We start from the raw sequence: 56,082 nt of genomic DNA, 5'->3' as shown, positions 1-56,082 counted from the left end.
GGGCCAGCAATTCTGGTTCGACAACAGTTTCGAAGCCGCGCGGCGTGCGCTTGAGCGAGTCTTCGTCATCCATCGCGAGGCCGAGAGCCTCAAGCGGCGCGAGACTCGCCTTGTATTCGTCGAAGCGCCTGACGATCGCTTCGCGAAAGGCGCGGTGTTCGTCAGGTTCCATGAAGTAGAAGCCTGCGGCCAGACGGCAGACATCGGGCCCGACATGGACATAGAGCAGGCCGGGATCGCTTTTCAGGCCGGTGCGGGTGACGACGGCGCTGACATGGGTCTTGTAGGGGTTCTTGTCCTTGGCGAAGCGAACGTCGCGGTTGATGCGAAAAACAGATGTCCTGCGCGTGCAGGTGAGCGGAATTCCGTCGGCGGCAAGCCGCTCGGCAAGATCGTCCACAAGTCTGCCGAGCGGCTCCTGCAGTTCGGATTCGTAGAGCGCCTTGTTTTCCTGGAACCACCCCCTGTCCTGATGGAAACCGAGCGCCTTGAGGAAAGGCAGGGCCTTTTCGCCGAAGCCGGAATAGGTGGTCCAGTTCATCGGCTGGCCGCCTTGTCGGTGTAACCCGGCAGGTCGCCGTCGATGACATATCGCAGGATCGCTACGACCTGCTCAGGACTGCTGGTTACAGCGAGGGCCGCGGCGTCGACTTCCTTGAGCGCGTGTGCATGCTCATCCTGATGCATGACGATGAGGGGTTTGCCGAGAGCAGCGGCGAACCCGGCGTCGAAGGCTGCGTTCCACTGCCTGTATTTCTCGCCGAAGCGGACGACGACGATATCGGCTTTTTCAATCAGCGAGCGGGTGCGGATGGCGTTGATCTGTGCCCCCTTGTGGTCATGCCAGAACTTGTCGGGCTCGGATCCGAGCAGCGCCACGCCGACATCATCGGAGGCTTCATGATGGGTGACGGGGCGCGTGAAGATCACGGCGAGGCCGGCAGTCATCGAACCGCGGGCGATTTCGTCACGCCAGTCGCTATGAATCTCTCCCGACAGATAGACCGTCCATGTCATCATCTTGCTCCCATTCACGTCCGCGCGGATCGAGCCGTCTTTCAGGCTCCAAGCGGTGGCGGCGCTGAAACGAAAAGAGGCGGAAAATCCGCCTCTTGCCGTCATTCTCTGCGAAATTGATTCAGGCAGCGCCCTTGACCGGAATGCCGGCCTCGGTGAGGTGCGACTGCAGTTCGTTGTTCTGGAACATCTCACGGATGATGTCGCAGCCGCCGACGAATTCGCCCTTCACATAGAGCTGCGGAATGGTTGGCCAGTTGGAGTATTCCTTGATGCCGTTGCGCAGCGAGTCATCGGCCAGCACGTTGATGCCCTTGTAGGGCACGCCGAGATAATCCAGGATCTGCACGACCTGGCCGGAGAAACCGCATTGCGGAAACTGCGGCGTGCCCTTCATGAACACCACGACGTCGTTGGTTTTCACTTCGTTGTCGATGAAATCACTGATGCCGGCCATGGGATTGTCCTTTCACACGCGGGGTCAAGATCCGCTGCTGAATGTTGTGCCCCCTAGATAACATGGCGGCGGGCAAATTCCAGCGGGTGCGGCGAAAAAACCCGGCGATGCGCTGTCCGCCACCACTTCCGTGCGCCATGCCGGGGAAGCGGACCTGGCTCGCTCTCAGGGGTGGGCGGGACTGCCATCCTGGGGATCGGTTTGCAGCCATTCATGGATGCTTGCGATCTCGGCGTCATCGAAGTTCGAGAAGTCGGCGCGGGCGACCAGGCTCATCAGGCCGAGCTCACGATTGCCGATGCCCTTTCCTGTGCGGAGCAGTGTTGTGAATTCGGCCAGAGAATAGGCCTGGGCGACGACAGCGAGCGGCGGCGTGATCCGGCCATCGACTTCGGAGTCGGTCTGCAGGCGATGGCAGTGGCTGCAGGTGTTGGCCACCAGGTAGCTGCCGAGGTCGTCTGGTCGATGGCGAAGCGCCGGCAGGTCGGATGGCGTGTGGTCCGCCTCAAAGGGCAGCTTGTCGAGCGCCAGGGCAACGCGGCCGAGCGGGCCGAAGCTGGAGGTGGACGGCTCGGCGTCGGGTTGCTGGGGCAAGCTGCGCAGCCAGGTGATGATGTTGGCGACGTCGTCATCGGCCAGATGGGCGAGGGTGGCGGACGGCATCACCAGTGCCGCAGTGCCATCCTTCTTGATGCCGTGGCGGATCAGACGTTCGAGTTCCCCGTCGGAATAGGCGGGGGCGATCCGGGAGATATTGGGCGCCACCAGTGTCCCGACCAGCGGTGCCTGAAACAGCACATTTCCCGCGGACTGATGGCAGCCGAGGCACATGAAGCTCCTGGCGCGGCGGCTTGCTTCTTCAATGGGCAGCCCGCTGTCGGCATGGAACTCGGCCACCGGCAGCGGGTAGCGCTTGTGCAGCCTGCGCTCGGAGCCGGCATAGGTGGCGGCGGCCGCGAGCACGACGACGGACAAGACAATCAATGCTGTTTTGCGGATCAGCTTCGTCATGGGATTCTGCCTGAATTGAGAGATTTCGGCGGGCGGAACAGCCGGCCTGATCGGTGGCGTGCCAATAGCAGCGGTTGCAATTTCGCTTCAAACACCAATCTTGCCAAGCAATCGGACAAAACTGCATAATGCGGGCGCGAAACGCCGGAACGCGCCGATGAGCGACTGGAACGACATCCGTTATGTGCTGGAGGTTTTGAGGACCGGAACATCTCTGGCCGCCGCCCGCCAGCTCAGGGTCAGCCAGGCAACGGTCATGCGGCGGATCGCGGCACTGGAAAAGGAGCTCGATGTCGAGTTGTTCGACAAGCGACGCACCGGCTATGCGGCGACGCCCCTGCTGGCGACACTGCTGCCCAGGCTCGAGGCGGTGGAAGCCGCACATCTTGATTTCGAGCACAGCGTGGAAGCCATTGGCCGCGAAGTGTCGACCACGGTCACTGTCACCGCATCCGAGCTGGTGTGCTCGATCTTTCTCAACAAGGCCATCGCGCAGTTGCGCCGGGAGCATCCGGCCATCAGCATCGATCTGCTGGCTTCGGGACGAACCCTGAATCTCGCGGTGGGCGAAGCCGACGTGGCGATCCGGGCTGGATTCCGTCCCCAGGACAACATGCTGTTCGGGCGGAGGCTCGCTCATGAGACCTGGAATTTCTACTGCAGCCAGGATTATGCGCGTGAGAACGGCATCCCGCAGGGCATCGATGATCTGCACAGCCACGCCGTGCTGGTACCGCAGGACAAGAGCTTTCCGGTCGAGATCACCAACTGGTTTCGTCGCCACGTTCCCGACAGCGCGGTCGTCGTACGGCACACCGGCATGGCGCCCATCTATTATGGCGTCAAGGCGGGCGTGGGCGTCTCGCTGTTGTCGGATTTCCTGACAGCCGGTGACACGGATCTCGTCTGCTGCTTCACGCCACCGGAGTTCAGTCAGTCGGAAGTGTGGCTTCTCACCCATGATCGGCACAGGCAGACAGCACGCGTGCGCTCGGTGATGGCGTTTCTGGGGCGTTACTTCGACACGCTGAGGGCGCGGGCGCTTCCTGCAGATGCGCTCATGGCGCCGCAATCGCCCGCCAAAGCCCATCACGCGGCTTCAGATCAGAGCGATGTGCTTTAGGAGTTGGTGATGTTAACGCCGTGCGCCCGAAACCGCCGCGGACTTTCGCGCGAGATGCATCAACCCGGGCACGGATGCACCTAGGCGGCCGGCGCCCTGGATTCAGGATTTGGAGCGGTTGCGGGCGGCGCGGGCCTTGGTCACCGCGGCACGGGTCGTGGCGTTCTTGGTCGGCTTAGCCGCTGGCGTCTTGGCGGAGGCCTTGGCCGGTTTTTTCGCCGGCTTGGCCGATGCCTTGGTCTCCTTGGCCGCGGCCGCCTTTTTGGTGGCCGCGCCCTTCCTGGCCGCAGCCGAGCGCTTGGCCGCGGCGGTCTTTTCGGACGGGGCAGCGGTCTGCGCACGGGTGGTGCGCTTCTTCTTCGGTGTCAGCGCGTCGGAGACGCCCTTGATGACCGCCTTGACGATCTCGGTGATAAATCCAGCCATGGGAGCCTGCGGGAACCGGGGTTCAGTCGTCAGTTCGTCAATTCACTCGGGTATCGATGTCTGCAGGGCGAGGGCGTGCAGCACGCCGCCCATATTGCCCTGCAAGGCATTGTAGACCATCTGGTGCTGCTGCACGCGACTCTTGCCGCGGAAGCTCTCCGCGACGACTTCGGCGGCGTAGTGATCGCCGTCGCCGGCCAGATCGCGGATCGTCACCTTGGCGTCGGGGATGCCCGCCTTGATCATCGTCTCGATGTCGTTTGCGTTCATTGCCATGTGTGTCTCTCCGTTGCGCTGATCATTCCGCCGCTGGTGCGAGGGTGCCATCCATGAATGCAGGGAACCATGATTCATGGCTGTCGCGCAATCTCGACACAGCTATGTCGAAAAGCGAGCCGATCTTCAAGCTGGCGCCGGACACCGTCCCCAACTGGCGGAAGGGGACGCCCGCGCCTTCGGCGCTGACCATGACGTAGTTGGCGAGATCGGCGGGCACGGTGATCACGTAGCGGGCCTGGTCCTCGCCAAAGAGCAGTGCGTGCGACGGGCCCTGGCAGGCCGAGAGGTCGATGTCCATGCCGTGGTCCGAGGCCATGGCCATTTCGGCAAGAGCCAGCGCCAGGCCCCCCGACGACAGGTCGTGGCACGCGGTCGCCTGGCCGTTGCGGATCACCGAGCGGACAAAGTCGCCATTGCGGCGCTCCTCAAGCAGATCGACTTCGGGCGGCGGACCCTCCGCACGGTCGAGGCAGTCGCGCATGTAGATGGACTGGCCGAGATGGCTGCCGTCGCGGCCGATCAGGATGACCGAGTCGCCGGGATTGCCGGTGCCGATACGGGCCATCTGCGTCCAATCGGGGATCAGGCCGACGCCGCCGATGGTCGGCGTGGGCAGGATGCCCTCGCCATTGGTCTCGTTGTAGAGCGAGACATTGCCCGATACGATGGGGAAATCGAGCGCGCGGCAGGCTTCGCCGATGCCTTCGATCGCCTTGACCAGCTGGCCCATGATCTCGGGGCGCTCGGGATTTCCGAAATTGAGGTTGTCGGTCGATGCCAGGGGTTCGGCGCCGGTGGCCGTGAGGTTGCGCCAGCATTCGGCGACCGCCTGCTTGCCGCCCTCGAAGGGGTCGGCCTCGACATAGCGTGGCGTGACGTCGGACGAGAAGGCCAACGCCTTGGTGTCGTGACCCTCGACGCGGACAACACCGGCGTCGCCGCCAGGCAGTTGCAGGGAATTGCCCTGGATGAGCGTGTCGTACTGCTCCCAAACCCATCGGCGCGAGCAATTGTTGGCCGAGCCCACCAGCGTCAGAAGGGCCGCGCCATAGTCTTCCGGCTCGGCGACATCGGAGGCGGGGAGCGGCGAGAAGCGGCCCGGCTCGCGCCAGGGTCGGTCGTATTCCGGAGCCTGGTCGCCAAGATCCTTGATCGGAAGATTGGCGACTTCCTCGCCCTGATGCAGCACGCGGAAGCGCAGGTCGTCGGTGGTGTGGCCGACGATGGCGAAATCCAGGCCCCATTTGACGAAGATCGCCTTGGCCTCGTCCTCGCGCGAGGGATCGAGCACCATGAGCATGCGCTCCTGGCTTTCCGACAACATCATCTCGTAGGCGCTCATGTTGGCTTCACGCACGGGCACCTTGTCGAGATCGAGCTCGATGCCGAGGTCGCCCTTGGCGCCCATCTCCACCGCCGAGCAGGTGAGGCCTGCTGCACCCATGTCCTGGATGGCGATGACGGCGCCGGTCTGCATCAGTTCGAGGCAGGCCTCGAGCAGGCATTTCTCGGTGAAGGGATCGCCGACCTGCACGGTGGGACGCTTTTCCTCGATGGATTCGTCGAATTCTGCCGAGGCCATGGTGGCGCCGCCGACGCCGTCGCGGCCGGTCTTGGCGCCGAGATAGACCACCGGCAGGCCGACGCCCTTGGCCTCGGACAGGAAGATCGCGTCGGACTTTGCCAGACCCGCGGCAAAGGCGTTGACCAGGCAGTTGCCGTTGTAGCGGGCGTCGAACTCGACCTCGCCGCCGACGGTGGGAACGCCGAAGGAATTGCCGTATCCGCCCACACCGGCGACGACCCCCGCCACCAAGTGGCGGGTCTTGGCGTGGTCGGGCGCGCCGAAGCGCAACGCATTCATGGCCGCGATGGGACGGGCGCCCATGGTGAAGACATCACGCAGAATACCCCCGACGCCGGTGGCCGCGCCCTGGTAGGGCTCGATATAGGACGGGTGGTTGTGACTCTCCATCTTGAAGACAACGCAGTCACCGTCGCCGATGTCGACAACGCCGGCATTCTCGCCCGGGCCCTGGATGACGCGGGGGCCGGTGGTGGGCAGGGTGCGCAGCCACTTTTTCGAGGACTTGTAGGAGCAGTGCTCGTTCCACATCGCCGAAAAGATGCCCAGCTCGGTGAAGCTGGGTTCGCGTCCGATCAGGTCGAGGATGCGCTGGTACTCGTCCGGCTTGAGGCCGTGGGAGGCGATGAGGTCTTCGGTGATCGGAAAGGTGTTCGGGATGGTCATGGCTGCCGGGCCCTCTGGTCATGCGGGATGTGGGGGCTATAGCGCAATGCATCCGGCGATGGCACCCGGAATCTGCGCATTGAGCTGCTTCGCCCACGCAAATGTGGTCGGTCGGGCGGCATTCCAAGCCAGTCGGGTGACCGGCTACGAAAAACGAGGCACGACGACGCTGGTTCCGGGCGTTGCTGTGGCGCCGGGGCCCAGCTCCGGCGCGATGTTGTCGATGGTCAGGGGGTCTCCGCATTCGCTGCAGACAACAGTGGCGTGGGTATAGTGTCCGCAGCCCTTGTGCTTGACACGAAGCGGTGACTTGCCGGGCTCGATGCGCCAGCGCTCACCCCATTCGACCAGCGTGAGCAGCACGGGGACCAGTTCCTTGCCGGCGGTGGTGAGGAAATACTCATTGCGGACCGGTCGCTGCTGATAAGGCACGGCGACAATGATATCGTCCTCCACCATGGCCTTGAGCCTCGAGGTCAACAGATTGCGAGAAATGCCCAGATCGTTGGCCAGATCGTCGAAACGGTTAACCCCAAACCAGACATCGCGCAGGATCAAGCTCGTCCAAGCGTCCCCCATGACTGCCAGCGTGCGGGAAATCGAGCAGTTGATTTCTGCAAAACGAGACGTATTCATTTCTGATCCTAGTCGGTTCCGAAGTTGAACCCGTGGGCGCCGAAAGCATAAGGCATTGAGCAACCTTAGTTTATCCGCACTGGATAAATACAACAAGGGCCGATTGCCGGCAGAGGCAATCATTCGTCGCGCGCAACATTTCTCAGTGGGTTGTTTGATCCGCGCAGCACCCGCTTCTCGGAAGGAACATCACATGCATTCGCCAGCAGCACAAGGGACGCGCGTCGGGCGTGGAGTGATCGAAGCAGGCGCGGATGCCGGAAACGGGGTGAAACGAGGGTAGGGCGTCCAGCGGTCCGGATGCGGGCAGAACGCTCTTTCCGCACGGTGGGTCTCAGGCTGCGGCCCTGCAGTCCTTGCTGCCGCCGGCCCAGCGCGCCACATCGGCGTTGATGCGTGGCGCCAGCGCCGATTGCGCCAGCGGCCCATAGGTCTGGACAGAGCGGCCGCTGGCGGCAATGACGAGATTGGGCAGCGCCTGTGGCTTGCCGCGAGGCACCAGCAGCAGGCGCGGGGTTGCCGATGTGTCGAGTTCCGGCACGATGCCGTAGGCTGCGAAATCGGCATCCTTGAGCCAGCAGTCATGGGCGGACGAGTTGACCCGCTGCAGCAGCGCCACGGCCTGCGAGTGCGCGCTCGGCGCTCCGCCGGACGGCTTCGGGCCGGTGTTGCAGGCGGAAAGCATGAGTGCCGCCACCAGCGCCGGCAGGGCCAGCCGTCTCACGCGGCTGCGCCAAGCGCGGATTCGAAAAGGGCGCGACCGTCGATGCCGCCATGGGCTGCCTCGATCAGGTTTTCCGGATGCGGCATCAGGCCGAGCACATTGCCGGCCTTGTTGACGATGCCGGCAATGTCGTTGAGCGAGCCATTCGGATTGGTGCCCTCGGCATAGCGGAAGGCGACCTGGCCGTTGTCCTCGATGGACTTGAGCGTTTCCGGATCGGTGAAGTAGTTGCCGTCATGATGGGCCACCGGGCAGCGGATGACCTGGCCCTTGGCATAGCCGCTTGTGAACACCGTCTCGGCATTGCCGACCTCGAGCTTGATCTCGCGACATACGAATTTCAGCGACGCGTTGCGCATCAGCGCGCCCGGCAGCAGGCCTGCCTCGAGCAGGATCTGGAAGCCATTGCACACACCGATCACGCGCACGCCCCTGGCCGCCTTTTCGGCCACGGCGCGAATGACTGGCATGCGGGCGGCGATGGCGCCGCAACGCAGATAGTCGCCATAGGAAAATCCACCCGGAATGACGATGAGATCGATGTCGTCGGCGATCTCGGTCTCGGTCTGCCAGATGGTTTGCGGAGCCGCGCCGTTGATGCGTGTCAGCGCGGCGATCATGTCGCGGTCGCGGTTGAGGCCGGGGAGAAGGACGACGGCAGCTTTCATGGCGCAGGCTCGCTTTTGAAATGGGCGCGGTGGGTTGGCTTTAGCCGAAGTTCGCGGCAAATGCGATAGCCTCGAGCAGCGGTCCCGGGGAAAAAGCGGGCTGGCCCGCCCGGGAACGGAATACCGCCTCAGTGCACGCGCCACATCTCGATTCCAGGCCGGGTCTGGGCTACCAATCAAGACGAGCAGAAGCATTGCGCGGCGCGCCGATTCGGATCGCGCCGAGCCCTTCATGGTGCGAGGCCAAATGAGCGAACTACCCCCATTGACCATCGTCCGGTTCAGCGTCGATGATGTCTATGCCCACGAGGCCGAGCTCGGCCGGTTGATCCACGACTGCGTCCATGCAGGGGCATCGATCGGCTATGTGCTGCCCTATGAACTGGCCGACGGCATCGCCTTCTGGACGGGCAAGATCGCCAATTCGCTCGATGGGGGCAGGTTGGTGCTGCTGGTAGCGTTTCTCGACGGCGCCATCGTCGGCTCGGTGCAGCTCGATTACGACACCAACCCGAACCAGCCGCACCGCGCCGAGGTGCGCAAGCTGATGGTGCATCCCGACTACCGCCGCGAGGGGATCGCGCGCAAACTGATGCTGGCGATCGAGATGGAGGCGCGCAAGCTCAGTCGCACCCTGCTGACGCTTGACACCCGGACCGGCGACAGCGCCGAGCCGCTCTACGCCTCGCTCGGCTACAAGGTCTCGGGAGTCATTCCCGGCTATTGCATCGATGCCCACAGCGGCGAACTGGATTCGACCACGATCATGTACAAGCAACTGGTGTAAAAAGCGGGTCGAATGGCGACATTCTGGACATGGTTGGTGTGTTGGCATGATATGCCACCTATCAATGGAGAGTGCCATGGTGACGAGAAACCTGGTCCTGACCGATGCTCAATCGGATCTCGTTGAACGGCTGGTCGCTTCCGGCCGTTACCAGAATGCCAGTGAGGCCATACGCGCCGGTCTGCGGCTTCTGGAGCGGGAGGAGGCAGAAATTGGTGAAATCCGCCAGCGACTTGCCATCGGACTTGAACAGGCCCGGAATGGCGACCTGGCCGATGGCAGCGGTGCGGATGCCGTGCGGCGCGCATTTGCAGCGGCCAAACGGGATCAGTGATGGGCAGGTCTTGGCGCCTCACGCGCCAGGCAGAGACGTTGCTCATCGCGATTGCCCGTTGGACATTTGACAATATTGGCCCAGGTCAGGCGGACATCTATCAACAGGAACTGCTGGCGCGATGCGAGGCGATTGCTGATGGCACAGCGTTCCGCCAAAGCTGCAGCGAGTTCTTTCCTGGCGAGGTGGGTAAAGGGCACTGGTTTGCGAGGGCGGGCAGCCAGTTCATAGTCTATCTCGACGAGCCGGACAGCGTAACAGTTCTTGATTTTCAGCATTTGCGGGCAGACCTTCCGCAAAAGATCGCGGACTTGGCCGCTGCAGGAAAGCGCCGACCGTAGCTCCGCAAAAGCAAAACGCCCCGGCGGCTGGCGACGGGGCGTCTTGAGTGGGTAGCTGTCTGGCCGGCCGGGTCAGAGGATCTCGACGGAAAAATCCTCGATCACCTGGTTGGCCAGCAGTCTTTCGGCCATCGACTTGAGGTTGGCTTCGGCCTCCATGCGATCGGCGGTCTCCAGCGTCACGTCGAACACCTTGCCCTGCCGCACCGAGCCGATGCCGGAGAAACCGAGGCCGCCCAGCGCGCCCTCGATTGCCTTGCCCTGCGGGTCGAGAACGCCGTTCTTGAGCGTTACGGTCACGCGCGCCTTGATCATGTCGTTCAATCCTGCAGCTACTTGACGAGAACCGGACCGCTCGGGCGCGGGGTCTCGTTTTCATTCATGATGCCGAGACGACGGGCGACTTCCTGGTAGGCTTCGACCAGGTTGCCCAGGTCGCGGCGGAAGACGTCCTTGTCGAACTTCTGGTTGGTGTTGACGTCCCAGAGACGGCAGGAGTCGGGCGAGATCTCGTCGGCGACGACTATGCGCATCATCTCGCCTTCGAACAGCCGACCGCATTCGATCTTGAAATCGACCAGCTGGATGCCGACGCCCAGAAACAGGCCGGTGAGGAAATCGTTGACCCGGATGGCAAGCGCCATGATGTCGTCGATTTCCTGGGGGCTCGCCCAACCGAAGGCGGTGATGTGCTCTTCGGAGACCATCGGGTCGTCAAGCGCATCGGCCTTGTAATAGAACTCGATGATCGAGCGCGGCAGAACGGTGCCTTCCTCGATGCCGAGACGCTTGGCAAGCGAACCGGCGGCGATGTTGCGCACCACCACCTCGAGCGGGATGATCTCGACTTCCTTGATCAACTGCTCGCGCATGTTCATGCGGCGTATGAAGTGGGTCGGAATGCCGATGCGGTTGAGATGGGTGAAAATGTACTCGGAAATGCGGTTGTTCAGAACGCCCTTTCCATCAATCACATCATGCTTTTTCTTGTTGAAGGCAGTGGCGTCATCCTTGAAGAACTGGATGAGCGTGCCCGGCTCGGGGCCCTCATACAGAATCTTGGCCTTGCCTTCGTAAATGCGGCGGCGACGGTTCATGGGGATATCTCTGTCAATTCAGCCGGCTGAAGCCGCGGCAACTCGGCATTTTCGTTTGGGTTGTTGTTGGTTTGCCGTGGGTTTATCCGATCACAGATTGAATCACAACGCCGTTGTGGCTTCAGTCCCCTGAAATCGGGCCGGATGAGCGGCCGCGCATTGCACTATCGGCCGGGTTTTGTTTTAACGCTTGGATACCCATATAGGGGTAAGTGATTCATTGGCGGGGAGCCAAACCATGACTGATATGCGAGACCGTGAAAAAGCCTTCGAGAACAAATTCGCACATGACGAGGAATTGAAGTTCAAGTCCATGGCCCGGCGGAACAAGCTCCTGGGCCTGTGGGCGGCAGAGCTCCTGGGCAAGACCGGCGACGAGGCCGAGGCCTATGCCAAGACGGTGGTGATCGCCGATCTGGAAGAAGCCGGTGACGAGGACGTCTATCGCAAGGTCCGCGCCGACTTCGACGCCGCCGGTATCGACAAGTCGGAGCACCAGTTGCGCTCGAAGATGCTGGAGCTGCTGGGCATCGCCGTCGAGCAGATCCAGAACAGCTGAGCCTCTCACCGATAGGGTGCATGGACCGCTTCCGGCTTGCCGGGAGCGGTTTTTTGTGGCTCTCGCCGCGTTGGCATGATCCAATGCGTTCGCCGCGATGCGCCAGGCATCGCCATACGGGAGGACTGACATGAAACTGGCCAGGCGCTTGCGCGACGACGACATCCTGATGACAGCCTGGTCCGGGATACCGTCACCTGAACTTTGCGGAATTCTGGCCGGCAGCGGTTACGACATGGTGACAGTCGATATGCAGCATGGCGCTCATGCGGAAGCCTCGGCTTTCACCGCGGCGCTGCAGATCAGCCATGCCGGATGTCCGGCGGCGCTGCGCATACCCGTGGGTCGAAATGATCTCGCCAGCCGTGCGCTCGATGTGGGGTTCGAGGCGGTGATCGCGCCGATGATCAACACCGTCGCCGATGCCCAGGCCTTTGCCGACGCCATGAAGTATCCTCCGATGGGCGAGCGGTCCTGGGGGCCCGGCCAGGCGCTGCAGCTGCACAAGGAGCATACGCCGGCGAGCTACTTCGCCGCCGCCAATGGCGAGACGCTGGCCATCGCCATGATCGAGACCCGCACCGCGCTCGCGGCACTCGATGACATCCTCGCCATCGGTGGCATCGACGGGGTGTTTGTCGGGCCATCCGACCTGTCGATCTCCTGGTCGGGCGGGGAAGGTGTCGAGCCGGACCGGGATGACATGCGCCAGACGCTGGTCGACGTGGCCGCCAAGGCGCGAGGCGCCGGCAAGTTCGCCGCCATCTTCGCCGTCAATCCGGCGCGCTCACAGGAGTTCGCGTCGATGGGCTACCGGATCATTGCCGTCAACACCGACACCGCCACGGTCAAAGCCGGCGCCAAGGCCTTTCTCGACATGGCGCGCGGCTGATCTCCCTGGAACTGAACCGGCCGGCCCGCCCAAGCCACATTGCGTGAATTCAGCTTCACGCGATGTGGTCTTGCCCTCTTGGATCACGCGTTTCGCGATCCCGAAACGGCTGCATGCTCTCGCACGACATTCATCAGTCCGAACCGGTCAGCGGCGTGCTGAAGTCGTAGGACAGGGTCGCGGCGAAGCGCTCGTCCTCGTCATTGGCATCATGGTAGCGCAGGTCGAATTTGACGGAATCATCCATGAAGGTCTTCGAGAAACCGGCGTCCCAGGCGTATTTCGTGTAGCCAAGCTCCTCCGATCCGAACTCGGAGCCGACCTGGCCGCTGAAGGCGGTCTCCCACGGCAGGCCGCCGACTTCGATCTTGGCCGCCGACCAGTTGGTCTCGTTGGTCGGATCGTAGTAAAGCTCGATGCCGGGCGTGACGGTGTCGGTCACCGCATATGTGCCCTTGGCGTAGATCTCTCCGGAGACGGCGGAATCCTTGGTGTAGATGTAGCGGGCATAGCCGAGATCGAGGGAAAGAGCGCCGAAGGTCGGGCGAACGCCGCCGTAGAGGTCGATCTCGACATCCTTGACGCCGTCGAAACTCACATTGGATGCCCACGCGCCGAGATAAAACACATTATAGGATGTTTCCACGTAGCCCTGGAGGGCGGGCTCGTCCTCGGTCTGGGTGGTGCCGTGCGAGATGTAATTCGAGGTTAGTGCCAATCCGAATGCCAGGTCGATCCTGGACTGGACGGCGTCGGCACCTGGAGCATCCTCCGCGCGGGCGCTCGACAGGGAAGCAACGGCGAGGGCAGTTGCGCAGAGCAGAATGGCTGACTTCATGGTGGTCCCCAATGCGCCTGCAAATCAGGCACGTCTGCAAGAGAATCACAAAACAGAAGTCCTGCAAATACTTGCGGGGTCGCGCGGCGCGAATATTCCCGCGCTGTGGCTGATTTGCCATGAAAGGCCAGAAAAACCCCACTGTTTCTCGGGGCTTAGGCCGGAGCGGTGATGGCGAGCCGCCTCAGTTGGCCGGGTGGGCGAGCTTGGAAAGGAACTGGGCGAACACCATCGTGCCTTCGGGCCAGGGTCCATGACCCGATTCGGCGTTGAGATGGCCGGATTCGCCGGCGTCGATCAGCATCGAGCCCCAGGCATTGGCGATGTCGCCCGCATGCTCGTAGCTGCCGAACGGATCGTTTCGGCTCGCCACCACCAGGGAGGGAAACGGCAGGGGATCGCGCGGATAGGGACCGAACGTCATCAGGTGGCGCGGCCGGATCTTCGGATTGTCGACTTCGGGCGGGGCAACGAGGAAGGCGCCTGCGATGGGGCGCCTGAACTCCGGCAAGGCCTGGATGGCGGTGGCGACGCCGAGCGAGTGGGCGATGATCACCACCGGCCGTTCGGCCTCGTTGACGCATTCAGCCATGCGCCGGGTCCAGTCGGCACGCACCGGCTTTGACCATTCGTCCTGCTCCACGCGCCGCGCGGTGGAGAGCCGGTCCTGCCAGCGGCTCATCCAGTGCTCGGGCCTGGAATTGGTGTATCCCGGAACTATGAGAATATCGGCTTCAGCAACTTTCATGCGCTGCACCTATGCCGCTTCAGCGACCAATTCAACCCGCTCGATGCATGATCGCCGGTTTGTCGTGCTTGTGCCGACATTGGATCGACCTCGGCGGATCGGCGCGCGGGAATGGAACATCGATGATGGTATCAGGCTTCCGGGCAGCGGCAGGACGCAGCAGAATGCACAAGAGATGACCCCGGACCAGCGGCGGGATCCGGGGTCATCAGGTGCGCCGACCGGCGCTGCTATTGCTCCGGTGCGGCCGGTGCGGACCCGGTCATGGGCGCCGTATCCGCGCCAGTGTCATCCGGAACGGCAAGCGTTCCCGCGCCATCGGTCGGAGCCGGTGCGCTGATGCTGCCGGTGGTGCTGTTCGGATCGACGGTGCCGGTACCCGAGGACAAGAAGAAGAGGGCACCAAAGGCGATGACGGCGGCGCCGATGATCACCCAGACAAGGTTTCCACCGCCGCTGGGAGTATCGGCGACGTAACCGCGCCGGTTCTTCACTGTGTCATTTGAATTCGGAATGTCGCGATAGTCGGTCATGTCTTCCTCCTTCAGTGTTGGAATGACGACTATGCTTTCATATGGTGCCGCCATTGCGGCGGGGAAAATCACATATGGTTTCGCGGTGTCACAATCGGCCGCATTGCAGGGCCGAGCGGGGCGGAGCTCCACTGCGGCGCGGCAGCGCGTGACGGCCGGGAGTCGATGAGGCGGGTCCCATCGCGGCAAGTCTGCGGCGACCGTTCGGGACCGGGCCCAGCGGCGGCGTTCAGGCGGCGATTGCCGCTGCGGTCTGCGTGTCGCTCAGGCGTCGCCGAAGACGCGGCGGAAGATCGTGTCGACGTGCTTGGTGTGGTAGCCGAGGTCGAAGCGGTCGCGGATGTCGTCTTCGGAGAGATAGGCACGGACATCGCTGTCGGCGAGCAGTTCCTCCAGGAAATCCACCGAGGCGGCGCCCGCCTGCTGGTAGGAGTTCCACACCTTCATGGCGTTGCGCTGCACGAGACGATAGGCGTCCTCGCGCTGCGCGCCGGCCTGGGTGAGTGCCAGCAGGATGCGCTGCGAGTGCACCAGGCCGCCGAGCCGGTTCATGTTGGCGAGCATGCGCTCGGGATAGACAAGCAGCTTGTCCATGACATTGGTGAGGCGCGCCAGCGCGAAGTCCAGCGTGACCGTGGCGTCGGGGCCGATGTAGCGCTCGACCGAGGAGTGCGAGATGTCGCGCTCATGCCAAAGGGCCACGTTTTCCATGGCGGGAAGCGCATAGGAGCGGACCATGCGGGCAAGGCCCGTGAGGTTTTCGGTCAGCACCGGGTTGCGCTTGTGCGGCATGGCCGACGAGCCCTTCTGGCCGGGGGAGAAGTATTCCTCCGCCTCCAGCACCTCGGTGCGCTGCAGGTGTCGGATCTCGATGGCGACGCGCTCGACCGAGGAGGCGACGACGGCCAGCGTGGCGAAGAACATGGCGTGCCGGTCGCGCGGGATTACCTGGGTGGACACCGGCTCGGCTGTCAGCCCCATGGCTCTGGCGACATGCTCCTCGACTCGCGGATCGATGTTGGCGAAGGTGCCGACGGCGCCGGAGATGGCGCAGGTGGCAATGTCCTCGCGCGCCGCGATCAGACGGGTGCGGTTGCGGTCAAATTCGGCATAGGCCTGGGCAAGCTTGAGGCCGAAGGTCACGGGCTCGGCATGGATGCCGTGCGAGCGTCCGATGGTCACCGTGTCCTTGTGCTCGAAGGCGCGGCGCTTGATGGCGGAAAGCAGCGCGTCGAGATCGGCGATGAGCAGGTCGGCGGCTTTCACCAACTGCACATTGAAGCAGGTGTCGAGAACGTCCGACGACGTCATGCCCTGGTGGACGAAACGGGCGTCTGGTCCGATGAATTCGGCCAGATGGGTCAGGAAGGCGATGACGTCGTGCTTGGTCTCGCGCTCGATCTCATCGATGCGATCGACATCGAAAGTGACGCCGCCGGCCTTGTCCCAGATGGTCCTGGCGGCTTCCTTCGGAATGACGCCGAGTTCGGCCAGCGCGTCGGCGGCGTGGGCTTCGATCTCGAACCAGATGCGGAACTTTGTCTCGGGCGACCAGATGTCGGTCATTTCTGAACGGGAATAGCGCGGGATCATGGCAGTGTCCGTTTTTCGGGCGGCGGCTGCCGCAGGGCGTGATGGCAGGGGTCCTAGACCAAATCCCGCCGCAATGGAACGGTGGTGGCCGAATCAGGACGGGAAAACGCGCCGGCGAGTCGGGTCCGGGTGTCGGCGCGCGATCCCCAATGATGCAGCCAGCAGGAAGATCGCGCCCAGAGGAAGATAGAGCCGCATGCCGATGACGGCGAACTGGTAGAGTGCGGCGGCAGTGGTGAAGACAAGCTGGAGAAGCCACAGCCGGCTCGGGAACGGACCATGCCATTGCGCATAAAAATTCCGATAGACCACCGCGAAGATCAGCGCTGTGACGAGGACCGTCGCCAGCGACAGGCAGACGATGGCGGCGGCAAAGGCGATCTTGCCGGGACGGTTGCGGGAGAGGAAGCGGATCGCAAACAGCGCGAAGGGAAAGGCCAGCATGCCGCCGGCGAACCACAGCGCCGAAAGGCTCCAGTAATGGCTGGTCTGGGCGGCAATGTTGATCCATAGCGCCGCCTGCGCCGACAAGCCCATGGCGCCGCCCCAGCCTATGGCGCCGAACAGAGCGTCGCGCCAGGCCGGCCGTGCAAGCCGCAGCCTGCGGTACAATCCGTCATTGTCATTGGCTGCGCGGGGTCTGCGTTTCACGGGTCAGTTAAGCCTTCTGGTCACGGCGATCCAGCGGCCGTCCGCTCCCTCGAATCCGTGCGACCGGACCAGGATCAGGATCACATGGGTGGTGGAGCCGTCGGGATTGGCGTGGGTCAGGGCGCCTCCGAGCCGGTAGGATGTCGGACAGTTGCGGCTTGCCGGCACCGATGCGTCGTCCTGCAGGGTGATGGAAGCCAATTCGCCATCGGTCTCGGTCATCCGGAGCTTGAAGCCGACGGACTCCTCGCCAAAAGCGGCGCAGCCGGCGCTTGCCGGCAGCGGCTTCTCGCTCAGCTGCACCTTGTAGGGGCCACCGGGGAAGGGCTCCATGGCGAAGCTCGTGTAGCTGAGTTCGAGGCCGTTGGAGCGCAGTTCGGTGGCGGGCTGGTAGGCGGCGAAAATGCCGGGATTGTCGGAAAGGCCGGCGGCGAGCGCCGGGCTCGTTGCCGCGGCGGTGGCGCGGGCATCGGCCAGCGTCGCGGTGTCGTCATCGATCCGAACGCGGACGGGAGGCGCGGCATAGGAATCAGTGGACGTGTTGATGAAGTACCGGTTGGCATAGGGGAAGCCGGAGCCGTCCTGAACCCCGAACTCCTCGAAGCCGAACACCGTGCCGTCGGCCGAAAAGCCGAGCGGGCGGAACTCGGCGAAATCACCTGCGCGCCCCGTGGTGGCCGAAAGACACAGCAAGACCGGCGCGGCGACAAGCAGGCAGGCCTTGATGATCTGGCGAAGCGGGGTCATGGGCACCTCAGGAGCCGGATGCGGCATTGGCGTTCGGATCGGCTTCCGACTGGGCGATCCCATGAATGAAGATGGGCCATCCTGCCCATTGCGCAAGTGGCTGCGAGAGGACCCGCACCAGGCCCTGCCGACATGGAACGGGCGTAGCATTGCGCCGCTCCGCGCACAACCGCTTCAGCGGCGCGCTCATGCAGTCAGCGAGGACCAGACGGGCATCACGTCTCCGTCGGCCGGCGTGGCGGCGTGAACGCCGCGCGCGATGGCGCGCGAGAGCGCCGACGCGGAGGCGGCGCAGAGATCGAGGAATTCGTTGGTGTCGGGTTTGCGGTGGGAGGCGCCGGTGGCGAGTGCGAACACCAGGTCGCCGTCAAACGGGGTGTGGCTGGGCCAGATGGCGCGGGCAAGACCGGCATGGGCGGCGATGGCCAGTCGTTTGGTCTCTGACTTGGACAGCACCGCATCGGTGGCGACGACGGCAATCGTCGTGTTGGCCCCGCCGCGGTCCAGGTCGCGGAACTTGATTCGCAATGCCACGGCGTCGGCAGGCATCGGCGAAGGCCAGCCCAGGCCGCCGAACTCGTCACCGAGTTCGAAGGGCGCCGCCCAGAAATTCCGTGTGTCGCCGACCGTTGTGGCGCCCATGGAATTGACCGCCACCAGGGCTCCGACGGTGTGGCCCTGGGCGGTGATGGCCGAGGCCGAACCCAGACCGCCTTTCAACGAAGCGGTGAGTGCGCCGGCGCCGGCGCCGACGCTGCCGAGCTCGAACTTCCGGACGGCGGCAACGGCGGCTGCGTGCCCGAGTTCGCGGTATGGCGGATACCGGCCCCAGTCCTTGTCGCCGCCATTGAGGAGATCGAACAGGATGGCCGCCGGCACCAGCGGAATGCGCTGGTCGCCGACGGCGAATCCGCGGCCCTGTTCGCGCAGCCAGGCTTGAACGCCGGAGGCAGCATCGAGACCGAAGGCAGAGCCGCCCGACAGCACGATGGCGTTGACGGTCTCGACCGTGTTGTGCGGCTCGAGCAGGTCGGTCTCGCGGGTGCCAGGCGCGCCGCCGAGCACCTGCACCGCCGCAGTGGCGCCGGCATCGCAGAGCACCGCGGTCACGCCGGACTTGAGTCCGATATTTGTGGCGTTGCCGACGGTGAGGCCGGCGACGTCGGTGATGAGGTTGAACTGGCCCTTGCGCATCATTGGCTGCGGTTGTCGCTTTCCGCCGCCTGACGGGGGCTGATGCGGTGGAAAGCGCCGTCGCGCCATTCCGCCAGGGTGAAGCCCGGTTCCCGGCGTTCGCCCTGCTCGTTGAAGCTTACGGGCCCGATGGCCGTGGCAAAGCGCCGGTCGAGCAGGAACTGGGTGATGGAGGTGTCGTCGAAGCGCATGCGCGAGGCGGCGGCGCCCAGGATGTCGGCGGCGGCATAGGCGGGAACGCGCAGGCCTTCGGCAATCAGGCCGAGACTGGCCAGGCTGGCGCGGGCTTCCTCGGCCGACGCGCCGACAAGATACTGGGAGGCGACGATGGCGAGTGTGCCTTCCGGCAGCGGATTGTCGCCGCGGGCGGCGTAAAGCGCGTCCCCGCCCATGAAGCGCAACCCCACGCCCTGTTCCTTCGCGTCGCGGGCGATGATGGCGAGGTCGGATCGTTCGCCGCCGACAAAGACGCGGCTGACGCCGGCGGCCTTGAGACGACGGACGAGGCTCGGCTGGCGTTCCTGGCCCGGCCGGTAGTTGTCGACGAAGGATGGCTTGAGGCCGCGGCCTTCCAGCGTCGTGCGGACCGCCTCGGCCAGTTCGCGGCCCTCGATGGTGCCGTCCTCGATGATGGCGAAAGGCTTGTCTGCCCAGAGGGTGAAGATGGCGTCGGAGGCCACCTCGGCTTCCTCGCCGGCGCGCGGGGCCAGGCGGAAGAAGCTCCAGCCCAGCCGGGCGGCCTCCTCCGAAATGATGTCGGCGCGGACGCTGAGCGTCATCACCGGTATGCCTTCCGCCGACAGCACGGGCAGGGCCGCGGCCAGGCTCTCGGTGCAGACGAAGCCGACGATGATGTCGACGCCCGCCTCGCTCATCGCCGCAGCCGCATCGGCGCCGCTGGCCGCGGTGCAGTCGTCATCGCCTTCAACGGTGTCGGCGAAGATCCCCGGATTGGCGAGTTCCCAGGCGGTGAACGCCTCGCGCGCCTGGGCGCCGAAGGCCGCGAAGGGGCCCTGCTGCGGAATCACCAGCCCCACATGGAGCTGTCTCGCATGGGCAAGGCCGCCCGAAAGCAGCAGGAAGACAGCCAGGAGTGTGCGGAGCATGCGATCTTATCCTTGTCGGCGTCCGCTGGTTTTAGAACGGCGAGGGGCTTGATTCCAAGCGAAATCCGCCGTTTCGCGGCTCGCGGACAGATCGGTGCCGGTTAAAGTGGGCGAACGGGGTTTCAGATTTCCTTATTCTTCTTATGTAATGGAAGAGGGACGATTCCGGCAATGAGGCGCATGCGTGTTGAACAGGCGATCCACAGACCCAAAGCACTACCGTGACGCCATGGCGCGTTACGCCGGCCATGTGCAGCTGGCAACCACCGCCCTGGACGGTCTGCGGCGCGGGGTCACGGTGACGGCGGCCTGCTCGGTTTCCGACAATCCGGGGATCGTTCTCGTCTGTCTCAATGCCTCCAATCCCAAGAACGCGCTGTTTCACGAATCCGGGATCTTTGCTCTCAACAGCCTGACGGCCGACCAGGAAGCGCTGGCAAACGCCTTTTCGGGGCTCAATCATCTCGATGTCGATGAGCGATTCGCGCGTGCCAAATGGGACACGATCGCCACGGGCGCGCCGACCCTCGTCGATGCCGCGGCGGTGTTCGACTGCCGGCTGATCGATTCGAAGTCGATGGCCACGCACACGGTGCTCTTCGGCGAAGTGATCGGCGTCCGCATCGGCGAGCCCGCGCCGGCGCTCGTCTATCTGGACCGGGGCTATCACGCGCTGTAGGTTCGGCCCAACCACATCGAACGCCGGAGTCATCATGCCCGAGAGATCGCACGCGCTGCCGCAATCCATCGACGAAACACAGGCGATGCTGTCGGCCGGCGACTACGTGGCGGGGCGGGCGCTGGCGACCGTGCTGTTCCTCAGCCTGAGGATGAAGCGGCCGCTGTTTCTCGAGGGCGAGGCCGGCGTCGGCAAGACCGAGATCGCCAAGGTGCTGGCCAAGGCGCTCGACCGCCCACTGATCCGGCTGCAGTGCTATGAAGGCCTGGACGTGTCCTCGGCGGTCTATGAATGGAACTACCCGGCGCAGATGCTGGAAATCCGGCTGGCCGAGGCCACCGGCGTGGGCGATCGCGACGCGATCGAGCGCAACATCTTTTCCGAGCGGCACCTGATCCGCCGACCGGTGCTGCAGGCACTCGAGGGTACGGGCGGCAGGGCGCCGGTGTTCCTGATCGACGAGCTCGACCGCACCGACGAGGCCTTCGAGGCGTTCCTGCTGGAAATCCTCTCCGACTACCAGGTGACCATTCCCGAACTCGGCACCATCAAGGCCGAGGAACCGCCGATCGTCATCATCACCACCAACCGCACCCGCGAAATCCACGATGCGCTCAAGCGCCGCTGTCTCTATCATTGGGTGGATTACCCGACGGCGGATGTCGAGTTGGAAATTGTCCGCCGCAAGGCGCCGGGCTGCAGCGCGGATCTGTCCGAGCAGATTGTGGCCTATGTGCAGAAGCTCAGGCAGATGGATCTCTTCAAGAGCCCCGGCGTTGCCGAAACCATCGACTGGGCCACGGCGCTCACCGAGCTTGACCGGCTGGCGCTGGATCCCGAGACGGTGTCGGACACGATCGGCACGCTGCTCAAATACCAGGACGACATCGCCCGCATCCAGGGCAGCGCCGGGGCCAAGCTCCTGAGCGATGTGAAGGCCGAGCTGGCCGCGGCCGAGTGATGGTTGAGGCGGCAACACCGGTTGGTGGCCGGACCGAGCCGGAAGTGGTGGTGGACGGGCGGCTGGCCGACAATATCGTGTTTTTCTCCCGTATCCTGCGTAAAGCCGGCATGAAACTGGGGCCGGCTTCGACGCGAGACGCAGTCGATGCGGTGCGGATCGCCGGCATCGGCAGCCGCGAGGAATTCTACTGGATACTGCATTCGGTCTTCGTCAAGCGGCGCGAGGACCGCGCGGTATTCGATCAGGCGTTCCGGCTGTTCTGGCGTTCGCGCGATCTGGTCGAGAAGATGATCGCTATGTTTTCGCCGGTGGCGCCCGACAACCGCGAGAAGGAAAAACTCAAGGCCGGCGAGACCCGGGTGAGCCAGGCGCTGTTCGAAGGTCGCGAGAAGAATCGACCGCCGGAGGAAAAACCGGAGATCGAAATCGATGCGCGCCAGACCAGTTCCGGCAACGAGGTGCTGCGCAGCCAGGATTTTGCACAGATGACGGCGTCCGAGCTGGCCGAGGCCAAGCGCGCCATCGCCCGGCTGACGCTGCCATTCGACCAAGTCGAGACGCGACGCTACCGGATGAGCCCGTCGGCGGCGCGAATCGATCCGCGGGCGACGATGCGGGCTGCGATGCGCACCGGTGGCGATCTGATCCTGCCGCGCTTCCGCAAGAAGCGGAAGGTGCATCCGCCGCTGGTGATTCTCGCCGACATTTCCGGCTCGATGAGCCAGTACACGCGGATCTTCCTGCATTTCATGCATGTGCTGAGCGAAAACCGGCGCGGTGTGCACACCTTCCTGTTCGGCACGCGGCTGACCAACATCACCCGGCAGATGCGCAACAAGGACCCCGACGAGGCGGTCGACCAGTGTGTCGGCTCAGTGCGCGACTGGTCGGGCGGCACCCGCATCGGCGAGGCGCTCAACGAGTTCAACCGGCTGTGGTCGCGGCGCGTGCTGGGGCAGGGCGCCATCGTCATCCTGATCACCGACGGGCTGGAGCGCGATTCCATTGATGCGCTCGATGCAGAGATCGACCGGCTGCACCGTTCCTGCCGGCGGCTGATCTGGCTCAACCCGCTGCTGCGTTTCGACGGTTTCGAGGCGCGCGCCCGCGGTGTGCGCAGCATTCTCGGTCATGTCGACGAGTTCCGCGCCGTGCACAATATCGAGGCGATGGCTGATCTGGTGGCAGCGCTTGGCGACAGCCGTACCCATGACGCCGATCCGCGCCGCTATCTCGCGGGGACCTTGTAAGCGGGTGGCGGCAGGCGCCATATACAACGAGCAGACCATTCGGGAGGCCGAGATGACGACCGAAACCAATCTTGAGACACTTGATCCGCTGGCAACGGCGGAAAGCTGGATGCTCGCCGGCCGCGACGTGGCGGTGGCCACCGTGGTGGAGACGTGGGGCTCGGCGCCGCGCCCGGTGGGAAGCCATCTGGTCATCGACGCTGAGGGAAATTTTGCAGGCTCCGTCTCGGGCGGCTGCGTCGAAGGCGCGGTGATCAGCGAGGCGGCGGACGTGATTTCGAGCGGCGAGCCGCGCATGCTCGATTTTGGCGTCGCCGACGAAACCGCATGGCGCGTGGGCCTATCCTGCGGCGGCCGCATCCGCGTCTATGTGGAGCGTGTCGGCTGATGGACCCGAATCTGCTCAAGAAACTCAATGCGGCCCGTCGCGAACGCAAGGCGGTCATCGCCGTCACTGATCTTGGCGACGGACGCGACCGGCTGGTGCACAAGGGCGATGCGGTGGCGGGCGATCTCGGCGCCGCGCTCGAGGCGGCGTTCCGCACCGGCAAGTCCGGACTGGCCTCGGTCGAGGGGCGCGAGTTCTTCCTCAATGTGCATGTGCCGCCGGCCCGGCTGGTGATCATCGGGGCGGTGCACATATCCCAGGTGCTCGCGCCGATGGCGCGAATGGCGGGGTTCGACGTGCTGGTCATCGACCCGCGCACGGCCTTCGCGACGCCTGAGCGGTTCGAGGGCACGGATCTGGCGGACGACTGGCCCGAGGATGCGCTCAAGGAGCGGCCGCTGGACGCCTTCACCGCGCTGGTGGCCGTTACCCACGACCCGAAGATCGACGACTTTCCGCTGATTGAGGCCCTGCGGGCGGGCTGCTTCTACATCGGCGCGCTGGGCTCGAAGAAGACCCATGCAAGGCGGGTCGACAGGCTCGGCGAGGCCGGTCTTGCTGCCAGCCTGATCGGTCGGATCGCGGCCCCGATCGGGCTGGACATCGGTGCGGCCAATCCGCCGGAGATCGCGGTGGCGATCCTGGCCCAGGTGGTCGCCGCGCTGCGCCAGCGGACTCCTGCTGCTGTGCCGGCCCGGGACGAGGCGTAAGGTGCGTTTCGGACCGCTGCCGCTCGCAGATGCTTCAGGCGCCATTCTGGCCCATTCGCTCTCTGTCGGCGACACCCGACTGAAGAAGGGACATGTGCTCACCGGCGCCGAGATCGCCATTCTCGCCGCGGCCGGCCAGACCGAGGTGATCGCGGCGGTGCTTGAACCCGGCGATGTCGGGGAGGACGCCGCCGCTGCGGCACTGGGGGCGGCCTTTGCCGGCGACGGAATTCGCGCGGCGGCGGCCGCGACCGGGCGCGTCAACCTGCATGCGGGACATGCGGGCCTGTTCCGGGCCGACCGCGGACTGGTCGACGCCTTCAACGCCGTCGATCCCGCCATCACCTTCGCCTGCCTCAATGACCGCTCGAGCGTCGCCCGGGACGACATGGTGGCGACCATCAAGATCATTCCTCTGGCGGTGTCCGGCGCATCGCTGGCCAGGGCCGAGGCGGCGATTGCCGCCCGGGGCCTTGCCGCCGTGCGGCCATACCGGTCGGTGCGCGCAGGCCTGGTGGCAACCGAACTTCCGACGCTGAAGCCCGCGGTGATGGACAAGACGCGCGACCTGATCGCGGCACGGCTTTCGATGTCCGGATCGGACCTGGTCGAAGAAGTGCGGGTGCCCCACCGCGCGGAAGCGGTGGCGGCGGAGATCCGCCGCATGGCGGAAAGCCTCGATCTCGTCGTCGTCTTCGGCGCTTCTGCCGTGACCGATGGCGCCGACGTGATCCCGCAGGCAATCCGCGATGCCGGCGGCGTGGTCGAGCGCGTCGGCATGCCGGTCGATCCGGGCAATCTGCTCGTGCTCGGCTCGGTGGGCCGGGTGCCGGTGATCGGCGCGCCGGGCTGCGCGCGCAGCCCGAAGGAAAACGGTTTCGACTGGGTTCTGGCGCGGATACTCGCCGGAGAGACGCCCTCCTCGGCGGACATGGCAGGCATGGGCGTTGGCGGATTGCTCATGGAGATTCCCTCGCGGCCGCAGCCGCGACAAGGCAAGCGCGCCAGGACCGCAGGCGGGGTGGGTGTCGTGCTTCTGGCCGCGGGACGAGCGAGCCGCATGGGCGAGGGCGCCGGCCACAAGCTGCTGGCCGAATTCGACGGCGAACCCCTCATCCGGCGCATGGCGCGCACGGCGCTTGCGTCGGGCGCCGGCGGGACGGTGGTGGTCACCGGTCATCGTTCCGAGGCGATCGCCTCGGCCCTCGAAGGCCTTAAGCTGACCATCGTCCCCAACCCCCGCCACGCCAGCGGCATGGCGTCCTCGCTGAAGGCCGGTGTGGCCGCGCTTCCCCCGGAGGCAGGCGGCGCGCTGATTTTGCTCGGCGACATGCCGGCACTGACCTCGGACCATCTCAACATGCTCATCGCCGCGTTTGCCGACAGCGGCGGCGAGAACATCGTGCGCGCCTGCGACGGCGAACGCCGCGGCAATCCGGTGATCCTGCCGCGCAAGGCCTTCGCCGCGCTCACCCTGCTTGACGGCGATGTCGGCGCCCGGGCCATCATCGACGCCGGTGCCTTTCCGGTGCTCGATGTCGAAATCGGACCGGCCGCACGGCTCGACGTGGATACGCCGGATGCGGTGCGCGCTGCCGGCGGCGTGACGGAAAGCGGAGCGCCCCGCCATGAACAATGACGCCATTCTCGACCTGTTCTCGAGCCTCGGCCCCGTCACCATCAAGCGGATGTTCGGCGGCAAGGGCATCTATCATCAGGGCCGGATTCTCGCGATCGAGTACCAGGGCGACATCCTGCTCAAGGCTGATGCGGTGTCCGGACCGGCCTTCGCCGAGGCAGGGGCGGTACAGTGGACCTATGACGGCAAGGGCAAGCGGGTGGCGATGCCGTACTGGTCGATCCCCGACGCCGCCCTCGATGATCCGGACGAACTCGCCGCCTGGGTCGCCCTTGCATGGCAGGCGGCGCTGAGGGCGAAGACTTAGCGATTGCGGGGCGCATGGACGGGGACGGGTTCGCGGAATCGAAACGGCCGCGGCTTGGTCAGCCGCGGCCGTTTGAATTCGTGCTACCGACCGTCAGTCGGGTCAGGTCCGAACCGAATCGGCTCAGATGACGCCGCTGACCATCATGAAGGCGGGAATCTCGTCGCCGAAGCCGACAGGTGACGGCTCGCGGTCGGAATTGTCGCGACCGCCGCGACGCTGGCGATGCCGGTCGTCATTGGCATGGTGGTCGTGCGGCGCTGCCTGGTGATTGGCGGGGCGGTTGCGTTCGCGGACCGGGGTTTCATCGATCCGGACCGGCGCGGAGACGACAGGCTGCGCGGCGGCTGACGGATCCTCGTTGGCATTGGCGGCCATGGCTGCAACCGGCACTGCAGTTTCAGCTGCTGGCTGGGCGGCAGCGGGTGCTGCCGCGGCTTCGGTCTTCGCCTTGCCGGAGCGCCGGGCGCGGGCCGGCCTGGCCTTGACCTCGGTGTTGTCATCCACGGCGACGGCTTCGACTGCTGCTTGCACGGGTTCCGCTTTCTTTTCCTGCTTCTCGGTGGACTTGCCACCACGACCACGGCCACGCTTCGGCTTGTCATCCTCAGCGTCGGGCACAACCATCTCGTTGAGCCACTCGATCTTCATGCCGAGCAGAGATTCGATGGCATCGACATATTTACTCTCGCGACGTGTCGCCAGTGTGAACGATGCGCCCGAGCGGCCGGCGCGGCCGGTGCGGCCGATGCGGTGGATGTAATCCTCCGCGTGGGTGGGAACGTCGAAGTTGAAGACGTGGCTGACATCGGGGATGTCGAGGCCGCGGGCGGCGACATCGGAGGCCACCAGCAGGGTGATCTCGTTGTCCTTGAAGCCCTGCAGCATGTTGGTGCGCGAGCGCTGGTCCATGTCGCCATGCAGCGCGCCGACCGAGAAGCCGTGGCGCTCGAGCGAGCGGAACAGGTCGGCGACGTCCTTCTTGCGGTTGCAGAAGATGATGGCGTTCTTCAGGTCCGTCTGGGCGCGGATGAGGTCACGCAGGGTCTCGCGCTTCTCGAAGTCCTTGCCCGAGCAGGAGACCAGGCGCTGGGTGACGGTGAGGGCCGCCGAGGAGCGCTTTGCTGTCTCGATGCGCGCCGGGTTCTGCAGGAAGCGATCGGCCAGCTTCTGGATCTCCGGCGGCATGGTGGCCGAGAAGAAAAGGGTCTGGCGGGTGAAGGGGATCAGCTTGACGATGCGCTCGATGTCCGGGATGAAGCCCATGTCGAGCATGCGGTCGGCCTCATCGATGACGAGGATCTCGACGCCCGTCATCAGCAGCTTGCCGCGCTCGCAATGGTCGAGCAGGCGGCCGGGCGTGGCAATGAGCACGTCAGCGCCGCGCTCGAGCTTGCGGTTCTGGTCGTCAAAGGAGACGCCGCCGATCAGCAGGGCGACGTTGAGCTTGTGGTTCTTGCCATATTTTTCGAAATTCTCGGCCACCTGGGCGGCCAGTTCGCGCGTCGGCTCTAGAATCAGAGTGCGCGGCATGCGGGCGCGGGCGCGCCCGTTCTCGAGCAGGGTCAGCATCGGCAGAACGAACGAGGCGGTCTTGCCCGTTCCCGTCTGCGCGGTGCCGAGGATGTCGCGGCGCTCGAGCGCCGGCGGAATGGCACCTTCCTGGATCGGCGTCGGTATCGTGTAACCGGCATCGGTAACAGCGGAAAGGACTTTTTGGCTCAAGCCAAGGTCAGCAAATGTGGTCAATTGTGCGTGGTTTCCGTTTTCGGAGCGTGCGAAAATGCACGAGATGGCCCGTTTCTGGCCAGCCCGATGCCGCCGAATTAGTCTTTATACCTCGATAAGTCAAGGTGAACCGGGCCCAGACGGCGATGCCGGTTAACAAGCCGCACCGCTTTTCTCCGGCCTGTCACGATGGTCCCTGCGCGGCCGCCGGGAACGACCCATGTTCCGCCGTTGCTGCAGACATGGTCCGGTGTGGATGGCGAGCCTTCGCGCTGCAGCACCAGCGCCGGTGCCTGTCAGGAATCGGAGAGCAGCGGCATCAGCTTGCGGGCCGTCTTGAGAAACCGGGAAGGGTCCATGGCCTCGCCGTCGCGCCGGATCTCGTAATGCAGATGCGGCCCGGTCGAGCGGCCGGTGTTGCCGGATGCGGCGATCGTCTCGCCGGCGGTGATCTGGTCGCCCACCTTGACGCGGATCTTGGACAGATGGCCGTAGCGCGTGGTCAGTCCCTCGCCATGGTCGATTTCCACCATGTTGCCGTAGCCGCCGCTGCGGCCGGCGGTGATGACGCGGCCTGCGCCGGTGGCATGGACCGGGGTGCCGATGGCGACGCGAAAGTCGATGCCGCCGTGGAAGGCCAGGCGGCCCAGAAACGGATCCCGGCGGTTGCCGAAGACGCTGGTGATCTTGGCGCCGGGTGCCGGAATCGACACGGGCAGTGTCTTGGCATGCCGGCGCACCATGTCGAGATGATTGAGCGCCTCGTCGAGGTCGTCGAGCGAGGTCTCGAAGGCCTGGGGATCGTTCGGGCGGATGAACGGGCCGCCTTCGGCCGTGTCTTCAACCTTCGCCACCGGCAAGCCGACGGACTGGATCAGGCTGTTGATCTCGCTGGCGGTCTCGGAGGCATCGGCGGCCAGGCCCTGAATCTTCTCGATCTGGTCGCGTTCAATGGTCTTGAGCGAGAGGGTGACATTCGAGAAGATGCGGTCGGCGCGCTCGCTCGCGGTTTCAACGCTCGTCCCGGCGGCGGCGTAGGCGGTCGGCTCGAACCGGCTGGTCAGCGGATCGGAAGTCACGACCGAGTTTTCTGCCAGATCGGCCAGCCGGGCGCGCGGCGCGACGGGCTCGTTCATGGCCTCCGTCCCGGGCTTCCGGGTCGGAATGGGAACGGCGCCGGCGGAACTGGCGCGTTCGAGCAGCGGCCCGAGACGACCATGGCGGGTCGACAGGGTGTTCTGGCGCTCGATCAGCTTGGCGACCTTTTCCTCCATCAGTTGCTGGTCGAGCAACTGGCGGCTGGTGATGCGGTCGACCTGCGACCTGAGCGAGGCGATGCGGTCTTCATAGGCATGCTGCATGCGGGCCTGACGGGCCATGGCTGCGCCGATGAGGTCGTCGCGCAGCACCAGGTAGGTGGTTGCGGCCAGATAGCCGATGGCCATGACGCCGAGCACGGAAATGCCGAGACCCGTCAGCCAGGGGCGGACGGTGATATGGCGAACCCGGTCGCCACTGGCAAAAATGATCGTGTGCTGCTTCGGCTTTCTGCCGAATACGCGACTGTTTTGCCTCTGCGACACCCAGTAACCCTCACTGCAAATGCATTCATGACTGAGGGCCGATTACACAATGTTAAGGTTAATAAAGCTTTGACTGTCCGACAGGAAAGCCATGTTGCCGCCAGATAAGACGACGTGCGCCGCTTTGGCGGCCGGTGCCCGCGGCGGGCCCGGTCCGGCCGGGCGCGGCCGGCGCCCGGAATGAGCCCTCAGCGCAAGGGCGTTCAGAGGCCCTTGACGGCCTCGAGCACGGCGGCCGCGTGACCGGGGACCTTCACCTTGCGCCAGATCCTGCGGATCGCGCCCTTGCCGTCGATCAGGAAGGTGGATCGCTCCACGCCCATGTATTTGCGTCCATACATGCTTTTTTCCTGCCAGACGCCATAGTCCGCGAGCGTGCCCTTGTCTTCGTCGGCGCCGAGGATAATGCCAAGCGCGTGCTTGCCGATGAACTTGTCATGGGCCTTCACCGTGTCGGGCGACACGCCGACCACTGTCGCTCCCGCCGCCGCAAACTCTGCGGAAAGCGCAGTGAAATCAATCGCCTCGACCGTGCATCCGCTGGTGTCGTCCTTGGGGTAGAAATACAGCACCAAAGTCTTGCCGGAAAAGTCGCCCAAGGCCACGGTTCCGCCGCCATCGCGTGGCAATGCAAATGTCGGTGCCTGCATTCCCTCGTCAAGTTCGCTCATTGAACAACCTTTCTGTGCCGGGGTGGCCGAAATCGGGTGACCGCGTCAAACGGCGATATATATTCCAGCGGCATCCGTCCAACGGAATCATGTCAATTTGCGGAGAGACAGCCAGTCCGATGCCAGAAACGCCGATCGAAGAGGTCTGGTTTGACAAGCGCGATATCGTTTCGCTGCATGAATTGCCATCGGCGCAGGCGCATGATCCGATCATCGTGCAGGCCCATCACGGGGGGCAGGGCGGCGGCCATCTCAGGCGCCTGACCGGGTTCATCCTGGGGTTGGCCGCGTTGTTGGCCATCGTCCTGGGCGGCCTTTTCATCGTCATCGAGCGCGGTTGGGCCGATCAGTTCATCTATGACCGCGCAAGGCTCGCATTGGCCAAGGCCGTGGGCCCCGACTACGTCACGGAGTTGAGTTCGGCCGTGGTGCGGGTTACGCCCCGCGGACGTCTGGCGCTTGAGGCCCGCGGCGTCACCATCACTCCGGCCGATCCCGCCGGCCAGCCGACCAGAGCTGCGAGGGTCCGGCTGGTGCTCGAACCCATGGCGCTCGCCACCGGCGACATCGAGGTGGCGTCGATCGAGATTTCGGGCATTGCAGTGACGGCGCCGCAGGGGCGCAGCTTCCAGCTCAGCAATTTCTCCGGATTGCGCATCGACGCGCTCGAGGGGCTCGTGGAAAGCGCCTTCGTCACGCTCAACATGCTGGCGCGGACGATCGACGCCCGGCAGACCCGGCTGATGAAAGTGACCGACCTGACGGTTGCCGGTGTCGGAGAGCCCTTGCAGGTCAGGGAGGCGACGCTCACCCGGGCGGCCCATGGCGGGCTCAGGATCGCCGCGCAGGTGAGCCAGGGCAGCCGCATGTTCGCCCTCGACGCCCAGGCCGAGGGCGATCCGGGCGAGAGCAGCCTGTCCAGAATCGCGGGCACGGTCGATGGACTCGACGTCGATTTCGATTTCGGTGAACTGGAGGATCGAAAGTTCGGCGCGCTGACCACGGTGGGACTGACGTTTCGGGCCGAGCGCGCAGGCCCCGAAGCGGACCCAGTCCTGGAGATTTCGGCCCAGGCCAGCCCGGGGACGCTGACGATGGGCGGCATCGCCTCCGAACTGGTCAACGCCGAGCTGAACCTGTCCTATGTCGCCAGTGCGCGCAAGATCGAGATCATGCCGTCGCGCATCACCGTCGGCGATACCGTGCTGCCGTTCACCGGCGGCTTGATCGACAATGACCGGCTGCCCGGCGCCAAGGGCGAGGGCATTGCATTCGATCTTGTCGTCAAGAACGGGGTCGCCGCGCCCGGGGATTCGGAGGACCTGCCGATCCGGTTCGATGCCAAGGCGTTCGGTCGCTTCCTGCCGTTGGAAAACCGGATCATTGCTGACGAACTGGCGGTCGTGGCCGGCGCCGGCAGCGTCATCGGCTCGGCGTCGTTCGGCTTTGTCCAGGGCAAATCGCCGGAAATCAATCTCTATGCGGAGACGGCGCGGCTGCCCACCGCGGCGGCCCGCCAGCTCTGGCCCTACTGGCTCGGCCGCAAGGGGCGGCAGTGGGTGCTCAACAACCTCTATGGCGGGACGATCCGCAACGGCCGTATCCAGCTTGCGATTCCCTCCGGCCATTTCCGCCTGGGCGAGAAGGTTCCTTTCACCGACGACGAGTTTCAGATCGATTTCGACATCGAGCGGGCGCGCATCAACGTGGCGGGAGACATCCCGCCGCTGCGCGACACGCTGGGTCATCTCACACTCCGGGGAACCTCTGTGAAGGTCGATGTCAATTCGGCAACGGCCTACTTTCCCACCGGTCGGACCGTGGCAGTCCGCGACGGCGTGTTCGCCATCCCGAACACCGACGAGCAACCGCTGATGGCAGATCTCAACCTCGCCGTCTCGGGGGATGCGGACGCCGTGGCCGAACTGATCACCTATCACCCGATCAAGGCGCTCGACCGGATCGGGCTGGTGCCGAATGACCTCTCGGGCGCGATCACCTCGCGGGTGCAGGCGCGCTTCGGTCTGATCCAGACCCAGTCGCCGCCGGCCCCGGACTGGAAGGTCGACCTGCAACTCGACGATGTGGATATTTCGCAGCCTGTCGAAGGCCGGATCCTGACGGAATTGAACGGCAGCCTGGTGGTCACCCCTGACCGGGCCGAGCTGAAGGCTGACGCCCTGGTGGATTCGGTGCCCTTCACGCTCGACGTGGTGCAACCGGTCGGCACCTCGAAGGTTGCCGCCCGTCGGGTCATCAGCGGTACGCTGGACGACAAGGCACGCGAAAAACTGGCGCCGGGCACGGCCGCGCTGATCAGTGGTCCCGTCGGATTTACCATGGACGGCGGTGGCAGCGCGGCGAGCAAGGTCGAACTGGATCTGAAGCGGGCCGTCATCACCATTCCCGGGTTTGGGTGGACGAAGAGCGCCGGCATTGCCGCCAAGGCTTCGTTCGATCTCGCGGCGACGCCCAAGACCACGAGCCTCTCCGATTTCAAGTTCAGCGGCGACGGTTTCGCCATGGTCGGTGCGCTGACAATTTCCGATGGCCGCCTGTCGCAGGCGAAGTTTTCGCAGGTCGCCCTGTCACCGCGCGACGACTATCGCCTCTCCGTCGATCGCACCAAGCAGGGCTACCGAATGGCGGTATCGGGCAATGCCATCGACCTGCGGCCGTTGATCGCGACGGTCAAGCAGTCGGTGGCCAAGGCGGACGGAGGCAACGACACTTCGCCCGTCATCGACGTCGAAGGCAAGGTCGACACGGTCTACGGCTTCTTCGACGAGAAGCTCTCGGCGGCGGCGGTGCGCTACTCCGGCCAGGGCGACAGGGCCGACCTCATCGATTTCAAGGCGGTCACCAGCAGCGGCCAGGCGGCGATCCTGGCTGCATCGGGCAGCAAGGGGGGCGGCGAATCCATCGAGATCACCAGCGGTGATGCCGGTGCATTCGCCCGATTCGCCGGGGTCTACGACAAGGTTCAGGGCGGACTGCTCAACATCCGGCTCTCCCGCGACGGCGGCAAGGCCCGCCGCGGCGTGATCGACATCCGCAATTTCTCGGTTGTCGGGGAGAAGCGGCTGGACTCACTGGTGTCGACCAAGACCGGGGCCGACGGCCGAAGCCTCAACGACGTCGCCAGCGGCCGGATCAATTCGAGCACGGCCAAGTTCGACGTGGCCAATGCACGGGTTGATGCCGGCCAGGGCCAACTCGTGGTTCGGGAAGGCATCCTTCGCGGGCCTGAGATCGGTGCATCCTACCAGGGCACTCTCTACGACCGGCAGGGCAACATGGACATGACCGGCACCTTCATGCCGGCCTATGCGCTCAACAGCCTGTTTGCCGAACTACCGATTATCGGCGCCATCCTTGGCAATGGCCGCGACCGCGGGCTGTTCGGCATCACCTTCCGGCTGGCGGGCAAGGCCGCCTCGCCGAATCTGACCATCAATCCCCTGTCTGCGATCGCACCGGGCGTCTTTCGGTCGATCTTCGAATTCCGCAACTGATACTCCGCGAATCGAAGTCAGGCGCGCCGCATCCACAAGGCTGCGGCGATCAGGCCTCGATGGAGATGGCGCCGGTAGGCTTAGAGCAGCAGGCGAGGATGTAGCCCTCCTCGATTTCCTCGTCGAGGATGCCGCCGTTGTGCGCCATTTCCACCGTTCCGGCCGTCATCTTCACCTTGCAGGTGCCGCACAGGCCAAATTCGCAGGCGGCAGGGATGCGCACGCCAGAAGCCCGCGAGACCTGCAGCACGGTCTGACCGCCAGCGCTTTCGGCGTCGACATCCGACAGCGCGAAGCGAACCGGGAAGGATGCGGCCTCGGCGACCGCATCGCCATCGACGCCGACGTCAGGCAGGATGTCCGGAGCCAGTTCCGCCACCGGCGCGCTAAAGCTCTCCTGGTGGTAATGGGCCATGTCGAAGCCCGCCGCCTTGAGCATGTCGCGCGCCGCCCGCATGAAAGGCTCAGGACCGCAGCAGAACACCTCGCGTTCGAGGAAGTCCGGCGCCAGCAGCGACAGCCGGGTGAAGTCGATCCGGCCGGTGGGGCCGAACCAGTTCTCCCGCTTCGAGCGCTGCTCGATGAGAAAGCCGAGCGTCAGGCCGGGCATGCGGTTGCCGAGCAGGTCGAGTTCCTTGCGGAAGATGATCTCCTCGGGCAGGCGGGCGCAATTGACGAAGGCCACGTCCGTCCACGGCGCGCAATCGTTGAACCAGCGCAGCATCGACATCATCGGGGTGACGCCAGACCCCGCCGACAGCAGCAGATACTTGCCGGCGGGATGATTGTGATGGGTGAAATCGCCCGCGGGACCGTAGGCGGTGACATGCGTCCCGGGCTCGAGGTGATCGAACATCCAGCGAGTGCCGACGCTTCCCGGCTGCGCCTTCACCGTCACGGCGATCGAAAACGGCCGCGACGGCGACGAGGACAGCGTGTAGGTGCGCATCAGCGGCCCGTCCTCAAGCGGCAGCTCAAGGGTGATGAACTGGCCCGGCTTGTACCGGAACCAGGTCTGTGCGTCGGATCGGAACGTGAAGGTCTTCACGTCCGGAGCCTCCTCGGCGACGCCGATCACCTCGAGCACCTGAAGACGGGCATCCCAGGGCGTCATCTCGTCGAGATGGCGGTAGAGCAGGGTCTCGGTCATCGCGTTCATCTGTATCTCCCGTCAGGCCACGCTTCGCAGAATCGGTTTTTCATCGCCCGACAGCCTCGGCCCGATGAAGTCGGCGTACCAGTCAACGAACTGGATGACACCGTCCTCATGGATCTCGGAATAGGGACCCGGTTCATAGGCCGGCGACCGGATGCCGAAGGCGTTCTCCTCGACGATGCGCCGGTCCTCGTCGTTGGTCTCGGTCCAGACATGGGTGAGTTCGGCGAGATCGTAATCGACTCCCTCGACCGCATCCTTGTGCACCAGCCATTTCGTCGTCACCATGGTCTCGCCGGCGCTGATCGGCAGCACCCGAAATGTGACGGCGTGATCGCCCAGCACATGGTTCCAGGTGGTCGGGTAGTGGTAAAGCAGCAGTGCGCCTATGCGGTCGGCAGACACTGTGTCCGAAAGGTTCTTCTTGACGGCCCGACGCCCGGACGACGTGTAGCTGACGGCGTCGCGCAGCAGCGGCGCGCGGGTGGCGCGGAACTGGCCCGCCTTGTCGATCTCGAACCGGGACGGCAAGCCGACCGCTTCACACTTGTCCCAGTGCGCCACCATCTCGGGATCCATGTCGGCGCCGTTGATGCCGGTGACCAGCGGGGCCTCGGGAAAGGTCTTGCAGAGTTCGGGGTGGTTGGAGGCGCAGTGGTAGCATTCGCGGTTGTTTTCCCAGACCAGCTTCCAGTTGCCCTTCTCGACGATCGTGCTTTCGAATGCCACCTTGGCCTCGGACAGGCGATGGGGCAGGAAATAGGGCTCCATCATGGCGCGGAAGGGCGCGAAATCCGCCGGTTCCTTCGCCAGGCAGATGAAAATGTAGCCGCCGGCACTTTCGCAGGCGACGGGCTTGAGGCCGTATTCGCCCTTGTCAAAACCCTCCGCCATCTGGCGGGCGAACACCAGACTGCCGTCGAGGTCGTAGGTCCAGTTGTGATAGGGACAGACGAGCTTCGCCGCCTGTCCGCGCTCGGCGGTGCAGACGCGGCTTCCGCGATGCCGGCAGGAATTGTGGAAGGCGCGGATACTGCCCTGGCGGTCGCGCACCAGCACCACCGGATAGTCTCCGACCTGCACGGTGAAATAGCTTCCCGGCTTGGCGATCTCGCAGTCGTGGCCGACGAACAGCCAGTCGCGGTGCCAGATCAGGTCCATGTCCAGCTTGAAAAAGTCCGGGTCGTTGTAGAATCGTTGGTCTAGGCTGAAGCCGGCGCGCCGATCGCGCAGCAGTTTCAGCATGTCAGTGCGTGCGTCCATGTCCTGTCCTCGCAATGCAAAGGACTGAACTTGGTGGAGACAAAGGAGGGAGCAACCAGGCGGTCCGCTTGCGGCCACAGGGTCACGTCCGCCTCTTGATCGCCCACCGCGATCAGCCGGATTGATATCATCAAGGCTGGTTTCCGGGCTCCGAAGCCATCCTTGCGGATCAACCCGACACCTTCCCGCGCCTGCCGGCACAGTGGTCTCCCGTCGGGTCTTGTGCTTCGCCACCGTTGCGGGGGCAGCGCCGGATTTTCACCGGCTTCCCAATTCTCCGTTCGTCACTCCACGACCGGCACCTTGACTGTCCGCATCAGACCATGCGGCGGCGCGAAAAGGGCTGATGATTGCGACATCCGGCGGACGGAAAGACGACATCGTGAATTTTGTGCGGGAAAACCCGGTCGCCACGGGGCGGCCGGGCTCAGGCGGGGGTCCGAAATCCGCCTATTCGGCCCGCACGAGCATGTGCTTCTTCTTGCCCAGCGACAGCTTGATGGCGCCGTCGCCTGACAGATGGCCGGCATTGATGATCATCTTCTCGTCGGCGACCGGGACGTCGTTGACGCGCACCGCGCCGCCCTGGACGTGGCGCCGCGCCTCGCCATTGGAGGCGGCAAGCCCGGCGCGGACGAACAGCGCCAGCACGCCGATGCCCGCGACGAGGTCGGTCTGCGAGACGGTGATCGTCGGCAGCGTGGCTGCAACGGCGCCTTCTTCGAAGGTCTTGCGGGCGGTTTCTGCCGCTTCCTCGGCGACCGCGCGCCCGTGCAGGAGACCGGTCACGGCATTGGCCAGGATTTTCTTGGCCTCGTTGATTTCGGCGCCGCCGAGCGCCTCGAGCCGCGCGATCTCGTGCATCGGCAGGGTCGTGTACAGCTTCAGGAATCGGCCGACATCGGCATCCTCGGTGTTGCGCCAGTACTGCCAGAACTCGTAGGGGCTGAGCATGTCGGCATTGAGCCAGACGGCTCCCGTGGCGGATTTGCCCATCTTGGCGCCCGAGGAAGTCGTCAGCAGCGGCGACGTCAGCGCAAAGAGCTGTGGCGTGCCCATGCGATGTCCGAGGTCGAGCCCGTTGACGATGTTGCCCCACTGGTCGGATCCGCCCATCTGAAGCCGGACGCCGTAGCGCTTGCTGAGCTCGACGAAGTCGTAGGCCTGCAGGATCATATAGTTGAATTCGAGGAAGGACAGCGACTGCTCTCGCTCGAGCCGGAGCTTGACCGAATCGAAGGCGAGCATGCGGTTGACCGAGAAGTGCCGCCCCACGTCGCGCAGGAATTCGACATAGTTGAGCCCCATGAGCCAGTCGGCATTGTTGACCATGATCGCGTCGGTGGGTCCGTCGCCGAATTTGAGATAGGGCGCGAAGGCCTGCCGGATGCCGGCTAGATTGCCCTCGATGCCATCGGCCGTCAGCAGCTGGCGCGCCTCGTCCTTGAATGAGGGATCCCCGATCATGCCGGTGCCGCCGCCCATCAGCGCCACCGGCCGGTGGCCGGTCTGCTGCATCCAGTGCAGCATCATGATCTGGATCAGCGAGCCCACATGCAGGCTGCTGGCGGTGGGGTCGAAGCCGATATAGGCGCTGACCGTCTGCGAGGCGAACAGTGCGTCGAGACCTTCGAAATCCGAGCACTGGTGGACGAAACCGCGCTCCGTGAGGACGTTGAGGAAGTCGGATTTGTAGGCGGACATCGAGGCAATCCCGGAAATCAGTGCATGGAGAGGCCGCGAAGGTGGCCACGCGGACGGCGTGGCTTTAACACTAATGCACTGCAACCGACAAGGATTTGAAGCATGGCATTGATGCGTGCGATCGGACTGATGAGCGGCACCTCGATGGACGGCATCGACCTTGCCGAAGTGACGACCGATGGCGACGGCACGGTCGAGCGCGGTCAATCGTTTGCCGTGCCCTACGAGGCGGCCTTTCGGCGGCGGCTGGAAGCGGCCCTCGATACAGCCGGGTCGATCGAGGCGCGCAGCGACCGGCCGGGCGACCTGGCAGAACTCGAGCGCGAGATCACCATTCGCCATGCCGATGCCGTGGAGGCCTTCCTGAAGGCTTCCGGCATCCCGCGCGAGGAGGTGGGAGTGGTCGGATTCCACGGCCAGACGGTGCTGCACCGGCCAAGACTGGGCCTGACCGTCCAACTGGGTTGCGGGCAGCTGCTCGCCGATCGGCTCGGGATACCGGTCGTTTACGACATGCGCGCCAACGACATGGCGCAGGGAGGGCAGGGCGCGCCGCTGGTGCCCGCCTATCACCGCGCGCTGGCTTCCTCGCTCACCGGCGCCCATGCGGCGGCGCGGCCGGTGGCCTTCGTCAATATCGGCGGAATTTCCAATATCAGCTATGTCGGCGGCGACGGCACGCTCATCGCCTTCGATTGCGGTCCGGGCAACACGCTGATCGACCAGTGGGTGAGCCGACACGCCGGCATTCCGTATGATTCGGGCGGCGCCATTGCCTCGGAAGGCCGGGTGCTGCACGGTCTGGCGATGCGCTATCTCGGCTTGCCGTTCTTCACAGCCAAAGAGCGCATGTCGCTGGACCGGAACGATTTTGTGCTGCCGGAGGACGGTGCGGCGGGGCTTGAGGACGGGGCGCGCACGCTCGCCTTCGTCACCGCCGCGGCGATCGCGCATGCGCAGCAGCACCTGCCGGAGAAGCCGAAGCTCTGGGTGCTGTGCGGCGGCGGCCGGCTCAACCAGGCGATCGTCGCCGATCTCAATGTCGCCACGCGGCACACCGGCGCGGTGGTGCTGGCCGAGGAGGTCGGGCTCAACGGCGATTCCATGGAGGCCGAGGCCTGGGGCTGGCTCGCCGTCCGCTCGCTCAAGGGCCTGCCGCTCACTTATCCCGGCACCACCGGGGTGGCGGAACCTGTCACTGGCGGGGTGCTGAGGACGCCGCGCACCGAGGAGGGAGGGCCGGCAGGCGAGGCCTGAGCGACGGGGCCGGTCGTCAGGGTGCGGGCCGGGCGGGCCGCCAGATGATCTGGATCAATGGGCTGCGGCAGGGAACCGGCTATAGCGGATGGCGTTGCATCTTGTGACAGTCCGCACCGCACCGATCCCCCGAGGAGTCTCCGATGCAGAACGTTCCAGCCTCCCAGACAGCCATTCCCGACATCGAACTCGCTCTCATCGACCGCTACTGGCGTGCGGCGAACTATCTCTCCGTCGGGCAGATCTACCTGCTGGACAATCCACTGCTCAAGCAGCCGCTGAAGCCGGAGCACATCAAGCCGCGGCTGCTCGGCCACTGGGGCACGACGCCGGGGCTCAATTTCATCTATGCGCATCTCAACCGCGTCATCAAGGTGCGCGACCTCGACATGATCTATGTCTGCGGTCCGGGCCATGGCGGGCCGGGCATGGTCGCCAACACCTGGCTCGAAGGCAGCTACAGCGAAATTTATCCGGATATCAGCGAGAACGCGGCCGGGATGCAGAAACTGTTCAAGCAGTTCTCGTTTCCCGGCGGCGTGCCCAGCCATGTGGCGCCGGAGACGCCGGGCTCGATCCACGAGGGTGGCGAACTCGGCTACGCGCTGGTTCACGCCTTCGGCGCCGCCTTCGACAATCCCGAGCTGGTCGTGGCCTGCGTGGTCGGCGACGGCGAGGCGGAGACCGGGCCGCTGGCAGCGAGCTGGCATTCGAGCAAGTTTCTCAACGCCAAGCGCGACGGCGCGGTGCTGCCGATCCTGCATTTGAACGGCTACAAGATCGCGAGCCCCACGCTGCTTGCGCGCATGGGCGACGAGGAACTGGAAAGCCTGTTCCGCGGCTATGGCTACGAGCCGTTCTTCGTCGAGGGGCATGAACCGGCTGCCATGCACCGGAAGATGGCGGAGACCTTCGATCTGGCCTTCAACGCCATCCAGCTGATCCAGCAGGCGGCGCGCGACGGCACGGCTTCCACCGAACGGCCGCGCTGGCCGATGATCATCCTGCGCAGCCCCAAGGGCTGGACCGGACCGAAGGAAGTGGACGGCAGGAAGGTCGAGGATTTCTTCCGCGCCCACCAGGTCCCGGTGTCGAACTGCCGCGACAATGACCGGCACCGCGAGATCCTCGAGACCTGGATGCGCAGCTACGATCCCGCCGACCTGTTCGACGACGACGGCGCGCTCAGGCCGGAGCTCAAGGCGCTGGCACCCGAAGGCACAAAACGGATGGGGTCCAATCCGCATGCCAATGGCGGGCTGTTGCGCAAGGAGCTCAGACAGCCGCCGATCTCCGATTACGCGGTCCCCGTGGAGGCCGGCAAACGCGGCGCCATCACCGCGCAGGCGACGAAGATCCTCGGCGACTATCTGCGCGACACGCTGATGCTGAATGACGAGGCGAAGAATTTCCGCATATTCGGACCCGACGAGACCGAATCGAATCGGCTTGGCAGTGTCTTCGAGGTCACCGACCGGGTGTGGATGGAGGAGATCCGGCCATACGACGTGCAGCTCGGCCGCGAGGGCCGGGTGATGGAGGTGCTGAGCGAGCATCTCTGCCAGGGCTGGCTTGAGGGCTATTTGCTCACCGGCCGGCACGGCTTCTTCTCCTGCTACGAGGCCTTCATCCATATCGTCGATTCGATGTTCAACCAGCATGCCAAGTGGATGAAGGTGACGCGCAGGCTCGGCTGGCGCAAGCCGGTGTCCTCGCTCACCTATCTGCTCACCTCGCATGTCTGGCGCCAGGACCACAACGGCTTCAGCCACCAGGACCCGGGCTTCGTCGACATGGTCGCCAACAAGAAGTCCGACGTGGTGCGGATCTATTTCCCGCCGGACGCCAACACGCTGGTCTGGGTCGGCGACCATTGCCTCGCCACCTATGACCGCATCAATGTCATCGTCGCCGGAAAGCAGCCCGAGGCGCAGTGGCTGTCGATGCAGGAGGCGGAGGCCCATTGCCGCGCCGGCGCCGGCATCTGGGACTGGGCCGGCAGCGAGGATGGCGGCGAGCCGGACCTGGTTATGGCCTCGGCCGGCGACGTGCCGACGCTTGAGATGATGGCGGCGGTGCAGTTGCTGCGGGATGCAATTCCGGATCTCAGGATCCGCGTGGTCAACGTGGTCGACCTGATGGCGCTGCAATCACAGGACCAGCACCCGCACGGCCTGAGCGAACCCGATTTCGACGCGCTGTTCACCACCGACCGGCCGGTGATCTTCGCCTATCACGGCTATCCGCAGCTCATCCACCGGCTCACCTACAAGCGCAACAACCACGGCAACTTCCATGTCCACGGTTTCATCGAGGAGGGGACGACGACCACGCCCTTCGACATGACCGTGCTCAACGAGCTCGACCGATACCATCTGGCGCTCAACGCCATCGACCGGGTGCCGGGGCTGAAGGCGCGCTCCGGCGATCTCGTGGCCATGCTCGAAGCCAGGCTCGATGAACATTTCCATTATGTTCGCGAGCATGGCGAGGACATGCCCGAGATCCGCGACTGGCGCTGGCGCAATTGAATCGGTGAACCGGCAGATATCCGCGGTCGGTTCAGGCGATCAGAAGCCGATCTGCATCTTCAGCGACAGGCCGTGGGAGACGACATCGCGGCCGTACTGGCCCTCGTAGCGGGCGTCGAGGCTCAGATTGCTGTCATCGAAGAGCTTGAAGCCAGCCGCCATGCTGCCCAGCAGCCTGTCGCCTTCATAGCTCTGCGAGAAGGTCTCGGCCCCGCCGTTGATCGAAACGTCGATGGTGCGGCCCGGCTCCGGGGTGTAGCGCAGTCCGCCATAGCCGAATGTGCGCAATTTCATGCCCGATTCCGTGAGGTGGTCGCTGCCGAATTCTAAGCCGGCATTGATCGCCACCTGTCGGTCAATGCCGCCGTCGATGGCGAGGTTGTAGCCTTCCGCGCCGGTCTCGCGGTAGGCGTCGGTGCGGGTCAGGTTGACATCGACCTCGGCCAGCGGCTTGAGGTACCAGCCGTCATTGTCGAAGAGATAGGCGGCGCGGATGCGGGCCTGGATCCAGTCGCTGCCGTGGCTGGCAAGCGCCGTCAGGCCGGCGTCGAGCGGAATGGTGCGGCTTGTATCCGACCAACCGTGGCCGGCGGCGATCGAGGCCCCGAAAAGCCAGTTGTCCTGCTGGTACTTCGCCACCACGCCGAGATGAACCAGATCCGAGCGCGTCTCGGCATTGGCGGCGACGGATTCGACGGTCTCGAAGCCGCCGGCGAGGCCGAAGCGCCAGTGCTCGTCATAGGCGCGCTGCAGGCCGGCGCTGAAGCCGAAGGTCCGGTCCTTGCGGGCGTCGGCCGTGCCGCCGTCGCGGGTGCTCCAGCGGTAGCTGATCCTGGTCCAGTTGCACTCGCCCTCAAGGATGGCGGCGTAGTCGCCGTCGGCGACGCCGCAGCTGAACACCGAATTCTGGAATCCGGTGGCGGCCATCGTCCGCGCCGATGTCTCGGACACGAGATGATCGGCGGAGTAGGAATCGAGGGCATATTCCAGCAAGGAGAGAACGGGGGCGTTGGCCAAAGTCACCAGTGCCGGGTCGGTGTTGTAGTTCCCGGTGGCGAGCCGGGCATTGTAGAGCTTGGCCAGGGCGGAATCGTTGGCGCTGAGGCCGGGGGCATCGAAATCGATGCCGGTGACGGCCAGTTGCACGACGTCTTGTCCGCCGAGGCTGGCGGTGCCGATCGTGTAGCTCACGGCCGGAGTGGCCATCACCGTGGCGGTGCTCGCCAGGCCCGTGCCGGTCGGCGCAGCCGCGATGACGAACGATGCATTCGGACCCAGCGACAACAGGTTGGGGCGGACGGTGCCGTTGAACAGCATGCCGCTGCTCGCCGTCAGCCGGTCGGAATCTTGCCGGTCCATGTCGAGGTCGACGAAGAACAGTGCCGAGGCGGCGCTCTCGTAGCGGCCGGTGAGCGCGGTGTGCATCACGGCGCCTTCGCCGCCCGGGGCCACGGCGCCGGCATTGCTGAGCAGGCCCATGTGCAGGCCGTCGATCAGTTCGTTGGCATGGTAGGCGCCGAGGTCGACCTTGGCGCCGGGGCTGAACCAGCCGCCCAGCTGGTTCTCGAAATTGGCCGCGGCATTCGTCGCGACGGTCGTTCCGACCCAGGGGATATAGGCTTGCCGGGCGCCCGCCGCTTCGACCGATCCGCCAATGGTATTGGCGTTGATGACATGCAGGAACTGGTTGGAGCGGATGGCATTGCCCTGCGCCGAAGTGATGGTGCCGGAATTGGTGACGGTGGCCATGTTGATCATGCTGTGGGTGGCGTCATCGATGACGATCGCGTCCGCATTGATGCCCGTGGCGGACACGGAGCCGCCGTCGGCGACCGTGATGCTGGTGATACCCGCGGCCGGGGAGTTGCCCCGCAGTCCGGCATAGACGGAGCTCAGGTCATTGCCCGAGGTCGCAATGGAGCCGTTGACGGTGATCGAAATGTCGCCCGGTCTGGTGTTGCCGCCCGAGATGGCGCGGATGCCGTCGGCGTAGCGGCCCTGCGTCGAGATGGCCCCGTGCTGGCTGATCGAGACGCCGCCGGCGTCGCCGGCGCCGGTGGTCAGGTTGAAAAGATGGGCGACCTCGACGAGTGTACCCGCATCGGTCTGGATCAGGCCGCCGCCGCCGGCCAGCGATTGCGCCAGGATGCCGACCGCGCCGTCGCCGGCGGTGCGGATGGAGGCACCGGCGCCCTGCGTCACGGTGACCGCCGCGGCCGAGCCGCCGCCAGTGTTGAGTCCCCATACAGCTTGCTCGCCCGCCGCCGCGCTGTGGTCGGTGACGGCGCTGGCCGCTTGGACCAGGCCGCCGCCGCCGCCGATGGACTGGGCAAGGATGCCGACGGCGCCGAGGCCCGCGGTCGAGATCGCGCCGCCATGGGTCACTGACACCGTCGAGGCGCCGGTGGTGAATCCGGCATCCGGATGGACGAAGCTGACGATGCGGACCGCGGTCGACGAACTGTCATTGTCCACCGTCGCCAGTCCGCCGCCGCCGCCGATGGACTGGGCCAGGATGCCGATGGCGAAATCGCCGCCGGTGGAAACGGTGCCGGTGTTGCCTACGGTCACCGCGCCGCCGGTGCCCATGGCGATGGTGCCGCCGAGATCGACCTGGCCGGAGCTCTCCGCCACGGTATTGGCCTCGAGAAAATCTGCGCGCAGGTTCTCCGATGACATATGAACGCCGCCGCCGCCGCCGATGCTCTGGGCGACGATGGCCGAGGCGAACAGACCGGATGTCTGCAGACTGCCGGAATTGGTGACGGTGACGCTCTTGCCGAAGCCCGCCACCGAGTCGCCGCCGAGGACGAGGTGATTTAGGAAATACAGATTGTCAGCTGCGGCGCTGACGCCGCCGCCGCCGCCGATGGACTGGGCCAGGATGGCAAAGCCGCTGTCGCCGGCGGTGGAGACGAGGTGGCCGCTCGCGTGCGTGACTGTCACGGCGCCACCGTCGCCGGCGGAATTGACCCGGCCGCCGAGCGCCACCGTCAGGTTTTTCAGGTGCCGGGTCGAGAAGCCGCCGCCGTCATTGTTGGCCGAGCCGCCCTTCTTCGCGGACAGGAACACGGAATCGGCATGGCCGCCGGAGCCGCCGCCACCGCCGACGCTCTGGGCAAAGATCCCGACGCCGCCGTCGTCGCCGACCGTGACGTCATTGCCGCTGGTGACGGTGACGGCGCCGCCCCGACCGCCGGCACCGCCGTTGCCGCCGACCGAGATCGAGACAGTGCGGCCATCGGCGAGATGTCCGTTGCCGCTGGCGTCTTCCGACGCCTTGATCGCCGCGGTCACCGATTCGGAGCTGCCGCCGGCGCCGCCCGAGCCGCCGACGCTCTGGGCGACGATGCCCGAGGCGAGCTGGCCCGCCACGGAGATGATTCCGGTGTTGGTGACAGTCACCGCCCCGCCGGTGCCGCCATTGCCGCCATTGCCGCCGACGGTCACCGCCATCGAGCGGGCGCTCTTCATGCCGGCCGAGACGGCGGCCGAAAGACTGTTGCCGCCGGCGCCGCCGCCGCCGCCGACCGACTGGGCGAAGACGCCGTGGGCGAACGCGCCGCTGGTCCCGATCGTCGCGGCGCTGGACACCCCGACGATGTTGCCATCGCCGCCGGCGCCGCCATGTCCGCCGAGAGCCACAGAGACTGTGTTGGCGCCCGCTTCGAGGCTGGCGGTGCCACTGAGCGTCAGCGCCGAGCCGCCGGAGCCGCCGCCGCCGCCGATCGATTGCGCCAGCACCGCGATGGCGTGATCGCCGCCTGTGGTGATCGTCGATCCGGCGCCGAGATTGACAGTGGCGGTCCCTCCGTGGCCGCCGGTGCCGCCGTTGCCGCCGAGCCCGACGCTGACGGCCAGGGTCTGGCCGGTGGAAATGGCCGCCGCGGCCGCCATCGAGCTGCCGCCATGGCCGCCGCCGCCGCCGACGCTGAGCGCCTGGACGCCGAAGGCGAAGGTGCCGGCGGTCGAGACCGAGCCGTCCGAGGACACGGTGACGCCGCCGGCCTGGCCACCGCTGCCGCCGGTGCCGCCGATGGAGACCGCGATCGCCCCCGACATCGCGGTTTCGCCGGCTGAGACGGCCAGGCTGATGCTCTGCGCGCCGCCACCATTGCCTCCGCCGCCGCCGATTGAATAGGCGGCGATCGCGGTGCTGAAATCGCCCTGGGTGGCGACGCTGGCGCCCGGATGGTTGGTGATCCTGACGGTCCCGCCGACGCCGCCGTTGCCGCCATGGCCGCCAATGGCCACGGCCACCGACACGGCCACAGGACCGGCCGCGGCCGAGAGCGCGCGGGCCGAACCGCCGGAGCCGCCGCCGCCGATGCTTTCCGCCAGCGCTCCGATGGAGTGATCGCCGCCGGTGCGGATGGCGCCGTTGAGATCGAGCGTGACGGCGCCGCCATTGCCGCCGGTTCCGCCACTGCCGCCGACCGCTGTGGCCGAGGCGAAGACCGGTGCGGTCGCGGTCGCCGTGGCGGTGCCGCCATGGCCGCCACCGCCACCGATGCTGAGCGCGCTGACTCCGTGCGAGAAGGCGCCGGCGGTGGTGATGTCGCCGACGCCGATGCCGATGGAGCCTGCCTGGCCACCGGCGCCGCCATTGCCGCCGACGGCGACGGCGACGAAGACCGCGGTGGCGTCGGCATTGCCGCCGCGACCGCCGCCGCCGGCGATGCTCTGGGCCAGCAGCCCGAGCGAATGGTCGCCATGGGTGGTCAGAGCGCCCGCCGTGGCCGCGGTGATGGTGCCGCCGGCGCCGCCTTCACCGCCGTTGCCGCCGATGGCCACGCTGCCGGTATCGAAGCCGCCCGCGCCGCCGGAGCCGCCGATGGCCTGTAGCAGCACCGCATCGGAATTCAGGCCGTGGGTCTCCACGGTCGAGCCGGCTGCGCCCCTGAAGTCGACCGCGCCGCTGTAGCCGCCGTTGGCGCCGGTCTGTCCCTTGGCCGCGACGCCGGAACTGCCGCCGATCGACTGCGCCACCACACCGATCGACAGGTTGCCGGCGGTCGACACCGCATTGCCGCCGATGTCGACGGTGACATGGCCGCCGGCGCCGCCACTGCCCGAGCCGCTGCCCTGGCCGTCGACGACGACCAGGTCCATGTCGCCGCCGCCGACGCTTTGGGCGACGATGGCATTCGACCGGTCGCCCGCGGTGCTGACCGAGGACCGTCCGCCGCCGGAAAGGGCGGAGAGGGTGACCGTCACGGCGCCGCCGGTCTTGTGTTTGCCCAGCAACTGCCAGAAGCTCTGGGCGCTGCCGTTGGTGCCACCGAGCGACTGGGCGAGGATGCCGTGCGAGCGGGCCTGCAGCGTGACGATCGTGCCGGCGTTGGTGACGCCGACGCTGCCGCCGTTGCCGCCGAGCGAATCGCCGTAGTGGCTGCCGTCGCCGCTGCCGCCCTGGCCGCCGTCGCTTACGGCGTGGATGCCGTAGGTCAGCAGCGCGTCGCTGGTGATGCTGCCGCTGTTGGTGACACTGACGGCGCCGCCGTTGGCCCCGATGCCGGCCGTGATTTCCTCCCCGGCAGTGGCGTTGCGGCCGTCGCCGCCGGTCGAATTGACCCGAACGGCGGCAGCGCTGTTGTCGATGTAGATGGCGTTGGCGTTGCCCGAAATCAGGGTGCCGGCCTGGGTGACCGAGAGGGAACCCCCGGGCTCAGGAGGTGTCGGGGACGAGCGCTCCACCGAACGGCCGGTGCTGAAGGCATCGACGAGCACCGTGCCCTGGGACTTGGAATCGAAGGCCTGCCGGACGTTGATGTCGGAGGCGGCGACCAGCGTGGCGCTGCCGCCATCAAAGTCCTCGTAGTGCAGGGTGCCGTCATGGTAGACGTCGAAATCCTCCGCATCCGCAGGGCTGGTGCCGCTTGCCGCCAGCGCGAGGGCCAACAGGGTGCCGATGGCGGTGGAGGCGGCGAGGCGGCTCATGCTTGCGGCAAGGGGAGTCGGCAATCGGACAGCGGATGCGGAAGCAGGCACGGCGGCACTCCGTAATGCGAGGCGCGGGGCCCGCGGGATGGGTCTTTCAAGCGGTCCATTGCTGTCCATGCCGAGCAGCAGGGAAGGGGGACCTTCCCCCGGCCCGCACCCTGACGGCTGGAGCTTGTGTGAGCATGTCCGGATATAAGCGGCGGAAAGAAATCAGGCGGAGCCTCGCCACGCCGATTGACAGTTTGCCAGGGGCGTTGGATTCTGTCCTGCCCGCCAGCGTGGCCGGCCATACAGGGGAAAACCAAATGAAAAAGCTGATCTGGATCTGCCTGGCGGCAACGCTGGGCCTGGCGGACGCGGCGCGGGCCGACGTTTCCGCGGGAACCTATGCGGTCGAGGGCACCAATCTCGACGGCAGCCGCTACAGCGGCACGGCGACCATCACGCTGAGCTCGGAAACAACCTGCCACATTCGCTGGAGCGTCGGCAGCGAATCCGACGGCATCTGCATGCTCTACGACAATGCCTTTGCGGCCGCCTATGTGTTCAAGACCGGCGGGGTCGGGCTGGTGGTCTACGAGGTGATGGACGACGGCACGCTCGAAGGCGCCTGGACCATCGACGGAGAATCCGGTTCTGGGACGGAGACGCTGACGCCGCAGTGAAAGCCTGACCGGCTCTCATGGCCGGCGCAATGCTCCACGCGGGGCCTCGGGCCTCACGCGAAGACGGGACCTCCGGGCGGACAGGGGTCAACTGCGGAGCGGGGGACCCTGAACGGTCATGAGATCGACCGGCGGGCCGGGGATCGCGTCATCGAAGACGCCGATCACCAGCCGGCCGGTGCGCACGGCGAGGGTGTCGAGATCCGCCCTGCCGGCGAGGATGAGCGGTCCGTCGGGAATCGGCATGTGGCCGTGAACCACATATCCCTCGGGGTGGATGTAGTCGCGGTCGGTCCGCATCCAAAGCAGCGTGCTTTCCGGCTGCGTCGATATCGGCAGCGTGTCGTCGACGCCGGCGTGGACATAGATGCGGTGCCGGTCCCGATGCAGGAGCGGCAGCGCTGCGAGCCAGTCGAGATGCGCCTCGGGCACGCCACCCGGATAGGAGGCCCGGGTTTCCAAGCCGCCATTGGCGAGCCAGGGTTCCATGCTGGCCTGGCCCCTGAGCCCGCCCACCATCATCGCCTCGTGATTGCCCTTGAGGCAGGTCCAGGACCAGCCATTCAGGTCCGGCCCGCGCATCAGCCGCTCGACGATCTGCCGGCTCTCGGGGCCACGGTCGACATAGTCGCCGGTGAAGACCACGCTGCCGGAGGACGCGGCCCTGTGGATCGCCGCGAGGGCTGCCTCCAGCAGATCGAACCGGCCGTGCAGGTCGGAAATGACGAAGGTCTTCATGTCTCTCCCCGGGCTGTGGGTTGCGCGATCATGCCCATGTTCTAGCGGCAGAGGCCCGCGATGCAAGCTGCAGGCATTCTGCAGGCTCGCCGCCGCTTGGCCTCGGGGACGCGCGCCGCTAGTGTCGGCGCGCGTTCACGGCGGGGAATCATGGCGGCCAAGACCACTCTCAATGCGAAGAACCTGGAAACCCTCGGCGCGCCGCGGCTTGCCGAACTGCTCATCGAGATCAGCACCGGCAGCGCCGACAGGAAGCGGCGGCTGCGCATGGAACTGGCCGGCGGCCAGGGCAGCGCCGAAGTTGTCCGCGAAGTGCGCAAGCGGCTCGTCAGCCTCGGACGGGCCCGCGGCCGGATCGGCTGGCGTAAGGTCAGGACCCTGAAGGCCGATCTCGAGATGCAGCGCAAGACCATCGTCGAAACGGTCGCACAGCGCGACCCGTCGGAGGCTTTCGACCTTGTCTGGCAGTTCCTCAGGCTCTCCGACACGATTCTGACGCGGACCGCCGACAGCAACGGCACGCTGATGGCGAGTTTCCGGCAGGCCATCGAGGATGCGTGCGGCATTGCGCTCGCAGCCGGTCTCGACGCCGACTCCCTGACGCCGAGGGTGTTTGCCGCACTGCAGGACAACGATCATGGCCAGTATGACCGGATGATCACGACGATGGCTCCCGCACTCGGCGCCGACGGGCTGACGGCGTTGAAGCTGCTGGTCTGCGAGTGGCTGGAAGAACCACCGGAGAAGCCGGCCTCCGGCGGCCAGGTTTCCGTCCGGGGCAGAAGGCTTGCCGCCCGAACCGCGCTCCAGGAGATTGCCGACGCGCAGGGCGACGTGGATTCCTACATTGCGCACATGCCGGGAGAGCACCGCGGCGCGCCGATGATTGCCACCGACATCGCCGACCGGCTGCTCGCCGCGGGGCGGGCCGACGAGGCTCTGGAGGCGCTGGATCGGGTCGATGTCGGGGGCAGGATATTCGTTCCGATCGAATGGGAACTGGCCAGAGCCAGGACGCTCGAGGCGCTGGAGCGGGCGGACGAGGCGCAAGCATTCCGGTGGGCGCGCTTCGAGCGGTCGCTGAGCGCGGAGCATCTGCGCGCCTATCTCAGGCGGTTGCCGGACTTCGACGACGTGGAGGCGGAAGAGAAGGCATTCGCCCGGGCGCGTGCCTTTCCGGATGTACACGAGGCGCTCGCCTTTTTCCTCAGTTGGCCCGCGCCCGCGGAGGCAGCCAGGCTGGTCGAGGCCCGAAGCGGGAAGCTGGATTGCGATCTCTATCCACTGCTGTCGTCGGCTGCCGAGTCGCTGGGCGCCATCCATCCGCTGGCAGCGACGATCCTGCTGCGCGCGATGATCGACTTCACGCTCGAGCACGCCCGATCGAGCCGCTACCGGCACGCGGCGCGGCATCTGGCGGACTGCGCGGCCCTTGCACCCCATATCGAAGACCACGGCAGCCTCGCACCGCACGACGCCTATGTCGCCGGGCTCAGGCTGCGACACGGCAGGAAGCACGGCTTCTGGAGCCATGTGGCGTAGGGGAGCGGGGGTCGCCGGAAATGCTTCGGGCGGGATCAGCTCAAGGCGCGCAGATCCTTGATCAGCACGAAGAGATGCAAGAGATCGGTCGGGGATTGGATGAAGCCGTAGCGCTTGTAGAAGGAGCGCGCATCCTCGTCCCAACAGTGTGGAACGTCCCACACTCACCGCTTCGGCTAATATCTGCTGTTGTGTCCTCGTTCCGATGCTTTCACACATCTTCCCGTCTATTGAGAAATGTGACATGCTTCGTCCTGACTTTTGCGGGTGCGGCGATGCGGAGATTTTCGGTTCTCGCGGTGTTGATGAGCATAATGCTCGCCGTTTCTGCATTGCCCGCCGATGCGCGCTTCGGTGCGCGGCCGGCTCCCAAACCCAAACCTTCGACGTGCTGTAAGATCAAGCCCGATCCCCTCGCTCCCGGAAAGAGCAGGCTGGATCAGAGGCTACAGGAAATGCTCGACGCGTTGCCGCCTGGGACGAAACTCGGCAACGGGTTGCGCGAAGGGCTCCAGGACATTCCCACCTTCTCGCCGAGGAGCAGAAAGCCCGAGTTACTTTGGGAAAGTCTCAGGATGGACACCCTTGAACAGTCGTTGACGCCGACTGCTCAAAAGCTGGCTCCGCATCTTACCTGGACCCTGGGCTGGGCACTCTCAACTCAAGCGGCGCATTCCAAGATCGTCGCGCCACCGGAGCCACTTGTCCGGCACGAAATAGCTGAAGGCACGATCAACGCCCGAGAGCAGGCGTTTTCGGAATATATGCGCGAACCGCTGCGAAATCTCGGTCTGGACTCTTCTCGATGGAAATTGATGGGCAGTTCGTCAGGTGTCGAGGCCCGCACCAAGCTCGTGCGCAGTCTCGCCGGCGCCGCGCCGACTGGAAAGCCGGAGTTGGTATTTTTTCTAGATCGGAAGGACTTTGCGCAGCCGCTGCGGGAGATGACGAACGCCTGGAAGGGCGAAACGAGAGAACTCCCCCCGCCCGACCTCGTGGAGGCATACGTCAAATCCCTCGCCGGCAAGGCGGTTTATCTCGTCGGGCACATCGAGGGCCCTGCCTTCATAATGAAGCGCAGCGACGGGCAAGTCGAACGGCACGATGTCTCCCACCTTGTCGATCTGGCGATCAAGTACAACGTCAAACTCTTTCCCTTGGGCTGTCGCGGTGTGGAGGCCGGCGCGCCGGTCGGGTTCTCCAGAAACATCACCACCACCGAAGTGGCGGCGTTCCTTGCCGAAGTGCCCATGGATCCGACACGTATGGCCGATCTCCTTAAGCCATTCGAGCTCCTCGGTGATGCTTGGTTCAACGTCGACCTCGTCAACAACTTGATCGAAACTGCCGTCGTCAAGACCGAGGGGCCGACCTTCACGGATGCTGAGGCGCGTTTCAAGTTCTCCTCTGGCGGTCCGGGCGGCCCGCCACCGCCGTCTGGTCCCGGCGGAGGCTCAGGGGACAGCTCTGGCGGCGGCGTTCAGGCCAACGCTCTGGATTCACCCGTGCGTTCCTCCATCGACTGGGCATCGAACATTGCAGCGGAAGACTTCGATGACTGGTTCGACGAGTGGCGCGGAAGGCAACTGCCGTGGTACTGGAAGGGTGGGATCGGTCAGATTGTGCGATACGTGCCGGAAAACCCCTTCCGGTCCGCTGTCATCCTCGCCTTCCTGTTGGGTGGCATTACTCACTCGGCGGCATGGGTAAGCGAGCGTCCGACGATCCTCGGGTCACGCAAAACAGCTTGGATCGCGCGCGCCGGAAGCGTGGTCGCGATGATGTCGGGAGTGAGCCTCGTTCTGTTGATCGCGGCCGGTATCCTTTGGTTTATTGCCTTCTGGGTCATGCTGTTCATCCATATCCCGGTCATTTTCGTGATCGCGGTCGCGCTGGTCGGTTTGCTCTACTTGTTCAAGGATTTTCAGGCGGAAAGCTGAGGGGGGACTACTCATGGGGACGACGAATGCATCCACGGCGAAGATGGTGGAATTTCTGGAGCGCTCGTCTCCAGGAGAGATCAATGCGCTCCGTCAGCGTCACCAGTCCGAGGGCCGGGTGCTGTCATCGGCGCGGGAGCTGGGATCGCTGAATGAAGCTCCCATGGGAAAGATCGCGCCCGCGCAGCGGGCCGCCTACATCGACTTGGTCAGCCAATCCGCCAAAGGTCTCAAGACGCAGGCCGAGGTGCTCATCAATGCGATCCGGCAGCGAATGACGCTGGTCAACCGCACGAAGATGATCGGCGGGGTGATCGCCACGATCTCGGGGGCAATCGGTGCCCTACTCGTCTACTTGCAGGTCGACCAGGCCGGCGTGGCGCTGGCGTCGGCGCTCGTCGCGATGCTCGGCGGCTTGGCGACGCTTTTTGCCGACTACTTTGAGAAAGCGCCCAGCGGCATCAGAATCGCCTCGGCCGAAGAGCACGGCAGGTTCGTCGAGATTCGGGCCTCTCTCGACCGCATCGAGCGACGCATCGCCCGCGACGCGATCATTGTCGTCTCGGATCAGGATCTATTGGAAATGGTCTCGATCATGGACGATTATTCGGATCGGGTCGTCCGGCTGAGCTTCGCCTAACATCGGCATTTGTGGTCGCGGCGTCACTCGATCCGCGCGTCCGCGGCGCCTGGCTAATCCAAGGCGCGGAGATCCTTGATCAGCACAAAGAGGTGCAAGCGATCGGTCGGGGATTGGATGAAGCCGTAGCGCTTGTAGAAGGAGCGCGCATCCTCGTCCTTGGCGTGGACGGTGAGGGCGCGGATGCCGGCAATGTCGGCGGCCTGGAGCGTGCGAAGGATCGCGTCGCGCAGGAGACCTCCGCCCACGCCCTTGCCCTGCCAGTTGAGGGAGACTGCGAGACGGGCGAGCAGCATCACGGGAACAGGATGCCGGGCCATGCCTTTCGTGAGGCGCTCGGCAGCACCGTCATAGGCGACCTCTCCGACGACCAGCGTATAGAAGCCGATCACGTCGTCATCCGACAGGCCGACATAGGTCTGCGAGGCGTTGGCCTGCTGGTTCTGAAATGCATAGCGTTTCAGGAAACGGTTGAGGGGCTCCTGCCCACAGTCGAAAGCGTCGACGGGATGCTTGCGGGACAGCTTTTCGATACGAAAGCGGCTCACCCGGGTTCGCGGCCCGAAAAGATGCCGGGCTCGGAAAGAAGCCGCTTCAACTCGGCCAATTCCCGCGTCGGCGCATCGAGCGCGGCCTGGAAAGCTTCCCATCGCGCCGTGTCGAGATGAAAGCTCTTGCGGTCGGCCAGTGTTTCCTGGGCGCGGCCAAGCGCGCTTTCAAGCACGAAGTCGCTGATTGACCGGCGCTCGGCGGCGGCGGCGGCGGCAAGGGTGCGTTTGGCCTCGGCGGTGAGCCGAAGATCGAGCTTTTCGGAACGGGTCTGTCTGGTCATGGGTCTGCCTCTGAATAGAAGATAGCACCAAATGCCCGACAATGTCATGACGATTTGTGGCGGCGGATACTGTGCCGGCATAGGGAGGCGAGCTCTGGTTGGCAGCGGCCGGGAATTCGGCGCCACTTCCGGCTCTTCCGTGGCAATTTGGCGTTATGGCATCCGGCGCTTCGTCCAGCCGCCTGCAAAGTCCGTCAAGGCGTTCGAGACACATCGAACGCAAGATCGAACAACCGCCTGTTCGTGTCGTTGACGCAGCAAGCAATTCCATTGTTGCTGCAAACGAGAAACCTATCCAAGTCCTGGAAATGCAGAAGGTGGTCGCGCGTGAGAGGAAGGCTCTGCGGGATGTTCCGAGCCGCTCCTATATTCATACCATTCACAGGGTAGGTGGCTTGAAGGGAACAGGAGCGGAAATGGTGGGCGATGACGGACTCGAACCGCCGACATCCTCGGTGTAAACGAGGCGCTCTACCAACTGAGCTAATCGCCCCCAGTTGAGCGGTTGCTTTACGGCCTCGGCGGGATTTGTGCAAGCCAATCCTTGTTCCTCACTGAACGAACGCCGGAGTTTCGGCGGCGTTTGAGGCCGGCTGCAAAGTTTGTGGCATTGGCGAACAATCGTCGCTTGACACCCCGCGGCGAACGTCCTAATCAGCCGCTCACGGAACGGCGGTCACCCACTGTTTCGTCTGAAAAATGCGCGGGTGTAGCTCAGTTGGTTAGAGTGCCGGCCTGTCACGCCGGAGGTCGCGGGTTCGAGTCCCGTCACTCGCGCCATTTTTCAAACGGCAGGCAAGGCCTGCGGCCGGCGCGGCGAAAGCCGCACGAGCCATCCCCCCCAAGACACATTGAAGATCACGGCCTCACAGAACCGCTGCTCATGACGCGGTGAGCGTGGGCTGCATTGCGGCGTCCCGGCGCACCACGTGCGCCGGGACGCCCGCCGGCAACCGCGCACCAAACTTGTGCTTACTGCTCATGTTTTTTTGCTCCGCCGCTGTCCCGACTCACGCGCCGCGACAGCGGATTGAGATGACAAAATTACACAGCCGGCAGCGGACAACCGGCCTCGCCATCGGCGGTGAAGCGGGCTAAGGTCGAACGAATACAGGCGTGGGAATTGAATTGCGGCCGCTGCTCTTGCGCAGCCCCGCTGCCTGCGGTAACCACGCCGCGTTGCAACATGAACAACCGCTGAGGCGGGACGGGCCGGGACGAATTCGTTCGCCAAGGTCTCGCCGGCAGGGTCACGGGAACGGACGTCATGACGGAACTTCTGGGCGCATATGTGCCGATCGCGATCTTCATCGGCCTGGCACTGGTTATCGCCAGCGCCCTGCTGATCGCCCCCTTCGTCGTCGCCTTCAAGGCACCCGATTCGGAAAAGCTCTCCGCCTATGAGTGCGGCTTCAACGCCTTCGACGATGCCCGCATGAAATTCGACATTCGCTTCTATCTCGTGTCGATCCTGTTCATCATTTTCGATCTGGAAGTGGCGTTCCTGTTCCCCTGGGCCGTGTCGTTCAACAATATCGGCTGGATCGGCTTCTGGTCGATGATGATGTTCCTTGCCGTCCTGACTGTCGGCTTTGTCTATGAATGGAAAAAGGGAGCTCTGGAATGGGAGTGACCAACGCACCGGTGATGGCGCCCGCGCCACGGGGGATCATCGATCCCAGCACCGGCAAGCCGGTCGGTGCCGATGACGCGTTCTTCGGGGAGATCAACAACGAACTCGCCGACAAGGGCTTTCTCGTCACCTCGACCGACGAACTGATCACCTGGGCGCGCACCGGCTCGCTGATGTGGATGACGTTCGGACTTGCCTGCTGCGCCGTCGAGATGATGCAGATGTCGATGCCGCGCTACGACGCCGAGCGCTTCGGCTTCGCGCCGCGCGCCAGCCCGCGCCAGTCCGACGTGATGATCGTGGCCGGCACGCTGACAAACAAGATGGCGCCGGCGCTGCGCAAGGTCTACGACCAGATGCCGGAGCCGCGCTACGTCATCTCGATGGGATCGTGCGCAAATGGCGGCGGTTACTACCACTATTCCTATTCGGTGGTGCGCGGCTGCGACCGGGTGGTGCCGGTCGACATCTACGTGCCGGGCTGCCCGCCGACGGCGGAAGCGCTGCTCTACGGCGTGCTTCTGCTGCAGAAGAAGATCCGCCGCACCGGCACGATCGAGCGCTAGGAGAACGGCAGCATGAGCCAGGCACTGACCGAACTGTCCGACTATCTGCGCGATCGCAAGGGCAACCTGATCGAGGACGCCAGGATTTCCCATGGTGAGCTGACGCTGGTGACCACCGGGCCGTCGATGATCGCGCTGATGACCTTCCTGCGCGACGATGCGCAGTGCCAGTTCGTGAGCTACATCGACACCTGCGGCGTCGACTGGCCGGGCAGGGCGGAGCGCT

Annotated in this window: 54 protein-coding genes, 2 tRNA genes and 1 riboswitch (2 of these 57 only partly in view); of the genes, 24 read left to right on the top strand and 32 right to left on the bottom strand. The window is 65.1% G+C overall.

What is annotated here, in order from left to right; translation table 11 throughout:
- The 4 genes from DFR52_RS05400 to DFR52_RS05385 all read right to left on the bottom strand — a co-directional run.
- Positions 1-541: the 5' portion of a TIGR02453 family protein gene (locus DFR52_RS05400; protein ID WP_110030829.1), read on the bottom strand. Its footprint begins 173 nt before the window's first position; the window shows 541 of its 714 coding nt (coding positions 1-541); the start codon lies at positions 539-541; its stop codon lies beyond the left edge, outside the window.
- Positions 538-1,122 carry a YtoQ family protein gene (locus tag DFR52_RS05395; RefSeq protein ID WP_210205764.1) on the bottom strand — a complete coding sequence of 195 codons (585 nt, stop codon included), beginning with the start codon at positions 1,120-1,122 and terminating at the stop codon, positions 538-540. Before DFR52_RS05395 ends, DFR52_RS05400 begins: the two co-directional genes overlap by 4 nt.
- A gap of 16 nt (positions 1,123-1,138) precedes the next feature.
- The gene (gene grxD, locus DFR52_RS05390) at positions 1,139-1,474 is read right to left on the bottom strand and encodes a Grx4 family monothiol glutaredoxin (RefSeq protein ID WP_110030828.1); all 336 of its coding nucleotides are present in this window, start codon (positions 1,472-1,474) and stop codon (positions 1,139-1,141) included.
- A gap of 165 nt (positions 1,475-1,639) precedes the next feature.
- The gene (locus tag DFR52_RS05385; protein WP_110030827.1) at positions 1,640-2,485 is read right to left on the bottom strand and encodes a c-type cytochrome; all 846 of its coding nucleotides are present in this window, start codon (positions 2,483-2,485) and stop codon (positions 1,640-1,642) included.
- 157 nt (positions 2,486-2,642) lie between these two features.
- On the opposite strand from DFR52_RS05385, the gene DFR52_RS05380 reads away from it, so the two are divergent.
- A complete protein-coding gene (locus DFR52_RS05380; RefSeq protein ID WP_110030826.1) occupies positions 2,643-3,608 on the top strand; it encodes a LysR family transcriptional regulator in 966 nt (321 codons plus the stop codon).
- 102 nt (positions 3,609-3,710) lie between these two features.
- On the opposite strand, the gene DFR52_RS05375 is transcribed toward DFR52_RS05380, so the two are convergent.
- The 6 genes from DFR52_RS05375 to purQ all read right to left on the bottom strand — a co-directional run bounded on the left by DFR52_RS05375 (position 3,711) and on the right by purQ (position 8,592).
- Positions 3,711-4,034: a hypothetical protein gene (locus DFR52_RS05375; protein ID WP_110030825.1), complete on the bottom strand. Its 324-nt coding sequence runs from the start codon at positions 4,032-4,034 to the stop codon at positions 3,711-3,713.
- 42 nt (positions 4,035-4,076) lie between these two features.
- The gene (locus tag DFR52_RS05370; RefSeq protein ID WP_110030824.1) at positions 4,077-4,310 is read right to left on the bottom strand and encodes a BolA/IbaG family iron-sulfur metabolism protein; all 234 of its coding nucleotides are present in this window, start codon (positions 4,308-4,310) and stop codon (positions 4,077-4,079) included.
- Between the two features lie 22 nt (positions 4,311-4,332).
- Positions 4,333-6,564 (bottom strand): phosphoribosylformylglycinamidine synthase subunit PurL, encoded by a 2,232-nt coding sequence (gene purL / locus DFR52_RS05365; protein ID WP_110030823.1) that lies wholly within the window; start codon positions 6,562-6,564, stop codon positions 4,333-4,335.
- Between the two features lie 144 nt (positions 6,565-6,708).
- Entirely contained in the window at positions 6,709-7,200 is a 492-nt protein-coding gene (locus DFR52_RS05360; protein WP_110030822.1) for a winged helix-turn-helix transcriptional regulator, read from the bottom strand.
- 334 nt (positions 7,201-7,534) lie between these two features.
- Positions 7,535-7,924 carry a hypothetical protein gene (locus tag DFR52_RS05355; protein ID WP_110030821.1) on the bottom strand — a complete coding sequence of 130 codons (390 nt, stop codon included), beginning with the start codon at positions 7,922-7,924 and terminating at the stop codon, positions 7,535-7,537.
- Positions 7,921-8,592: a phosphoribosylformylglycinamidine synthase subunit PurQ gene (purQ, locus tag DFR52_RS05350; protein WP_110030820.1), complete on the bottom strand. Its 672-nt coding sequence runs from the start codon at positions 8,590-8,592 to the stop codon at positions 7,921-7,923. The genes DFR52_RS05355 and purQ overlap by 4 nt, the downstream gene beginning before the upstream one ends.
- Positions 8,593-8,839: 247 nt before the next feature.
- Between purQ and DFR52_RS05345 the strand changes: the two genes are divergently transcribed.
- The 3 genes from DFR52_RS05345 (at position 8,840) to DFR52_RS05335 (ending at position 10,054) form a co-directional block, all read left to right on the top strand.
- A complete protein-coding gene (locus tag DFR52_RS05345) occupies positions 8,840-9,379 on the top strand; it encodes a GNAT family N-acetyltransferase (protein WP_110030819.1) in 540 nt (179 codons plus the stop codon).
- A gap of 76 nt (positions 9,380-9,455) precedes the next feature.
- Entirely contained in the window at positions 9,456-9,713 is a 258-nt protein-coding gene (locus DFR52_RS05340; RefSeq protein WP_110030818.1) for a type II toxin-antitoxin system ParD family antitoxin, read from the top strand.
- A complete protein-coding gene (locus tag DFR52_RS05335) occupies positions 9,713-10,054 on the top strand; it encodes a type II toxin-antitoxin system RelE/ParE family toxin (RefSeq protein WP_110030817.1) in 342 nt (113 codons plus the stop codon). The genes DFR52_RS05340 and DFR52_RS05335 overlap by 1 nt, the downstream gene beginning before the upstream one ends.
- Positions 10,055-10,126: 72 nt before the next feature.
- On the opposite strand, the gene purS is transcribed toward DFR52_RS05335, so the two are convergent.
- Both purS and purC read right to left on the bottom strand, forming a co-directional pair.
- On the bottom strand, positions 10,127-10,369 hold the full coding sequence (gene purS / locus DFR52_RS05330; RefSeq protein ID WP_110030816.1) for a phosphoribosylformylglycinamidine synthase subunit PurS: 243 nt from the start codon (positions 10,367-10,369) through the stop codon (positions 10,127-10,129).
- 17 nt (positions 10,370-10,386) lie between these two features.
- Positions 10,387-11,151: a phosphoribosylaminoimidazolesuccinocarboxamide synthase gene (gene purC / locus DFR52_RS05325; RefSeq protein WP_110030815.1), complete on the bottom strand. Its 765-nt coding sequence runs from the start codon at positions 11,149-11,151 to the stop codon at positions 10,387-10,389.
- Between the two features lie 238 nt (positions 11,152-11,389).
- Between purC and DFR52_RS05320 the strand changes: the two genes are divergently transcribed.
- Positions 11,390-11,710, top strand: a complete 321-nt coding sequence (locus DFR52_RS05320; RefSeq protein ID WP_110030814.1) for a DUF1476 domain-containing protein — start codon at positions 11,390-11,392, stop codon at positions 11,708-11,710.
- Between the two features lie 130 nt (positions 11,711-11,840).
- Positions 11,841-12,602 carry an HpcH/HpaI aldolase family protein gene (locus DFR52_RS05315; protein ID WP_110030813.1) on the top strand — a complete coding sequence of 254 codons (762 nt, stop codon included), beginning with the start codon at positions 11,841-11,843 and terminating at the stop codon, positions 12,600-12,602.
- A 133-nt stretch (positions 12,603-12,735) separates the two neighbouring features.
- Here the strand turns inward: DFR52_RS05315 and DFR52_RS05310 are convergent, their stop codons facing one another.
- From DFR52_RS05310 to DFR52_RS05275, 8 genes are all read right to left on the bottom strand, one after another.
- The gene (locus DFR52_RS05310; RefSeq protein WP_110030812.1) at positions 12,736-13,440 is read right to left on the bottom strand and encodes a TorF family putative porin; all 705 of its coding nucleotides are present in this window, start codon (positions 13,438-13,440) and stop codon (positions 12,736-12,738) included.
- Between the two features lie 184 nt (positions 13,441-13,624).
- Positions 13,625-14,188 (bottom strand): RBBP9/YdeN family alpha/beta hydrolase, encoded by a 564-nt coding sequence (locus DFR52_RS05305; RefSeq protein WP_110030811.1) that lies wholly within the window; start codon positions 14,186-14,188, stop codon positions 13,625-13,627.
- A gap of 230 nt (positions 14,189-14,418) precedes the next feature.
- Positions 14,419-14,721: a hypothetical protein gene (locus tag DFR52_RS05300; RefSeq protein WP_110030810.1), complete on the bottom strand. Its 303-nt coding sequence runs from the start codon at positions 14,719-14,721 to the stop codon at positions 14,419-14,421.
- Positions 14,722-14,985: 264 nt separating this feature from the next.
- Positions 14,986-16,314 carry an adenylosuccinate lyase gene (gene purB / locus DFR52_RS05295; RefSeq protein WP_110030809.1) on the bottom strand — a complete coding sequence of 443 codons (1,329 nt, stop codon included), beginning with the start codon at positions 16,312-16,314 and terminating at the stop codon, positions 14,986-14,988.
- 93 nt (positions 16,315-16,407) lie between these two features.
- Entirely contained in the window at positions 16,408-16,965 is a 558-nt protein-coding gene (locus DFR52_RS05290; RefSeq protein WP_110030808.1) for a hypothetical protein, read from the bottom strand.
- 3 nt (positions 16,966-16,968) lie between these two features.
- Complete coding sequence (locus tag DFR52_RS05285; protein ID WP_158284859.1) at positions 16,969-17,712, bottom strand: DUF2259 domain-containing protein; 744 nt, start codon at positions 17,710-17,712, stop codon at positions 16,969-16,971.
- A gap of 186 nt (positions 17,713-17,898) precedes the next feature.
- Complete coding sequence (locus tag DFR52_RS05280; RefSeq protein WP_170132217.1) at positions 17,899-18,909, bottom strand: P1 family peptidase; 1,011 nt, start codon at positions 18,907-18,909, stop codon at positions 17,899-17,901.
- The gene (locus DFR52_RS05275) at positions 18,906-20,012 is read right to left on the bottom strand and encodes an ABC transporter substrate-binding protein (protein WP_110030806.1); all 1,107 of its coding nucleotides are present in this window, start codon (positions 20,010-20,012) and stop codon (positions 18,906-18,908) included. The genes DFR52_RS05280 and DFR52_RS05275 overlap by 4 nt, the downstream gene beginning before the upstream one ends.
- 184 nt (positions 20,013-20,196) lie before the next feature.
- On the opposite strand from DFR52_RS05275, the gene DFR52_RS05270 reads away from it, so the two are divergent.
- From DFR52_RS05270 to DFR52_RS05240, 7 genes are read left to right on the top strand one after another with little or no spacing between them, the layout of a single operon-like run.
- The gene (locus DFR52_RS05270; RefSeq protein WP_110030805.1) at positions 20,197-20,691 is read left to right on the top strand and encodes a flavin reductase family protein; all 495 of its coding nucleotides are present in this window, start codon (positions 20,197-20,199) and stop codon (positions 20,689-20,691) included.
- Positions 20,692-20,725: 34 nt separating this feature from the next.
- Entirely contained in the window at positions 20,726-21,652 is a 927-nt protein-coding gene (locus DFR52_RS05265) for an AAA family ATPase (protein WP_110030804.1), read from the top strand.
- Positions 21,652-22,905, top strand: coding sequence for a vWA domain-containing protein (locus DFR52_RS05260; protein ID WP_110030803.1), 1,254 nt, complete (start codon positions 21,652-21,654; stop codon positions 22,903-22,905). Before DFR52_RS05265 ends, DFR52_RS05260 begins: the two co-directional genes overlap by 1 nt.
- A 52-nt stretch (positions 22,906-22,957) precedes the next feature.
- Positions 22,958-23,293 carry an XdhC family protein gene (locus DFR52_RS05255; RefSeq protein ID WP_110031146.1) on the top strand — a complete coding sequence of 112 codons (336 nt, stop codon included), beginning with the start codon at positions 22,958-22,960 and terminating at the stop codon, positions 23,291-23,293.
- Positions 23,293-24,003, top strand: a complete 711-nt coding sequence (locus DFR52_RS05250) for an XdhC family protein (protein ID WP_110030802.1) — start codon at positions 23,293-23,295, stop codon at positions 24,001-24,003. Before DFR52_RS05255 ends, DFR52_RS05250 begins: the two co-directional genes overlap by 1 nt.
- A gap of 1 nt (position 24,004) precedes the next feature.
- On the top strand, positions 24,005-25,642 hold the full coding sequence (locus tag DFR52_RS05245; RefSeq protein WP_110030801.1) for an NTP transferase domain-containing protein: 1,638 nt from the start codon (positions 24,005-24,007) through the stop codon (positions 25,640-25,642).
- Positions 25,632-25,949: a TfoX/Sxy family protein gene (locus DFR52_RS05240; protein WP_110030800.1), complete on the top strand. Its 318-nt coding sequence runs from the start codon at positions 25,632-25,634 to the stop codon at positions 25,947-25,949. Before DFR52_RS05245 ends, DFR52_RS05240 begins: the two co-directional genes overlap by 11 nt.
- 123 nt (positions 25,950-26,072) lie before the next feature.
- Here DFR52_RS05240 and DFR52_RS05235 read toward each other — a convergent pair whose 3' ends face one another.
- The 3 genes from DFR52_RS05235 to DFR52_RS05225 all read right to left on the bottom strand — a co-directional run bounded on the left by DFR52_RS05235 (position 26,073) and on the right by DFR52_RS05225 (position 29,931).
- Positions 26,073-27,698 carry a DEAD/DEAH box helicase gene (locus DFR52_RS05235; RefSeq protein WP_110030799.1) on the bottom strand — a complete coding sequence of 542 codons (1,626 nt, stop codon included), beginning with the start codon at positions 27,696-27,698 and terminating at the stop codon, positions 26,073-26,075.
- Positions 27,699-27,973: 275 nt separating this feature from the next.
- Entirely contained in the window at positions 27,974-29,260 is a 1,287-nt protein-coding gene (locus DFR52_RS05230) for a M23 family metallopeptidase (protein WP_110030798.1), read from the bottom strand.
- Positions 29,261-29,463: 203 nt separating this feature from the next.
- The gene (locus DFR52_RS05225; protein WP_110031145.1) at positions 29,464-29,931 is read right to left on the bottom strand and encodes a peroxiredoxin; all 468 of its coding nucleotides are present in this window, start codon (positions 29,929-29,931) and stop codon (positions 29,464-29,466) included.
- 119 nt (positions 29,932-30,050) lie between these two features.
- Between DFR52_RS05225 and DFR52_RS05220 the strand changes: the two genes are divergently transcribed.
- Positions 30,051-33,446 carry a YhdP family protein gene (locus tag DFR52_RS05220; protein ID WP_158284858.1) on the top strand — a complete coding sequence of 1,132 codons (3,396 nt, stop codon included), beginning with the start codon at positions 30,051-30,053 and terminating at the stop codon, positions 33,444-33,446.
- Between the two features lie 49 nt (positions 33,447-33,495).
- Here DFR52_RS05220 and DFR52_RS05215 read toward each other — a convergent pair whose 3' ends face one another.
- The 3 genes from DFR52_RS05215 to tyrS all read right to left on the bottom strand — a co-directional run bounded on the left by DFR52_RS05215 (position 33,496) and on the right by tyrS (position 37,569).
- Positions 33,496-34,596 (bottom strand): FAD-binding oxidoreductase, encoded by a 1,101-nt coding sequence (locus DFR52_RS05215; RefSeq protein ID WP_110031144.1) that lies wholly within the window; start codon positions 34,594-34,596, stop codon positions 33,496-33,498.
- Positions 34,597-34,617: 21 nt separating this feature from the next.
- On the bottom strand, positions 34,618-35,865 hold the full coding sequence (locus DFR52_RS05210; RefSeq protein WP_110030796.1) for an aromatic ring-hydroxylating oxygenase subunit alpha: 1,248 nt from the start codon (positions 35,863-35,865) through the stop codon (positions 34,618-34,620).
- A 117-nt stretch (positions 35,866-35,982) separates the two neighbouring features.
- Positions 35,983-36,186: riboswitch (cobalamin riboswitch) on the bottom strand.
- Positions 36,187-36,315: 129 nt separating this feature from the next.
- Positions 36,316-37,569: a tyrosine--tRNA ligase gene (gene tyrS / locus DFR52_RS05205; protein WP_110030795.1), complete on the bottom strand. Its 1,254-nt coding sequence runs from the start codon at positions 37,567-37,569 to the stop codon at positions 36,316-36,318.
- Between the two features lie 102 nt (positions 37,570-37,671).
- Between tyrS and DFR52_RS05200 the strand changes: the two genes are divergently transcribed.
- Positions 37,672-38,826 (top strand): anhydro-N-acetylmuramic acid kinase, encoded by a 1,155-nt coding sequence (locus tag DFR52_RS05200; protein WP_110030794.1) that lies wholly within the window; start codon positions 37,672-37,674, stop codon positions 38,824-38,826.
- Positions 38,827-38,969: 143 nt separating this feature from the next.
- Positions 38,970-41,357, top strand: coding sequence for a phosphoketolase family protein (locus DFR52_RS05195; protein ID WP_110030793.1), 2,388 nt, complete (start codon positions 38,970-38,972; stop codon positions 41,355-41,357).
- Between the two features lie 39 nt (positions 41,358-41,396).
- Here the strand turns inward: DFR52_RS05195 and DFR52_RS05190 are convergent, their stop codons facing one another.
- On the bottom strand, positions 41,397-47,297 hold the full coding sequence (locus tag DFR52_RS05190; protein ID WP_110030792.1) for an autotransporter outer membrane beta-barrel domain-containing protein: 5,901 nt from the start codon (positions 47,295-47,297) through the stop codon (positions 41,397-41,399).
- 308 nt (positions 47,298-47,605) lie between these two features.
- Here DFR52_RS05190 and DFR52_RS05185 point away from each other — a divergent pair, with 308 nt between their 5' ends.
- The gene (locus DFR52_RS05185; RefSeq protein WP_110030791.1) at positions 47,606-47,965 is read left to right on the top strand and encodes a hypothetical protein; all 360 of its coding nucleotides are present in this window, start codon (positions 47,606-47,608) and stop codon (positions 47,963-47,965) included.
- An 87-nt stretch (positions 47,966-48,052) separates the two neighbouring features.
- Here the strand turns inward: DFR52_RS05185 and DFR52_RS05180 are convergent, their stop codons facing one another.
- On the bottom strand, positions 48,053-48,703 hold the full coding sequence (locus DFR52_RS05180; RefSeq protein WP_110030790.1) for a metallophosphoesterase: 651 nt from the start codon (positions 48,701-48,703) through the stop codon (positions 48,053-48,055).
- Between the two features lie 150 nt (positions 48,704-48,853).
- Here DFR52_RS05180 and DFR52_RS05175 point away from each other — a divergent pair, with 150 nt between their 5' ends.
- On the top strand, positions 48,854-50,245 hold the full coding sequence (locus tag DFR52_RS05175; RefSeq protein WP_110030789.1) for a DUF6880 family protein: 1,392 nt from the start codon (positions 48,854-48,856) through the stop codon (positions 50,243-50,245).
- Positions 50,246-50,280: 35 nt separating this feature from the next.
- Here DFR52_RS05175 and DFR52_RS24950 read toward each other — a convergent pair whose 3' ends face one another.
- On the bottom strand, positions 50,281-50,409 hold the full coding sequence (locus DFR52_RS24950) for a hypothetical protein (RefSeq protein WP_280954178.1): 129 nt from the start codon (positions 50,407-50,409) through the stop codon (positions 50,281-50,283).
- 111 nt (positions 50,410-50,520) lie between these two features.
- Here DFR52_RS24950 and DFR52_RS05170 point away from each other — a divergent pair, with 111 nt between their 5' ends.
- Together DFR52_RS05170 and DFR52_RS05165 are read left to right on the top strand one after the other, a co-directional pair.
- Positions 50,521-52,185 carry a hypothetical protein gene (locus tag DFR52_RS05170; RefSeq protein WP_146215539.1) on the top strand — a complete coding sequence of 555 codons (1,665 nt, stop codon included), beginning with the start codon at positions 50,521-50,523 and terminating at the stop codon, positions 52,183-52,185.
- Positions 52,186-52,198: 13 nt separating this feature from the next.
- Positions 52,199-52,825 (top strand): hypothetical protein, encoded by a 627-nt coding sequence (locus DFR52_RS05165; RefSeq protein ID WP_110030787.1) that lies wholly within the window; start codon positions 52,199-52,201, stop codon positions 52,823-52,825.
- 53 nt (positions 52,826-52,878) lie between these two features.
- Here the strand turns inward: DFR52_RS05165 and DFR52_RS05160 are convergent, their stop codons facing one another.
- The 3 genes from DFR52_RS05160 to DFR52_RS05150 all read right to left on the bottom strand — a co-directional run bounded on the left by DFR52_RS05160 (position 52,879) and on the right by DFR52_RS05150 (position 54,150).
- Positions 52,879-53,373 (bottom strand): GNAT family N-acetyltransferase, encoded by a 495-nt coding sequence (locus DFR52_RS05160; RefSeq protein ID WP_245415192.1) that lies wholly within the window; start codon positions 53,371-53,373, stop codon positions 52,879-52,881.
- Positions 53,370-53,657 (bottom strand): type II toxin-antitoxin system TacA family antitoxin, encoded by a 288-nt coding sequence (locus DFR52_RS05155; RefSeq protein ID WP_110031143.1) that lies wholly within the window; start codon positions 53,655-53,657, stop codon positions 53,370-53,372. The genes DFR52_RS05160 and DFR52_RS05155 overlap by 4 nt, the downstream gene beginning before the upstream one ends.
- A 417-nt stretch (positions 53,658-54,074) precedes the next feature.
- Positions 54,075-54,150 (bottom strand) — tRNA-Val (locus tag DFR52_RS05150).
- 210 nt (positions 54,151-54,360) lie between these two features.
- Here DFR52_RS05150 and DFR52_RS05145 point away from each other — a divergent pair.
- The 4 genes from DFR52_RS05145 to DFR52_RS05130 form a co-directional block, all read left to right on the top strand.
- Positions 54,361-54,437 (top strand) — tRNA-Asp (locus tag DFR52_RS05145).
- A 487-nt stretch (positions 54,438-54,924) separates the two neighbouring features.
- The gene (locus tag DFR52_RS05140; RefSeq protein ID WP_110030785.1) at positions 54,925-55,290 is read left to right on the top strand and encodes an NADH-quinone oxidoreductase subunit A; all 366 of its coding nucleotides are present in this window, start codon (positions 54,925-54,927) and stop codon (positions 55,288-55,290) included.
- Entirely contained in the window at positions 55,281-55,856 is a 576-nt protein-coding gene (locus tag DFR52_RS05135; RefSeq protein ID WP_170132215.1) for a NuoB/complex I 20 kDa subunit family protein, read from the top strand. The genes DFR52_RS05140 and DFR52_RS05135 overlap by 10 nt, the downstream gene beginning before the upstream one ends.
- 12 nt (positions 55,857-55,868) lie before the next feature.
- Positions 55,869-56,082: the 5' end (the start) of an NADH-quinone oxidoreductase subunit C gene (locus tag DFR52_RS05130; protein WP_110030783.1), read on the top strand. It continues 389 nt past the right edge of the window; 214 of the gene's 603 nt are visible here — the first part of the coding sequence; it begins with the start codon at positions 55,869-55,871; its stop codon lies off the right edge, out of view.

The sequence above is a fragment of the Hoeflea marina genome, assembly GCF_003182275.1.
Taxonomy (GTDB): domain Bacteria; phylum Pseudomonadota; class Alphaproteobacteria; order Rhizobiales; family Rhizobiaceae; genus Hoeflea; species Hoeflea marina.
This window is presented reverse-complemented; position numbering and strand designations above follow the sequence as displayed.

Coding starts and splice junctions, on each gene's coding strand:
- DFR52_RS05240 (WP_110030800.1), top strand. CDS start 25,632: ATGAACAATGACGCCATTCTCGACCTGTTCTCGAGCCTCGGCCCCGTC.
- purS (WP_110030816.1), bottom strand. CDS start 10,369: ATGATCAAGGCGCGCGTGACCGTAACGCTCAAGAACGGCGTTCTCGAC.
- purQ (WP_110030820.1), bottom strand. CDS start 8,592: ATGAAAGCTGCCGTCGTCCTTCTCCCCGGCCTCAACCGCGACCGCGAC.
- DFR52_RS05190 (WP_110030792.1), bottom strand. CDS start 47,297: ATGAGCCGCCTCGCCGCCTCCACCGCCATCGGCACCCTGTTGGCCCTC.
- DFR52_RS05300 (WP_110030810.1), bottom strand. CDS start 14,721: ATGACCGACTATCGCGACATTCCGAATTCAAATGACACAGTGAAGAAC.
- DFR52_RS05180 (WP_110030790.1), bottom strand. CDS start 48,703: ATGAAGACCTTCGTCATTTCCGACCTGCACGGCCGGTTCGATCTGCTG.
- DFR52_RS05250 (WP_110030802.1), top strand. CDS start 23,293: ATGGACCCGAATCTGCTCAAGAAACTCAATGCGGCCCGTCGCGAACGC.
- DFR52_RS05260 (WP_110030803.1), top strand. CDS start 21,652: ATGGTTGAGGCGGCAACACCGGTTGGTGGCCGGACCGAGCCGGAAGTG.
- DFR52_RS05335 (WP_110030817.1), top strand. CDS start 9,713: ATGGGCAGGTCTTGGCGCCTCACGCGCCAGGCAGAGACGTTGCTCATC.
- DFR52_RS05155 (WP_110031143.1), bottom strand. CDS start 53,657: ATGACCAGACAGACCCGTTCCGAAAAGCTCGATCTTCGGCTCACCGCC.
- DFR52_RS05220 (WP_158284858.1), top strand. CDS start 30,051: ATGCCAGAAACGCCGATCGAAGAGGTCTGGTTTGACAAGCGCGATATC.
- DFR52_RS05315 (WP_110030813.1), top strand. CDS start 11,841: ATGAAACTGGCCAGGCGCTTGCGCGACGACGACATCCTGATGACAGCC.
- DFR52_RS05385 (WP_110030827.1), bottom strand. CDS start 2,485: ATGACGAAGCTGATCCGCAAAACAGCATTGATTGTCTTGTCCGTCGTC.
- DFR52_RS05375 (WP_110030825.1), bottom strand. CDS start 4,034: ATGGCTGGATTTATCACCGAGATCGTCAAGGCGGTCATCAAGGGCGTC.
- DFR52_RS05305 (WP_110030811.1), bottom strand. CDS start 14,188: ATGAAAGTTGCTGAAGCCGATATTCTCATAGTTCCGGGATACACCAAT.
- grxD (WP_110030828.1), bottom strand. CDS start 1,474: ATGGCCGGCATCAGTGATTTCATCGACAACGAAGTGAAAACCAACGAC.
- DFR52_RS05140 (WP_110030785.1), top strand. CDS start 54,925: ATGACGGAACTTCTGGGCGCATATGTGCCGATCGCGATCTTCATCGGC.
- DFR52_RS05185 (WP_110030791.1), top strand. CDS start 47,606: ATGAAAAAGCTGATCTGGATCTGCCTGGCGGCAACGCTGGGCCTGGCG.
- DFR52_RS05170 (WP_146215539.1), top strand. CDS start 50,521: ATGCGGAGATTTTCGGTTCTCGCGGTGTTGATGAGCATAATGCTCGCC.
- DFR52_RS05340 (WP_110030818.1), top strand. CDS start 9,456: ATGGTGACGAGAAACCTGGTCCTGACCGATGCTCAATCGGATCTCGTT.
- DFR52_RS05165 (WP_110030787.1), top strand. CDS start 52,199: ATGGGGACGACGAATGCATCCACGGCGAAGATGGTGGAATTTCTGGAG.
- DFR52_RS05380 (WP_110030826.1), top strand. CDS start 2,643: ATGAGCGACTGGAACGACATCCGTTATGTGCTGGAGGTTTTGAGGACC.
- DFR52_RS05210 (WP_110030796.1), bottom strand. CDS start 35,865: ATGGACGCACGCACTGACATGCTGAAACTGCTGCGCGATCGGCGCGCC.
- DFR52_RS05285 (WP_158284859.1), bottom strand. CDS start 17,712: ATGACCCCGCTTCGCCAGATCATCAAGGCCTGCCTGCTTGTCGCCGCG.
- purB (WP_110030809.1), bottom strand. CDS start 16,314: ATGATCCCGCGCTATTCCCGTTCAGAAATGACCGACATCTGGTCGCCC.
- DFR52_RS05255 (WP_110031146.1), top strand. CDS start 22,958: ATGACGACCGAAACCAATCTTGAGACACTTGATCCGCTGGCAACGGCG.
- DFR52_RS05195 (WP_110030793.1), top strand. CDS start 38,970: ATGCAGAACGTTCCAGCCTCCCAGACAGCCATTCCCGACATCGAACTC.
- tyrS (WP_110030795.1), bottom strand. CDS start 37,569: ATGTCCGCCTACAAATCCGACTTCCTCAACGTCCTCACGGAGCGCGGT.
- DFR52_RS05215 (WP_110031144.1), bottom strand. CDS start 34,596: ATGACCGAGACCCTGCTCTACCGCCATCTCGACGAGATGACGCCCTGG.
- DFR52_RS05395 (WP_210205764.1), bottom strand. CDS start 1,122: ATGACGGCAAGAGGCGGATTTTCCGCCTCTTTTCGTTTCAGCGCCGCC.
- DFR52_RS05320 (WP_110030814.1), top strand. CDS start 11,390: ATGACTGATATGCGAGACCGTGAAAAAGCCTTCGAGAACAAATTCGCA.
- DFR52_RS05345 (WP_110030819.1), top strand. CDS start 8,840: ATGAGCGAACTACCCCCATTGACCATCGTCCGGTTCAGCGTCGATGAT.
- DFR52_RS05175 (WP_110030789.1), top strand. CDS start 48,854: ATGGCGGCCAAGACCACTCTCAATGCGAAGAACCTGGAAACCCTCGGC.
- purL (WP_110030823.1), bottom strand. CDS start 6,564: ATGACCATCCCGAACACCTTTCCGATCACCGAAGACCTCATCGCCTCC.
- DFR52_RS05275 (WP_110030806.1), bottom strand. CDS start 20,012: ATGCTCCGCACACTCCTGGCTGTCTTCCTGCTGCTTTCGGGCGGCCTT.
- DFR52_RS05370 (WP_110030824.1), bottom strand. CDS start 4,310: ATGGCAATGAACGCAAACGACATCGAGACGATGATCAAGGCGGGCATC.
- DFR52_RS05310 (WP_110030812.1), bottom strand. CDS start 13,440: ATGAAGTCAGCCATTCTGCTCTGCGCAACTGCCCTCGCCGTTGCTTCC.
- DFR52_RS05135 (WP_170132215.1), top strand. CDS start 55,281: ATGGGAGTGACCAACGCACCGGTGATGGCGCCCGCGCCACGGGGGATC.
- DFR52_RS05225 (WP_110031145.1), bottom strand. CDS start 29,931: ATGAGCGAACTTGACGAGGGAATGCAGGCACCGACATTTGCATTGCCA.
- DFR52_RS05200 (WP_110030794.1), top strand. CDS start 37,672: ATGGCATTGATGCGTGCGATCGGACTGATGAGCGGCACCTCGATGGAC.
- DFR52_RS05280 (WP_170132217.1), bottom strand. CDS start 18,909: ATGATGCGCAAGGGCCAGTTCAACCTCATCACCGACGTCGCCGGCCTC.
- purC (WP_110030815.1), bottom strand. CDS start 11,151: ATGAACCGTCGCCGCCGCATTTACGAAGGCAAGGCCAAGATTCTGTAT.
- DFR52_RS05265 (WP_110030804.1), top strand. CDS start 20,726: ATGCCCGAGAGATCGCACGCGCTGCCGCAATCCATCGACGAAACACAG.
- DFR52_RS05360 (WP_110030822.1), bottom strand. CDS start 7,200: ATGAATACGTCTCGTTTTGCAGAAATCAACTGCTCGATTTCCCGCACG.